This window comes from Streptomyces sp. NPDC001744 (assembly GCF_042892575.1).
In the GTDB taxonomy this organism is placed as follows: domain Bacteria; phylum Actinomycetota; class Actinomycetes; order Streptomycetales; family Streptomycetaceae; genus Streptomyces.
On the sequence record NZ_JBIAUG010000033.1, the window covers coordinates 1 to 45,909 of the forward strand.

Below are 45,909 nucleotides of genomic sequence, written 5' to 3' on the forward strand. Positions count from 1 at the left end.
GGCGCATTTTCCGCAAAGCCCGCTGCAGCCCCAATCGCATGACCGTCATCGCCGCAGCCGTCCTCACCCTGGAGCGTCAACGCTGAAAACGCTCAGCGACAGGAGGAGTACCCGACGCTGAGCAGCACGGGCACGTCCCGCCTTCTGGCCTCCTCGAACGCCTCGGGCGACCACGGCCACCAGTCGACGGGGTTGTCGGCGTGCTGGAGGAGGTAGGGGGAGGTGGTCTGCGCAAGTCGGTTGGCCATGCTCCCCATCCTCGCTCACCCGCCCTCACGGTACCTGTGCGCCACGGGGCGGGGTGCGAAGGGGCAAGTGGGGCGTGTGGGCGCCGCGGATGCCGGGTGGTGCGGCATCCGCTGACAGTAGGCCGACTTCCAGGGGCAATGCGCGCGCCGAGGCCCCTCGAAGGAGGTACACCATGTCCTCCGGGATGATGGCGCCCGCGTGGATGCACACCCAGATCAGCGCGGAGCAGTACGACTCCTGGTCCGAGGAGCAGTGCGCCGGCATCGAGATCGTGGACGCGACGGTCGTCATGAGCCCGAACGCCTCGAAGCGGCACACCCCACAAGAAATGTGGTTCCACGAAGCCCCCTGCCTGTAATAGAGCTTGTCCTACACTCGGGACATGAAGTCGACCCGCGCCGGGACCACCGAGAACATCTCCGTGTCCATGCCCGCCGATCTGGTGAGCGAGCTCCGCTCCCGCACCGGTCGCCGCGGACTGTCCGGCTACATCACCGAAGCCGTCAGGCACCAGCTCGCCATGGACGGGCTCGCCGAGATCGTCGCGGCTCATGAGGAAGAACACGGTGCGCTCACGGAGCAGGAGATCGAAGCCGCTCGTCGCGAGCTGTTCGGAGACGAGAACGCCGAGCAGGGCGCCGCGTGAAGGAGCAGCCGGCCCGCTCGCTGGTGCTCGACTCCGAGGCGCTCTCCCTGCTTCTGCGCAACGACCGCAGGACGGCGGCTCGCATCGAGGCGTCCCGGCAGGCCGGGGTTCCTGTCCTCGTCTCCGCACTGACCATCGTCGAGGCCGTACACGGGAAGACCGATCCGGCGCGCCTGAAATGGGTGCTCTCCCGGCTGCGGGTGGAACCGGTCGTCCAGGAGGACTCCCTGACCGCGGTGGGGCTGCTTCAGGACGCCGGCGGACTGCACGGGCACAAGTACGCCATCGATGCCCTCGTCGCCGCGCTCGCGCTCCGCGTCCCGGCCCCCGTGGTCGTTCTGACCTCCGACCGTGACGACTGGTCGAAGCTCTGCGGGAAGCGCGTGATCACCAGAGAGGTGTGAGCACCGCACGCCACCGGTTCGCCGGCGTGCCGCAGCGGGTACGGCGAGGTCGTACCCGACCGACCGGTTCACGCGGTCCAGCCCCCCGCGCCCCCCTGTACGGCCGGCAGGCGCGCGAAAGCGCCCCGGCCCGTACGCGGTCCGCGTACGGGCCGGGGCGGGGCGGGAGTTCCCTCCGGCGGAGGCTTCCGCCGGAGGGAACTCCCGGGGCTACTTCTTGCCGGTGCCGGCCGTCGCCGGGGCGTCCGGGGCGGACGCCGGGTCCGGTGCCTCCTCGAAGGAGACCTTGCCCATGTGGCGGTTCATCGACTTCATCAGCAGCCAGACCGCCACGGCCAGCACGGCGAAGACGACGAAGCCGAGGACGCCGGGGGTCACCTTGTTCTTGTCCAGCTCTTCGGCGGCGAAGGGGACAAGCTGGGTCAGTGCCAGGTGTGCGCTCATGTCAGGCATTGTCGCGGATGCCCGCGAAGAGATCTTCCTCGGGGAGGGAGGTCGGCACCAGCGACTTGCTGAGCTCGTACTCCTCCGTCGGCCAGACCTTCTTCTGGATCTCCATCGGGACCCGGAACCATCCGCCGTCGGGGTCGATCTGGGTGGCGTGGGCGATCAGCGCCCGGTCGCGGGTCTCGAAGAAGTCGGCGCAGGGCACGAAGGTGGTCAGCGTGCGCTCCTTGCGCTCGAACTCCTTCCAGCGCTCCAGCCACTCCCCGTAGGGGGACTCCAGGCCCTGGTCCAGGAGGGCCTGGTGCAGGGCTTCGGTGCGGGGACGGTTGAAGCCCTGGTTGTAGTAGAGCTTCAGGGGCTGCCAGAGCGGGCCGAACTCGTCCTCCGGGTACTTCACGGCGTCGTTCGCGCCGTCGAAGGCCACCATGGAGATCTTGTGGGTCATGATGTGGTCGGGGTGCGGGTAGCCGCCGTTCTCGTCGTAGGTCGTGATGACCTGGGGACGGAAGGAACGGATCCTGCGGACCAGCTCGCCGGCCGCCGTGTCGACGTCCTCCAGGGCGAAGCAGCCCTGGGGCAGCGGGGGCAGCGGGTCGCCCTCGGGCAGGCCGGAGTCGACGAAGCCCAGCCACTCCTGGGAGACGCCCAGGATCTCGCGGGCCCGGTCCATCTCCTTGCGCCGTACCTCGTGGATGTTCTCCTCGATCTCGGGCCTGCCCTGGAGCTGGGGGTTGAGGACCGAGCCGCGCTCGCCACCCGTGCACGTCACGACCAGGACGTCCACCCCCTCGGACACGTACTTGGCCATCGTGGCCGCACCCTTGCTCGACTCGTCGTCGGGGTGGGCGTGCACGGCCATCAGGCGGAGCTGCTCGGTCAAGACAGTCAAGAGTCGGTCCTCGGTGATTCGTCGCGGAGGGAGGTCTCTATAGTGACGGAATCGGGGGGTCGAAAATTCCGCCACCCCCTGCTTCGAGAGGATCGATCATGAGCGCGGTGCGAGAGCGGCTCCCCGAGGGGCGTTACGGCCGCTCCGCGGACGAGCGGGCCGACCACAAGCTCAAGGTCGCCGGAGCGGTGCTCGGGGTCCTCTTCCTCGGCATGATGGGCTGGTTCGGCTGGCACTACGTCGTCGAGAACCGGATCAGCGCCGAGCTGATCAAGTTCGACGTGGTGAGCGCCTCCGAGGTCCAGGTGCACCTGGAGATCCGCAAGGACGAGGGCGTCCGGGGCGTCTGCACCCTGCGCTCGCGCGCCGAGGACGGGGCGGAGGTGGCCCGCAAGGACGTCCGGGTCGACGACCCCGCCGCCCGGGTCGACCAGGTCTTCTCCCTCCGCACCACCGCCCGCGCGACGAGTGCCGAACTGATCGGGTGTACGACCCGGTAGCGGTGGGTAGGGAACGAGCGACGAGTCCTGGTGGGTCACTGCGGTGACCTGGGGTGACGCCATCCCGATGGTTTATGTCCTCCCGCTTTCCGCCACTCATTGTTAGGCTCGTGGTTTCGCCCACCCGGGACAGCACAGCATTCCCGTGTAGGGCGATGCTTTGTATTCCCAGTACCTACGAGGAGCACCTGTGACCCAGACCAGCGACAACGTCACCTGGCTCACCCAGGAGGCGTACAACAAGCTCAAGGACGAGCTTGAGTACCTGTCTGGTCCCGCGCGTACCGAGATCGCCGCGAAGATCGCCGCGGCGCGCGAAGAGGGCGACCTGCGCGAGAACGGCGGGTACCACGCGGCCAAGGAGGAGCAGGGCAAGCAGGAGCTCCGGGTCCGTCAGCTCACCCAGCTGCTCCAGCACGCCAAGGTGGGCGAGGCCCCGGCGGACGACGGCATCGTCGAGCCCGGCATGGTCGTCACGATCGCGTTCGACGGCGACGAGGACGACACCCTGACCTTCCTCCTCGCCTCCCGCGAGTACGCGAGCGGTGACATCGAGACCTACTCGCCGCAGTCGCCGCTGGGCATCGGGCTCAACGGGAAGAAGGCCGGCGACAGCGCCGAGTACGAGCTGCCGAACGGCAAGAAGGCCAAGGTGAAGATCCTCAGCGCGAAGCCGTACACCGGCTGAGACGCCCGTTTGTCCAGGAGGGCCGGACCCGGCGGGGTCCGGCCCTTCCGCGTGTGCGCGGGCGCCGCGGTTCCGGCCCCGTGCCCGGCGGCGTGACGCCGGGCACGGGGCCGGGGTCGTCTCCCGGGTCCCGTCCGGCCCCCGCCGTACGGGACCGGGGTCACACGGCCGCCGAGCGGTACTTGCGGACGGCCAGGGTCCGGAAGACCGCGACGATCAGCACCGACCAGATGACGGACGCCCAGACCGGGTGCTGCATCGGCCAGGCGTCCGACGTCGAGACGCCGGGGTTGCCGAACAGCTCCCGGCACGCCTGGACGGTGGCGCTGAAGGGGTTCCACTCGGCGATGTGGCGCAGCCAGGGCGTCATCCGGTCCGAGTCGACGAACGCGTTCGAGACGAACGTGACCGGGAAGAGCCAGATGATCCCGCCCGAGGTGGCCGCCTCCGGGGTGCGGACGGAGAGCCCGATCAGCGCCCCGATCCAGGTGAAGGCGTACCCGAGGAGGAGCAGCAGGCCGAAGGCGGCCAGGACCCTTCCGGCGTTGGTCGGCGCGGCGGAGCCGGTGCGCCAGCCCACGAGGACGGCGACGACCGCGAGGACGAGCAGCGTGATGGACGTCTGCACGAGGTCCGCGACGGTGCGGCCGGTGAGGACGGCGCCCCGCGCCATCGGCAGGGAGCGGAAGCGGTCGATGATCCCCTTCTGCATGTCGTCCGCGATGCCGGCGGCCGATCCCGCCGTGGCGAAGGTGACGGTCTGGGCGAAGATGCCCGCCATGAGGAAGTCCTTGTAGACGTCCGGGTCGGTGGTGCCGCCGATCGTCATGGAGCCGCCGAAGACGTACGTGAAGAGGACCACGAACATCACCGGCTGGATGACCCCGAAGAGGATCATCTCGGGGATCCGGGTCATCCGGATCAGGTTGCGCCGGGCGACGACGAGGGAGTCCCTGAGGGACTGGGCGATGCCGCCGCCCGGCTGGGGGGCGCGGGGGGTCGCGGTCGTGGTGCTCACTTCGTCCGCTCCTTCGTCCGTGTGTGCTTCCGGCCGCCCGGACGGTCCGGCGCGCCGTCCTCCTCCTCGTCCCCCTGTTCGGCGGCGTGGCCGGTGAGGGAGATGAAGACGTCGTCGAGGGTGGGGCGGCGCAGTCCGATGTCGTCGATGCCGACGCCGGCGGCGTCCAGGTCGCGGATGACCTCGGCGAGCAGCTTGGCGCCGCCGGTGACGGGGACGGTGAGCCGGCGGGTGTGCTCCTCGACGGAGACCTCGCCCCGGCCGGCGTCCGCGGTTCCGGCGGCGGTGCCCCCGGCGCCGTAACGGGCCAGGACGTCCCGCGCGCCGGTGAGCATGGACCGTTCGCGGACGACGACCTCGACGCGCTCGCCGCCGGTCCGGGCCTTGAGCTGGTCGGAGGTGCCCCGGGCGATGACCCGGCCGTGGTCGACCACGCAGATGTCGTGGGCGAGGTGGTCGGCCTCCTCCAGGTACTGGGTGGTGAGGAGCAGGGTCGTACCGCCGGCGACGAGTTCCCTGATGACCTCCCAGAGTTCCTGCCGGTTGCGCGGGTCGAGGCCGGTGGTGGGCTCGTCCATGAACATGACGGGCGGGGAGACGACGAGGGCGGCCGCGAGGTCGAGGCGGCGGCGCATGCCTCCCGAGTACGTCTTGGCGGGCCGGTCGGCCGCTTCGGCGAGGTGGAACCGTTCGAGGAGTTCGTCCGCCCGCGCCTTCGCGGCCTTCCCCTTCATCTGGTAGAGCTGTCCGACCATCCGGAGGTTCTCGCGGCCGGTGAGGTACTCGTCGACGGCCGCGAACTGGCCGGAGAGCCCGATCGAACGGCGCACCTCGTTGGGGTGCTCCAGGACGTCGATCCCGGCGACGACGGCCCGTCCGCTGTCGGGCCTGAGGAGGGTCGTCAGGACGCGCACGGTGGTGGTCTTCCCCGCGCCGTTCGGACCGAGCAGGCCCAGGACGGTGCCCTCCGGCACGTCGAGGTCCACCCCGTCCAGGGCTCGTACGTCGCCGAAGGTCTTCACCAGACCCTCGGCGTGGATCGCGCCTGGCATGTGGGTACTCCCAAGGGATCGGGGCTTTTTCCCACCGATCCTAGGTTTCGGGGGCGGCCCGCGCCCACCGAATAAGTGACCCGCGCCACATCCCGAGGTCAAGGGCGTACGGAGGTCAGTCCAGGACCGTGTACCCCGCCTCCCGCAGCGCCTCCGTGACCTCCCGGCAGTGCTCCGGGCCCTTCGTCTCCAGGTGCAGCTCGACCTCCGCCTCGGTCAGGCCGAGCCTCGGGTCGGTCCGTACGTGGCTGATGTCCAGGACGTTGGCGTCGACCACCGTCAGGGCCGCGAGGAGCGACGCGAGCACCCCCGGGCGGTCCGTCAGCCGCAGCCGCAGGCTCAGGTAGCGGCCCCCGGCGGCCATGCCGTGCCGCAGCACGCGCTGGAGGAGGAGCGGGTCGACGTTCCCGCCGGAGAGGACCGCGACCACCGGGCCCCGGAAGGCCCCGGGATCGCTGAGCAGGGCCGCGACCGGGCTGGCGCCCGCCGGTTCCACGACCAGTTTGGCGCGCTCCAGGCAGAGCAGCAGGGCGGAGGAGAGCGCGTCCTCGGAGACCGTGCGGACCTCGTCCACGTACTCCCGGATCAGGGCGAACGGCACGTCGCCGGGGCGGCCCACCCTGATGCCGTCGGCCATCGTGACGGGTGCCTCGACGGACACCGGGTGTCCGGCGGCGAGCGAGGGCGGGTAGGCGGCGGCGCCCTCCGCCTGGACGCCGACGACCTTCACGTCCGGGCGGACCGACTTCACCGCGAGCCCGATGCCGGCCGCGAGCCCGCCGCCGCCGACGCCGACCACGATCGTGCGGACCTCCGGGCACTGCTCCAGGATCTCCAGGCCGACCGTGCCCTGTCCCGCGATGACGTCGGGGTGGTCGAAGGGGTGGATGAGGACGGCCCCGGTCTCCCGGGAGTACTCCTCCGCCGCCGCGAGGGTCTCGTCCACGACCTGGCCCCGGAGGCGGACCTCGGCGCCGTACTCCCGGGTCGCGGCGACCTTCGGCAGCGGGGCGCCGGCGGGCATGAAGACGGTGGCGCGCACGCCGAGCAGCCGGGAGGCGAGCGCGACGCCCTGGGCGTGGTTCCCGGCGGAGGCGGCGACGACCCCGGCGGCCTTCTCCTCGGGCCGCAGCCCGGCGATCCGTACGTACGCGCCGCGCAGTTTGAAGGAGCCGGTCCGCTGGAGGTTCTCGCACTTGAGGTGGACCGGCGCCCCCACCAGCGAGGTCAGATGGCGGCTGCCCTCCATCGCCGTCGTCCGGGCCACCCCGGACAGCATCTTCTGCGCCCCCCGCACGTCGTCGAGCATCAGCCGGTGCGGGGGGCGGGGCGTACGGAAGCTCATGACGGCAAGTCTCGCAGCTCACGGCTCCGGTGGCCGTCGGAGGACGGGCGGTCGGGCAGCGGTCGGGCGGCGGGCGGTTCGGGACGGACCGGTCGGCGGGGCGGCAAACGGTTCGGGGCGGGCCGGGTGGCGGACCCGGTCGACGGGGCGGCGGCGGACGGGTGGCGGACCGGCGAACGGGTTTGGTCGGGCCAGGTACGGACCTCGGCGGGGCCGCGTACTCTGTCCCCCACCGACCGACCGCTCCCGCACGAGAGAGACCCACGGCCATGCCCACATCTCAGGACATGACGACCGCGTTCGACCCCGGTCTCCTCGACGCCCTCCAGCACCAGGTGGCCGTCTTCGCCCGCCGGGCCGAGCAGACCCGCCTCGGCGGCACCGGCCAGCTCCGCAACTCCATGGACCGGGCCGCGTACCTCCTCCTCAACCGCCTCGACCAGGAGGGCCCGACGGGAGTCAAGGCGCTCGCGGCGGGCATGGGCATCGACTCCTCCACGGTCACCCGTCAGGTCGCCCCGCTCGTGGACGCCGGCCTGGTGAAGCGCACGTCGCACCCGGAGGACGGGCGGGCGGTCGTCCTCCAGCTCTCCCCGCGCGGCCTCGCGCGCCTGGAGGAGGTCCGCGCCTCGCGCCGCCGGCTGATGGCCGAGGTCACGGAGGGGTGGACGCGGGAGGAGCGCGAGTCCTTCTGCTCCCTGCTCACGCGCTTCAACACCGCCCTGTCCGCGCGCCAGTCGGCGCACGCCGGCCAGCCCCCCGCCGAGTCCGGAGCCCCGTCGGGAAGCGAGTCCGCACCGGAGTCTTGACCCCGCTCCCGCGCTGTCCTCAGATGAGGATGTGCGAGAGCGACGGAGCGTACGGGAAGCCCGGATCGCCTCCCGTTCCCGGGAGTTCGACGCGTTCGTGGCCGGGGCGGCGGGGCGGCTGCTGCACGTCGCGACCCTGCTCACGGCCGAGACCCGGACCCGCAACCCGCACGCGCGAACCCTGCTGACCGACGCCCTCGCGCAGACGTACGCGGGGTGGGACCGGCTGCGCGACGACGACCCGTACGCGTACGCGCGCCGTGAGCTGGCCGTCCGCTTCGCGCGCACCGCCCGCCGTCACCGCCGCGGACGCGGCGGGGTGCTCTCCGCGCTGGGCCCGGGGGAACGGCTCGTCGTCGTCCTGCGGCTGCACGAGGGGGTCGCCGAGGAACAGCTCGCGGCCCTGCTCGGCCTTCCCGAGGCCCGGGTGCGCGCCGTCTGCGCCCGCTCGGTCGCCGCGCTGAGGGCGGCGGCATGAGACGGCACGAGGACAGGGAGGCGGCGGTCCGGCGGCTGCTCGACACCCCGCACCCGCCGGTCCCCCGCGACCTCGCGCCGCGGGCCTCGGCCCTGGGCGCCCGGCGGCTGCGCCGGGCCCGCGCGGTACGGCGCCTGCTGTGGGCCCTGGGCACGGCCGCCGCGCTCGCGTTCCTGGTGTGGGCGTCGGCGGCCCGCCCGTGGGAGGCCCCGCCGGCGACGACCCCGCAGGTCGAGGCGTGGTGAGGAGGGGCCTAGGCTGGAAGGAGACGGCACACACGGGTGCCGAGGAGGCTGTCATGACCAGGAAAGTCGCCGACTGCCGCAAGACGCCGAGCGTCATGAACTGCACCCTCACCATCACCGGTGAGGAGGAGGAAGTGGTGCGGGCCGCCGCCGAGCACGCGGCCTCCGTCCACGGCCACGAGGACACCCCCGCACTGCGGGCGGCGGTCCGCGCGGAGCTGGAGGACGAGAAGGTCCCGGCCTGAGCGCACGGGAACGCACGGGAACGGCCGGGCGGGACCCTTCGGAGTCCCGCCCGGCCGTCGCGCGCCGTCCCTAGCCCAGCGCCCCGCGCAGGTCCGCCAGCAGGTCGTCGGCGTTCTCGATGCCCACGGAGAGGCGCACGAGGTCGGCCGGGACCTCCAGGGCGGAGCCCGCGACGCTCGCGTGGGTCATCCGGCCCGGGTGCTCGATGAGGGACTCGACGCCGCCCAGGGACTCGCCCAGGGTGAAGAGCTCCGTGCGGTTGCAGACCTCGACGGCCGCCTCCTCGCCGCCCTCCACGCGGAAGGAGATCATGCCGCCGAAGGACCGCATCTGCTTGGCGGCGATCTCGTGGCCCGGGTGCTCGGGGAGCCCCGGGTAGAGGACCTGGGTCACCTTCGGGTGCTGGGTCAGCATCTCGGCGACCTTCTCCGCGTTCTCGCCGTGGCGGTCCATGCGGACGGCGAGGGTCTTGATGCCGCGCAGCACGATCCACGAGTCGAAGGGTCCGGCGACCGCGCCCATCGCGTTCTGGTGGTAGGCGAGTTCCTCGCCGAGGGCCGCGTCGGCCGTCACCAGGGCGCCGCCGACGACGTCCGAGTGGCCGCCCATGTACTTGGTGAGCGAGTGCACGACCACGTCCGCGCCGAGCGCCAGCGGCTGCTGGAGGTAGGGCGAGGCGAAGGTGTTGTCGACGACGAGCTTCACGCCGGCCTGGCGGGCGACGCCCGCGACGGCCTCGATGTCGGTGATGCCCAGGAGCGGGTTCGAGGGGGTCTCGACCCAGATCAGCTTCGTGCGGTCGTTGACGGCGGCGCGCACGGCGTCGACGTCGGAGGTGTCCGCGACCGAGAAGTCCACGCCCCAGCGCTGCACGACCTTGGCGAAGAGCCGGAAGGTGCCGCCGTAGGCGTCGTTCGGGATGACGACGTGATCGCCGGGGACCAACAGGGCACGCAGCAGGCAGTCCTCGGCGGCGAGCCCGGAGGCGAAGGCGAGACCGCGCCGGCCGCCCTCCAGGGCCGCCAGGTTCTCCTCCAGGGCGGTGCGGGTCGGGTTGGCGCTGCGGCTGTACTCGTAACCGCCGCGCAGCCCGCCCACGCCGTCCTGCTTGTACGTGGACACCTGGTAGATGGGCGGGACGACCGCGCCGGTCAGCGGGTCGGCGGTGTTGCCCGCGTGGATCGCGCGGGTCTCGAAGCTCTGGTGGATGTGCTGGTCGCTCATGGGTCAGGAGCGTAGTGCCGCGGGGTGCCCGCCGCCGTGTTCGTCTCACGGCCTGTCCTGGACAATGGACACATGGACATTCTCTGGTTCCTCATCGCGATGGGGCTGCTGTTCGGCGTCCTCGGCCCCTACGTGCTGCGCCGCAGGGGCGGTGGCATCAGGCTGGCCGCGCCGGGGGCCCCGGACGCGGCGGACCCGCTGGCGTACGGGTTCGTGCCGCAGGAGGACCAGGACGTACGGCTGCCGGGGGCCGACGAGGACCTGCTCGACGTGCTGAACGTCGTGCAGGCCACCCAGGACTGGCGGGCGGCCTCGCGGCTCCTCGCCGACACCGGCGCGGACGGCGAACTGCGCTGGCAGCGCGTGCAGGCGTTCGCGGGCGCGGCCTCCCTGGAGCTGCGGGAGCGGCCGGGCGCCGGCGGGGCGTGGCTGCGGTCCTGGCGGGCGGACGCGCCGAAGGACCCGGGCGGGGCGGCCGTGCACGCCGAGTTCCTGGTGCAGCAGGCGTGGCGCTCGTCTGCGGCCGGGACCGACGACTTCCGGATCATCCTGGAGGAGGCGCTGAAGGTCACCGAGGAGGCGGCGCTGCTCGCTCCGGGCGACCCGGTCCCGTACATCACGCGGCTGGCCGTGGCGCGCGGACTCGGCTACGGCCACGAGCAGTTCGACCAGGTGTGGGCGAAGGTGATCGACCGCGCGCCGCAGCACATGGGGGCGCACCTGGCGGCGCTGCACTACTGGTGCGAGAAGTGGCACGGTTCGCGCGAGGAGGCCGACCACTTCGCGACGACGGCCGCGGCGCGCGCGCCGCACGGTTCGCTGCTCGCCGCGCTGCCGCTGTTCGCGGTGTACGAGCACGTGCCGGACGTGGTGCTCGTGCAGGACTTCTTCCGTACGGCGGTGGTGTCGAAGGCGGTGGAGGGCGCGCTGTACGCGGTGCACTCGGCCCGCGCCGACGACCCGATGCAGGCGCACGTCCGCCACCTGCTCGTCTGGTTCCTGGTGCGGGGCGAGCGCTGGGCGGAGGCCATGCACCAGCTGGTGAAGGTGGACGGGCACGTGGGCGCGGTGCCGTGGACGCTGAGCGCGGACCCGGCGGCGGAGTACACGGTCTTCCGGAACCTGGCGGTGACGGGGTACGAGGCGAACGGCGGCAGCCCGCTGACGCTGCCGCGCTGATCCGGCGGGCGGGGGAATCCCGGCGTCCCCTTCCTTGTTGTGCGGACTGCCGACCGTCGAGGAGAGATGCAGCATGTTCCTGTCCCGCACCCCCGTCCTCCCCACCCCCGAGCAGGCGCTGCCCGGCCGCGCCGAGCCGGAGTTCTCCGTGCCGGAGCGCCACACCGTCCTCGGCAACCCGCTCCTCGGCCCGTACCCGGAGGGCCTGGAGGTCGCCGACTTCGCCCTGGGCTGCTTCTGGGGCGCCGAGCGGAAGTTCTGGCAGACCGAGGGCGTCTGGACGACGCTCGTCGGCTACCAGGGCGGCTCCACGCAGAACCCCTCCTACGAGGAGGTGTGCTCGGGCCTGACGGGCCACGCGGAGGTCGTCCGGGCGGTCTTCGACCCGGAGAAGGTCTCGTACGAGACGCTCCTGAAGCTGTTCTGGGAGTCCCACGACCCGACGCAGGGCTTCCGCCAGGGCAACGACGTGGGCACCCAGTACCGCTCGGCGCTCTACACCCACTCCCCGGCCCAGACGGCGACGGCCGAGGCGTCCCGCGACGCCTACCAGAAGGTCCTGACGCGCTCGGGCTACGGCGGGATCACCACCCACGTCCTGCCGGCGGAGGACCGTCCGTTCTACCCGGCGGAGGCGTACCACCAGCAGTACCTGGACAAGAACCCGGCGGGCTACTGCGGCATCGGCGGGACGGGCGTCTCGTGCCCGATCGGGGTGGCGCGGGCGGAGTAGCGTCCCCGCGGCACCCAGGACGACGGAGGGCTCCGCCGACCGGCTCCGGCCCGGTCGGCGGAGCCCTCCGCACGCGGGCCCGGCTCCCGTGTCGGTGACGGGCGGCACGCTCGTGCGGTCACCCCGTCCGCGCCGCCCGCAGGGCCGCCGCCGTGGCCGCCGGGTCGTAGCCCTCCGGGACCCCGTCGATCAGGAGGACGTCGCCCGCCATGTGCCGGGTGCGGAGGGGGATCAGGGCCCGGTAGGGCTCGGAGGCGTACCAGGCGCGGGCCTTCTCGTACGTCGGGAAGGCGATGATCACGAGGGCGCCGGGCCAGGTGCCCTCCGGGACCTCGCGGGCGGGGGCGCCGTGGACGAGGAAGCGGCCGCCGAAGGGGTCCAGGGTGGCCCGGACGCGCTCCATGTAGGTGAGGACCTCCTCGTCGAGGACGGGCTTCGGGTGCAGGTTTCCGAGGGCGTATGCGGTCATGGGGACAGCGTGCCGGGGCACGGCGCGCGGGTCGATTACCCCGGACGTCATGCCCCGGCCCCGGTTCCGGCGTGGTGCCCCGGGCGTCACCGTCCCGGGCCGCGCCCGGCCCCGGCGGGCGTCAGATCGTCGCCGTGTCGATCACGAAGCGGTAGCGGACGTCGCTCGCGACGACCCGCTCGTACGCCTCGTTGATCCGGTCCGCCGCGATCACCTCGATCTCCGCGCCCAGGCCGTGCTCCGCGCAGAAGTCGAGCATCTCCTGCGTCTCGGCGATGGAGCCGATCATCGAGCCGGCGAGCGTCTTGCGGCCGCCGATCAGGGAGAACAGGCCGACCTTGACCGGCTCCTCGGGCGCGCCCACGTTCACCAGGGCGCCGTCCGTCCGCACCAGGCCCAGGTAGGCGTCGAAGTCCAGCGGCGCCGAGACGGTGGAGATCACCAGGTCGAAGGTGCCGGCCAGGGTGGTGAAGGTCTCCGGGTCGTTCGTCGCGTGGTAGTGGTCGGCGCCCAGCTTCAGGGCGTCCTCCCGCTTCTTCAGGGACTGGCTGAGGACGGTCACCTCGGCGCCGAGCGCGTGGGCGATCTTGACGCCCATGTGGCCGAGGCCGCCGAGGCCGACGATCGCGACCTTCTTGCCGGGCCCGGCCTGCCAGTGGGCGAGCGGCGAGTACAGGGTGATGCCCGCGCAGAGCAGCGGCGCGGCCTCGTCCAGGCCGATGCCCTCGGGGATGCGCAGGGTGTAGTTCTCGTCCACGACGATGTGGGTGGAGTAGCCGCCGTAGGTCGGCTCGCCGTTCTTGTCGAGGGCGTTGTAGGTGCTCGTGCCGCCCCGGGCGCAGTACTGCTCCAGTCCCTGGCGGCAGTACGCGCACTCCCGGCAGGAGTCCACGAAGCAGCCGACGCCGACCCGGTCGCCCACCTGGAACTTCGTCACGCCGGGGCCGGTCTCGGCGACGATCCCGGCGATCTCGTGGCCGGGGACCATCGGGTAGATGCCCTCGCCCCAGCCGTCGCGCGCCTGGTGGATGTCGGAGTGGCAGATGCCGGCGTACTTGATCTCGATGAGGACGTCGTGCTCGCCGACCGGGCGGCGCGGCACGGTGGTGCGCTCCAGCGGGGCGTTGGCGGCGGGGGCTGCGTAGGCGGGGACGGTGGTCACGTTCGTGGTCATGGCTCCGAGCCTGCCCGGAAACGCCGGTTCCACCCAGACACCTGTTCTGCCTACGATCGGTGTGCCTACCACTGGCAGGGTCAGGATCGTACGTCCGCGGGTCCGGTCAGGCGGCGATAATGGGGCCATATGGACCCCAGTGCCGAACTCAGTGAATTCCTGCGCTCCCGCAGAGCCCGGCTGAAGCCGGAGGACGTGGGGCTGCCCGAGTTCGGGCGGTACCGGCGGGTGCCGGGGCTGCGCCGGGAGGAGCTGGCGCAGCTGGCCGGGGTCTCGGTGGCGTACTACACCCGGCTCGAACAGGGCAACGGCCGGAACGTGTCCCTGGAGGTCCTGGACTCGATCGCGCGGGCGCTGCGCCTGAGCGACACCGAGCGGGCGCATCTGACGCACCTGGCGAAGCCGACGGTGAAGAAACGGCAGCGGGCGGCGTTTTCCCGTCCCCAGCAGGTGCGGCCGGGGCTCCTGCACCTGCTCGACTCGATGGACGGGGTGCCCGCCGTCGTCCTGGGCCGCCGACTCGACCTGCTCGCCTGGAACAGGATGGCGCGGGCGCTGCTCGGCGACTTCACCACCTGGGAGCCGCACGAGCGGAACATGGCCCGGATGGTCTTCCTCGACCCGAACGCGCGCTCCCTCTACCTCGACTGGGAGCACAAGGCGACCGAGGTGGTGAGCGTGCTGCGGCTGTACGCGGGGTGCTGGCCGGACGATCCGCTGCTGCTCGCGCTGGTGGGCGAGCTGTCGGTACGGAGTGAGGAGTTCCGCTCGCTGTGGGCGGCGCACACGGTGGCGGACAAGGGGCACGGCGCGAAGCGGATGCGCCACCCGCTGGTGGGCGAGATGACGCTGTCGTACGAGACGCTGAAGGTGTCCGGCGCCGACCCGGACCTGGTGCTCGTGACGTACCAGGCGGAGCCGGGCACGCCCTCGGCGGACGCGCTGCGGCTGCTCGCGCAGTGGGGCGTGGACGAGCCCGTGGACGTACGGGAGTAGGACGTACGGGAGCGGACGGGAACGCGGAAGGGCCCCTCCGGACGGAGGGGCCCTTCCGCGCGTGCGGCGGGTCAGAGGGCCGACTTGGCCTTCCACTGCGACCAGCTCAGGTTCCAGCCGTTGAGGCCGTTGTCGGGGGCGATCGTCTTGTCCTTGGAGTTCTTGACGATCACGACGTCACCGATGAGGGAGTGGTCGTAGAACCAGGCGGCGGACTGCTTGGGGTCGCCGGCGCCCTTGACGTCGTTGAGGCCCACGCAGCCGTGGCTGGTGTTCACGGAGCCGAAGATCGAGTCCGGGCCCCAGTAGTTGCCGTGGATGAAGGTGCCCGAGTTGGACAGGCGCATCGCGTGCGGCACGTCCTTGATGTCGTACTCGCCCTTGCCGTCGTCGTCGGTGAAGCCGACGGTGGCGCCGTTCATCCGGGTCTCCTTGAACTTCTCGGAGATCACCATCTGACCGTTGTAGGTCGGGTTCTCCGGGGAGCCGGCGGAGATCGGGATGGTCTTGACCGTCTTGCCGTCCTGCGTGACCGTCATGGTCTTGGTGGCGACGTCGACGGTGGAGACCTGGTTGCGGCCGATCTTGAAGGTGACGGTCTTCTGCTGGACGCCGAAGACGCCGTCGGCGCCCTCGACGCCGTCGAGGTTCAGCTTCAGGGTGACGGTCGAGCCCTCGGTCCAGTACTCGTCGGGCCGGAAGTCGATGCGCTGGGAGCTGAACCAGTGCCCGACGACCTCCTGGCCGGAGCTGGAGGTGACGGTGATGCCGCTCTGGACGGCCTTCTTGTGGGTGATCGCCTTGTTGAAGGTGATCGAGACCGGCATGCCGACGCCGACGGTCGAGCCGTCCTCGGGCGTGAAGCTGCCGATGAAGCTGTTGGCCTGCGAGACGGTGGTGAACGAGGAGTTCTCGTGGGCCTCCAGGCCCTCCGCGTCGGTGGCGGTGGCGGCGATCTTGTAGAGCGTCGCCCGCTTGAGGGGGCCGCTCGGCTTCCAGCTCAGGCCGTCGGTCGCTATCTCGCCCTTCACCCGGGTGCCCTCGGCGGAGGTCATGACGACCTCGGTGAGCTTGCCCTGGGCGACCGTGACCTTGGCGTCGTTGTTGATGGAGGCGTTCTGCGCGCCGTTCTTCGGCGCGATGGTGATCTGCGCCTTGGAGGTCTTCTGCGCGGCCGCCTCGTCGACCTGGGCCTGGGACTGGGGGGTCGCGGTGCCGGTGGCCTTGCCGCCCTTGTCGCCGTCGTCGCACGCCGAGAGCACCAGTACGCCGCTCAGCACGACGGCCGCGGTGGCCAGGCTCCTGCGGCGCTTGCCGTCCGTCATCACACGCATCTCCATCGTCGCCGGTTCCCTGTGAACGCTTGCTTCCATACCCATGACAACTCGTTCGGTTCCGTAACCGTACGGTTTGTGGGGAACAACACTGATCGACACGCGTCGGCGGGGTTTCCGGTTCCCGGTGTCGCGGGAGGGCCCCGGGACGGCGTCCCGGGGCCCGCGAACAGGGTGGATACCGGCCTTACGGGCGGTCGTCCTCGTCGTCCTCCGTCCCATCTTCCTCTCCGAGGTCCCACTCCAGCGCATCGGGGTCGTACTCGATCTCCTCGCTGCTCCAGGACGCCTGGACCATCTCGATCCCGGGGACGTCGCGGATCAGGTCGAAGGGCTCGACGAGGTGGGCGAGGGCCTCGGCGTCGTCCTCGCGCACGGCGGCACGGGCGTGCGCCCGTTCCTCCTCCGGCATGAACTCGTCGGCGTCGATCCGGGCCTCGGCGGCCTCGACCAGCTCGGTCGGCCCGTCGATCTCCAGGACCACGTCGACGCGAAGGCGTACATAGCGTGCGGTGTCAGAAGTGCTCATGGTCCGGAGCCTAGGCGGCCGGAGCGGCTCGGCTTTCCCGCGACCCGCTGTGTTCACTAGCATCGGCACACCGACCAATTCGGGGGCCCCGCAAGGAGGATCGACATTTCCGTGCCCACCGCCCGCCGTCTCCCGCTGACCGCCGCCGTCGCCGGAACGCTGCTGTGCGCCCTGTGGTTCGTGCCGTCCGCGAGCGCCACCGGCCCGAGCGGCGGAGATCCTGCCGGGGTGACCCGGAGCGGTCCCGCCGCGGACGACGGACGCCTGGCGGAGACCGGCAGACCGGACACGACGGCGTACGTGCTCGGCGGGACCGGGTTCCTGGGCGTGGGCGCGGGGTTCGTGGCGCTCGCGATGCGCCGCCGGGGCCGGGCTTCCTGAACCGCCGCGCCGGGCGGGCCCCGTACCGCCGCGCCGGGCGGGCTTCCCGAACCACCGCCCCGGACGGGCTTCCTGACGCCGGGCCGGGTGCGCGGACGGGCGGGGCCCGTCTCCCCGGGGGAGACGGGCCCCGCCCCCGCCGGAAGGTCCCTAGGCCAGCGGCCCGGTGACCGGCTCCACGGCGGCGACCACCTTCCCCTCCCGTACGAAGGCGTCGGCGGCGGCCAGGTCGGGGGCGAGGAACCGGTCCGGGCCGGGTCCCTCGACACCGGCCGCGCGCAGGGCCGCGATGACGGCCCGCGAGGCGGGGGCGGGGGTCAGGCCCTCGCGCAGCTCGATGCCCCGGGTCGCGGCGTACAGCTCGACCGCGATGATCCGGTTGAGGTTGCCGATCGCGGTGCGCAGCTTGCGGGCGGCGGACCAGCCCATGGAGACGTGGTCCTCCTGCATCGCGGAGGACGGGATGGAGTCGGCGGAGGCCGGGACGGCGAGCCGCTTCATCTCGCTGACCAGGGCGGCCTGCGTGTACTGGGCGATCATCAGGCCCGAGTCGACGCCGGCGTCCTCGGCGAGGAAGGGCGGCAGGCCGTGCGAGCGGTTCTTGTCGAGGAGCCGGTCGGTGCGGCGCTCCGCGATGGAGCCGAGGTCGGCGGCGGCGATGGCGAGGAAGTCGAGGACGTACGCGACCGGGGCGCCGTGGAAGTTGCCGTTGGAGCGCACCTGTCCGTCGGCCAGGACCACCGGGTTGTCGACGGCGGCGGCCAGCTCGCGCTCGGCGACGAGACGGGCGTGGGCCAGGGTGTCGCGGCCGGCGCCGGCGACCTGGGGGGCGCAGCGCACCGAGTAGGCGTCCTGGACGCGGGGGGCCTCGCCCGCCTGGAAGTGGCCGGTGAGGCCGGAGTCCTTGAGCACGGCCAGCATGTTGGCGGCGGAGGCGGCCTGGCCGGGGTGGGGGCGGATGGCGTGCAGTTCGGGTTCGAGGACCTTCTCGGTGCCGAGGAGGGCTTCGAGGGAGAGCGCGGCGGTGACGTCGGCCGTCTTGTAGAGGGTGTCGAGGTCGGCGAGGGCCATGATCAGCATGCCGAGCATGCCGTCGGTGCCGTTGAGGAGGGCGAGGCCCTCCTTCTCCCTCAGCTCGACGGGCGCGATGCCGGCGGCGGCGAGCAGGTCGCCGGCGGGGCGGACCTCGCCGTCCGGGCCCTCGGCGTCGCCCTCGCCCATGAGGGCCAGGGCGCAGTGGGAGAGCGGGGCGAGGTCGCCGGAGCAGCCGAGGGAGCCGTACTCGTGCACGACCGGGGTGATGCCGGCGTTGAGGACGTCGGCCATGGTCCGGGCGACCTCGGGGCGGACGCCGGTGTGGCCGGAGGCGACGGTCTTCAGGCGCAGGAACATCAGGGCGCGCACGACCTCGCGCTCGACGCGGGGGCCCATGCCGGCGGCGTGCGAACGGACGATGTTGCGCTGGAGCCGGGCGCGCAGCTCCTGGCCGATGTGCCGGGTGGCGAGGGCGCCGAATCCGGTGGAGACCCCGTAGACGGGCTCGGGCTTGGCGGCGAGGGCGTCGACGACCTCCCGGGCGGCGGCGAGGGCGCGCACGGCCTCGGTCGACAGCTCGACGCGGGCGCCGTGCCGGGCGACGTCGATGACGTCCTGCGGGGTCGTGCCGGACGTGCCGAGGACGACTGTCTGCATATCCATATTCAGCACCCTACGGATTGAAGACCGACCTGTCACTAGGCGATTTCGTCACTGGCCCGGCGGGGGTCGGCCCCTTACCGTCCGGCTTCCGTCGCCACCCGGCCACCGCGTCCGCCACCGTCGCCCCGGTCGCCGCGTCCGCCACCGCGTCCGCCACCGTCGCCCCGGCCGCCGCACCCCTCACCGCCGCCGCCCCGCCCGGTCCCGCCGCCGCCCCGTCGCCCTCCCGGCGCCGATGGCGCCGCCGCTCCGGAGCGTACGGACTCACTCCCCCGGAGCGCCCGGCTCCGGCCCGCCGGGCCCCGGGCCCGGCGAACGCTCCCGGCCCCCCGGCCCCCCGCCGTCCGGCGGCTCCGCCACCGGCGCGTCCCTGAAGCGGCGGCGGTCACGGCTGCCCGGCGGGGCGTCGGCGAGCCGGACGACCGTGCCGTCGCGGCCCGCCACGACCGGTTTCGCGGAGCGGCCGGCCTTGGCCCGGTACTGGGCGGCGTCCGCGAGCCGGAAGAGGCGGCGGGCCGACCCGAGCGGCCCGATCGGGTCGCCGGTGGACGCCACCCCGCAGGCCACGCCCTCGCCCAGCTCCAGCTCGGCCGCCCGTACGCACAGCTCCTCCGCGACCGCGACCACCTCGTCCGCCGTCGGGCCGACCGTCAGGAGGCAGAACTCGTCGCCGCCGAGGCGGGCCGCGAGGGCGCCGGGGAGCTTGGCGCCGCAGCGGGAGAGGACGGAGCCGAAGCGTTCGAGGAGGCGGTCGCCGACCGCGTGGCCGTGGGTGTCGTTGACCCGCTTGAGGCCGTTGAGGTCGCAGACCAGCAGGCTCACCACGGAGCCGTCCGCGTGGTGGCGCTCGATCGCCTCGTCGAGGCGGGTGTCGACGGCCCGCCGGTTGGCGAGGCCGGTCAGCGGGTCGGTGAAGGCGAGCTTGCGGACCTCCTCCAGGCGTTCGGCCTGGGCGATGCCGGACGCGACGACCGCCGCGAGGACGGTCGCGAAACCGGCGTCCGCCCTGGTGAAAGGTTTCTGCTGGAGCGAACGGGCCACGTACAGCTCACCCCAGGCCCGTCCGTGCAGCACGATCGGGGCGACCACGCAGCAGCCCCGCCCGCGCCGCCGCAGACCGGCCACCCGGCCGGTCGGGACCGGGTCGCCGGCGGTCTCCACCCAGGCGTCGGGCTCGCCCCCGCCCGCCCACTGGTCGTGCAGGAACTCGGTGATCTCGGGGTACTGGTGCACCGGGTACGTCTCCGCGTCCGGGAACTCCTCCTCCCCCTCGGCCCGCTCCCCGGCGTTCACCAGGACCTTGAGGCGGCCGTGGTCCCGCTCCCAGACGGACAGCGCGGCGAAACTCCCGTCGAGCCCGTCGCGGGCCCCGAGCGCCGCCGCCCGCCAGAACTCCCGTGGCGTGTGCGCCGCCGCCATCCTCTGCGCCAGCGCCACTACGGCCCGCAGCCGCCCGTCCTCACCCATTCCTCCAGCTTAGGGAGGTTTGATCAGTTTTCCCGTCCAGGACGTCACGGAAAGTTACATAAAGGGCAAATCGGAAGGAGTTGTGCGGCGGATCACTCCCCCGGCCACTCCGGCCGCCGCTTCTCGTTGAAGGCCGCCACCCCCTCGGCCCGGTCGCCCGAGAAGGCCACCGAGCGCCAGGCCGCGTCCTCGACCTCCAGACCGGCCCGCAGGTCCAGGCCCTGGCCCAGCCGCATGGCCTTCTTCGCGGCGCGCAGTCCGACCGGCGAGTGGGCCGCGATCCGTCCGGCCAGCTCCAGGGCGCCCGTCCGCGCGTCCTCCGCCAGGAGGTCCACGAGTCCCAGCTCACGGGCTTCGGCCGCCTCGACCCGGCGGGCCGTGAAGACCAGTTCGGCGGCGCGCGCGGCGCCCACCCGGCGCGGCAGGAGCTGCGTACCGCCACCACCGGGGATGACGCCCACGGAGACCTCGGGGAGACCGACGACGGCGGTCGCGTCGGCCACGATCACGTCGCAGGCGAGGGCCAGCTCGAAACCGCCGCCGAGGGCGAAGCCGTGCACGGCCGCGACGGTCGGCATCGGCAGTTCGAGGACGCCGGTGTAGGCGGCGCGGGCGGTCGGGCGCTGGCGGACCAGCTCGGCGTCGGTGAGGGAGTTGCGCTCCTTGAGGTCGGCGCCGACGCAGAAGGCGCGGTCGTTCGACGAGGTGAGGACGGTGACGCGGGCCGAGCGGTCGGCGGCGAGCGCGTCGCAGGCCGCCGCCAGGGAGCGGGCCATCTCCGTGGAGACGGCGTTCATCGCCTTCGGCCGGTCGAGGACCAGCTCCGCGACGTGTCCCTCCCGCCGGACCACCACGAACTCACCGAAACGCTGCTCGGACATGAGCGCACACCCTCCCGACACCGGACGCCCTCCCGTTAACGGCTGTTAACGGGGGTTCGCGGGAGATCCTAGGACGGACGGCGGCCCAGGAGCCAGGGCTCGACGACGCCGAGGCCGCGCACCGGGCGCTGCCACATCGGCTGGAGCGCGAAGCGGTACGCGGCCGGCGGGCGGCCCTCCTTCTCGGCGCGGGCCGCCTCCTCGGCCGCCTCCGCCTCCGAGCCGGGCGCCTCGCCGTTCCTGATCAGCTCCGCCGCGAACGCCCCGTCGACCAGGACGGCGTCCTTGGGGGCTATCGAGGTGAGCCGGCTGGCGAGGTTCACGGTGGTGCCGAAGACGTCGCCCATCCGGGTCGTCACGGTGCCGAAGGCGATGCCGACGCGCAGCGCGGGCATCGTCTCGTCGTGGCCGAGGGTCTCGATCAGGCGGAGCGCGATCTCGGAGGCGGTGCCGGGGTCGTCCGCCGCGTACAGCACCTCGTCGCCGAGGGTCTTGATGAGCCGGCCGCCGTGCGCGGCGACGAGGTCGGCGCAGGTCGTCTCGAACGCCTCGACCAGCTCGCCCAGCTCCTCCTCCTCCAGGCGGCGGGTGAGCCGGGTGAAGCCGACGAGGTCCGCGAAGCCGACGGCGAGCCGCCGGTCGACCATCTCCTCGTCGTCGGCGGCCTGCACGACCCGCCCGGTGGCGGCGGCGAGCTGCCGGCGCCACACGTAGATCAGGAACTCCTCCAGCTCGGGGAGGAGCAGCTCGACCAGGGGGTACGTGACCTCGGTGCGGGTCATGCCGGGCTCGGGCGGCTCGGTGAGGCCCTCCAGGAAGGAGTCGATCTGCCACTCGGCGAGCCGGGCGGTGGTCTGCCCGGTGGAACGGGCGACCTGCACGGCCATCGGCTCGCTCAGCAGTCCGGCCTCGACCAGGCCCGCGAGCCGCCGCAGCGCCAGGACGTCGGCCTCGGTGAGCGCCTTGGCCTGCCCGATGTCGGCGAAGCCCATGGCGCGCCAGAAGCGGGAGGCCAGCTCCATGGAGACGCCCGCCGTGCGGGCGGCCTGGAACGGGGTGTAGCGGCGGTCCGCGCCGAGGATGAGCTGTTCGAGGCGGATGGCGAGGGGGTCGTCGGTCGGTTCGGCCGTGTGGTCGACCTCGTGGTGGGGGGTGGGGTACGCGGAGGGCTGCTCGTCCCCGCCGCCCGCGTTCGCGTCGTCGACGGTCACCGGCCGCCTCCTGCCCGTTCCCTGCCCACGTGTCCTGCCGATCTGTCGCCTGGATCGCGCTCCACGATACGGCAGGTGTGGAATGGCTCACGCCCCGACGGCCGGTGTCCGCGTCCCGGAATCCGGGCGGGCGGGCCCCCGGGGGGCGCGGGTCACCGGGGGCGGACCGCCGGGAGGGCGCGGGCGCGCCCTCCCGTTCCGCCCCGCGGGGCGCGGGCCCGCGCCGGCGTCAGACGCCCGGTGTCCGCAGGTGGACGATGTCGCCCGCCCCCACGGCCTCCGTGCCGCCGCCCTCCGTGGCGACCACGAGCCGGCCGTCGCCGTCGAGGGCGAGGGCCTCGCCCTCCAGGGTCCGCTCGCCGGGCAGCTCGGCCCTGACGCGGCGGCCGAGGGTCGCGCAGCCGGCCGCGTACGCCTCCTGGAGCCCGGAGGCGGCGGGGTCGCCGCCGGCCCGCGTCCACTCCCCGTACCACCGGTCGAGGGAGCGCAGGACGGCCCGCAGGAGGGTGTCGCGGTCGGTGGAGACCGCGTCGGCGAGGAGGAGGGATCCGGCGGTGGGGACGGGGAGTTCGTCCTCGCGGAGGGTGACGTTGACGCCGAGGCCGACGACGACGCCGTCCGTGCCGGCCCGCTCGGCGAGGATGCCGCCGGCCTTGCGCTCCTCGCCCGCGACCGAAACCAGGAGGTCGTTGGGCCATTTGAGGGACGTGTCCACTCCCGCCGCCTTCGCGAGGCCGGTCGCGGCGGCCACTCCGGCGAGCAGCGGGAGCCAGCCCCAGCGGTGGGCGGGGACGTCCGGCTTGAGCAGGACGGAGAAGAAGAGCCCGGAGCGGGCGGGCGCGCTCCAGCTCCGGTCGAGGCGGCCCCGGCCCGCGGTCTGCTCCTCGGCGACGAGCACCGCCCCCTCGGGGAGTTCGCCCGCGCGGGCGGCGAGGTCGGTGTTGGTGGACCCGGTGGCGTCGACCACGTCGAGCGAGGTCCACAGGGCGTCGGGCAGGACGAGCGCGCGGCGCAGCGCGGAAGCGTTCAGCGGGGGCCGGTCGAGGTCGGACCAGCGTCCGCCGGAGCCGTGGGAGGACGTCATGCAAGCCAGACTAGGTGTGGCAAAGACCGCAGTGCCGAACCGTATCGGCGTCGATACGCTACGGGGCAGTACGCCAGCACTAGCCCATTCGTAGTCAACGAACCCCCCGTGACCAGGCAGGGAGCCGCATCCCGATGTCCGAGCCGGCAGAGCAGTACGAGATCGACATTCACACGACCGCGGGCAAGATCGCGGATCTCAGGCGCCGCATCGACGAGGCCACCCACGCCGGCTCGGAGCGCGCGGTGGAGAAGCAGCACGCGAAGGGGAAGCTGACGGCGCGCGAGCGGATCGCCCTCCTCCTCGACGAGGGTTCGTTCGTCGAGCTGGACGAGCTGGCCCGACACCGCTCCACCAGCTTCGGCCTGGAGAGGAACCGTCCGTACGGCGACGGCGTCGTCACCGGCTACGGCACGGTCGACGGCCGGCCGGTGGCGGTGTTCTCGCAGGACTTCACGGTCTTCGGCGGCGCGCTCGGCGAGACGTACGGCCAGAAGATCATCAAGGTGATGGACTTCGCCCTGAAGACCGGCTGCCCGGTCATCGGCATCAACGACTCCGGCGGCGCCCGCATCCAGGAGGGCGTGAGCGCGCTCGGCATGTACGGCGAGATCTTCCGCCGCAACACCCACGCCTCCGGCGTGATCCCGCAGATCTCGCTGGTCGTCGGTCCCTGCGCGGGCGGCGCGGTGTACTCCCCCGCGATCACCGACTTCACGGTGATGGTGGACCAGACCTCGCACATGTTCATCACGGGCCCCGACGTCATCAAGACGGTGACCGGCGAGGACGTGGGCTTCGAGGAGCTGGGCGGCGCCCGGACGCACAACGCGACCTCGGGCGTGGCGCACCACATGGCGGGCGACGAGAAGGACGCCGTCGAGTACGTGAAGTCCCTCCTCTCCTACCTGCCGTCGAACAACCTCTCCGAGCCGCCGGCCTTCCCGGAGACCGCGGACACCGAGGTGACGGACGAGGACCGCGAGCTAGACACGCTGATCCCGGACTCGGCGAACCAGCCGTACGACATGCACAAGGTCATCGAGCACGTCCTCGACGACGGCGAGTTCCTGGAGACGCAGGCGCTGTTCGCGCCGAACATCCTGACCGGTTTCGGCCGGGTCGAGGGCTTCCCGGTCGGCGTGGTCGCCAACCAGCCGATGCAGTTCGCGGGCTGCCTGGACATCGACGCCTCCGAGAAGGCCGCCCGCTTCGTGCGCACCTGCGACGCCTTCAACATCCCGGTCCTGACCTTCGTGGACGTGCCGGGCTTCCTGCCGGGCGTGGACCAGGAGTACGGCGGCATCATCCGGCGCGGCGCGAAGCTGATCTACGCGTACGCGGAGGCCACGGTCCCGCTGATCACGGTCATCACGCGCAAGGCGTTCGGCGGCGCGTACGACGTGATGGGCTCCAAGCACCTGGGCGCGGACCTGAACCTGGCGTGGCCGACGGCGCAGATCGCGGTCATGGGCGCGCAGGGCGCGGTCAACATCCTGCACCGCCGCACGATCGCGGAGGCGGGGGACGCCGACGAGACCGAGGCCGTGCGGGCGCGACTGATCCAGGAGTACGAGGACACCCTGCTCAACCCGTACACGGCGGCCGAGCGCGGCTACATCGACGGCGTGGTGGTGCCCTCCGACACGCGTCCGCAGATCGTCAAGGGCCTGCGTCAGCTCCGCACCAAGCGGGAATCCCTTCCTCCGAAGAAGCACGGCAACATCCCGCTCTAACCCCTCCGGACCCTCAGGGAGCCGACATGATCAAGGTCGTACGAGGAAACCCGACCCCGGAGGAGCTGGCCGCCGCGCTGGCGGTGGTCCAGGCCCGGGCCGCGGCCACGGCGGCGGCGTCCGCCGGGGACGGCGGCCCGGCGGTGCCGGAGGGGTGGTCGGACCCCTCCCGCATCGCGCGGGCCGTACGGCACCGGCCCGGCCCGCGGGCCTGGGCGCGGTCGTACTGGCCCGTGTAGCCGTCGCGGTACGGGAAGGGCCGGGCCCCTTGTGCGGGAGGTCCGGCCTTTCGCGTGCCCCGGCGCCGGTCACGTACGGCGCAGGAAGAGGCCGGAGAGGACGGCTCCGGCGGCGGCGATCGCGGCGTTGACGAGGACCGCGCGGCCGATGCCGTCGAGGAGCACGGGCGCGGTGACGACGACGGCGCTCATGACCGGCGTGCCCATGGTGATGCCGATCTGCTGGGTCATGGTGGCGAGTCCGGTGGCCGCGCCCTGCTCGTCGTCGGGGATGCCGGAGGTGGCGGTGACCATGAAGCCGACGATCGCGAGCATGTTGCCGACGCCTCCGGCGAAGGTCGCGGCGAGCAGCAGCGCGAGGCCGTCCCGGTCGTCGCCGAGGCCGTACAGGGCGAGCGTGGCGGCGGCCTGGAGGAGCCCGCCGGCGACGAGGGCGGCGCGGGCGCCGAAGCGGCCGATGAAGCGGGAGGCGGCCACTCCGCCGAGGACCGTGCCGGCGCCGAGGACGCCGAAGGAGAGCCCGGCGGCCAGCGGGGAGAAGCCCAGGACGTCCTGCAGGTAGAGGGTCATCAGGAAGACCAGCGAGGTCTCGGTGACGAAGGCGACGAGCCCGGCCAGGTTGCCCCAGACGACCGTGCGGCGCCCCAGGACGCGGACCGGGACGAGGGGCGAGGCGACCCGCCGTTCGACGAGGACGAAGGCGGCGAGGAGCGCGGCGCCGGCGGTGAGTGCGGTGAGCGCCGCGAGGTCGGTCCAGCCGTGCTCGCCGGCGCGGGTCAGGCCGTGGACGAGGGCGAGGAGTCCGCCGGTGACGGTGACGGCGCCGGGCACGTCGAGGCGCGGCCGGACGACGGGGCGGCTCTCCTTCAGGACGGCGGGGGCGACGAGGAGCACGGCGAGGGCCACCGGGACGTTGACGAGGAAGGCCCAGCGCCAGGAGAGCAGGTCGGTGAGGACGCCGCCGAGGATCGCGCCGGTGGTGAAGCCCGCGGACATGAGGGCGCCGTTCAGCCCCAGGGCCTTGGCCCGCAGCGGCCCCTCGGGGAAGGAGGAGGTGAGCAGGGCGAGGCCGGCGGGGGTGACGGCGGCGGTCGCGAGGCCCTGGGCGACGCGGGCGGCCATGAGCGTCCCGGGGCCGGTGGCGAGGCCTCCCAGGAGGGAGGAGGCTCCGAGGACGGCCATGCCGCCGAGGAAGAGACGCCGGCGGCCGATCAGGTCGGCGACGCGCCCGAAGAGGAGGGTGAACCCGGCGGCGGCGAGGGCGAAGGCGGTGGCGATCCACTGGAGGCCGCCGAGGGTGAAGCCGAGCCCCTCGCCGATGACGGGCAGGGCGACGTTCAGGATCGAGAAGTCGACGGCCAGCATGAACTGGGCGAGCAGGAGGACGACGAGGACGAGCCGCGCCCGCCCGGTCATGCGGGCTTCGGCGCGGTCCGTGGGTGCGGGGGCATCGAGGACGGCCATGCGTACCACCCCTTAATGGGATTCTAGTTCTGTTAAGACGTCCCGTACCGTAGCAGGGTCGACGGCGCTAATGGAACAGGAGACCCATTTGAATGAGAGCCGACCGGCCACGCCCGGCACCACGCGCCCCGGCGGTCGCACCGCGAAGGTCCGCAGGGCGGTCCTCGACGCCACTCTGGACGCCCTCGCCGGCACCGGCTTCCACGCCCTGAACATGGACCGGATCGCCACGGGCGCCGGCGTCGGCAAGACCACCGTCTACCGCCGCTGGGGCTCCCCCGCCGGCCTGGTCGCCGACCTCCTGCGCGACATGGCCGAGCAGTCGCTCCCCGCCTCCGACACCGGCAGCCTCGCGGACGACCTGCGGGCCAACGCCGAACTCGTCCGGACCACCCTCGCCGACCCCCGGATGGGCGCCGTCTTCCGCGCGGTCATCGCCGCCGCGGCCTGCGACGAGGAGTGCGCCCGCGCCCTCGCCGGGTTCTACCGGACCCGGCTCGCCGCATGGGCCCCCGCCGTCGCCAGGGGCGTGGCGCGCGGCGAGGCCCCGGCGGGCACGGACCCGGTGGAACTGCTCCGCGCCGTCTCCGCGCCGCTCTACTACCGCTTCGCGGTCACCCGGGAGGAACTCGGCGCGGACGTCGCGGAACGGGCGGTGGCGGCGGCACTCGCGGCCGCGCGGGACGGGGTGTTCGCGGGGGCGTAGGACGCGGGGCGTTCACGGGAGCGCGGGAGGTTCGCGGGAGCGCGGGACGGGGGTGCCCGCAGGACGCGGGACGGAGGGTACGGCAGGACGCGCCCCTCCCCGAATAGTCCTTCGGCGCGGGGGCGCCTGAGTATCCGTACTCAGGCGCCGCGCCCGTCACGGCCTCAGGATCGAAGGCATGTTGTGGTCGGACCCGAAGAATCAGCCGCCGAAGTTCATGCGTGACATGCAGGCGATGATCCGCCGCGCGGGCGTGCTGCTGGCCCTGGCGATGGTGGTGGCGATGTTCGCCGCCGGCGTGCGCTGACCGTGCGCGCGTGCCCCCGGCGGGCCGGGCCCGGCCACGCGCGCGTGCCCGGCGGTCCGGTGGGTCCGGAGCCGCCGCACTGGCTACGCTGCCCCCATGACTGCTGATCCGCGCCGTGTCGTGCTCGCCTCCGCCTCCCCCGCCCGGCTCGGTCTGCTGCGGCAGGCCGGCATCGTTCCCGAGGTGATCGTGAGCGGCGTCGACGAGGACAGGGTCCACGCGCCGACCCCGGCCGAACTCGCGCTGGCCCTCGCCGAGGCGAAGGCGGCCCATGTGGCCGCCCGGCCCGAGGTGTTCGGCGCGCTCGTCATCGGCTGCGACTCGGTCCTGGAGCTGGACGGGAAGGCGCTGGGCAAGCCGGCCGACGCCGAGGAGGCCACCGCCCGCTGGAAGGCGATGCGGGGCCGGGTCGGCGTCCTGCAGACCGGTCACTGCGTGTACGACACGGCCGCCAAGCGCTTCGAGTCCGCGACCGCCTCGACCGTGGTCCGATTCGGCGAGCCGACGGACGAGGAGGTCGCGGCGTACGTGGCGAGCGGCGAACCGCTGCACGTGGCGGGCGCGTTCACCCTGGACGGGCGCTCGGCGCCGTTCGTCGACGGCATCGACGGGGACCCGGGCAACGTGATCGGACTGTCCCTGCCGCTGCTGCGCCGGCTCCTCGCCAAGCTGGACGTGCGGATCACGGACCTCTGGACCTGAGCGCGTCCGCCCGGCCGGTCCGCCCGCTCCGGCTGCCCGGGGCCGGGCTCCGGGCTCCGGGCTCCGGGCTCCGGGCGGACCCTCTAGGCGGGTGCCGGGGCCTCTCCCGCGAGGGGCTTCCCGGCGGGGTCTTCCGAGGGTTCCCCGGCCCGCTCCCCGGCGCCCTTCCCGGCCGTCCGCCCGGCGTCCTTCCCGTACGCCACCAGGGTGAGGACGACCAGGCCGAACACGGCCATCAGGAAGGCGAAGGCGCCCCAGCCGAGGAGGCCGACGGCGACCGCGCCGAGGATGCCGTGCACCACCGCGCAGCCCACCAGGAGGGCCCGGCCGAGCCGTCCCGGGCGGCGGTCGCGGACGCCCGCGACGAGGGCGACGAGGGCGCAGAGGACGAGAGCCGCCCCGGAGGCGATGCCGAGTCCCCAGGTGCCGGCCACCATGGCTTCGGGGTCCATGCCGTCGAGGGACATCGACTGGGCCTCCAGGAAGTGCGCCATCACGGCGTTGACCGCGACGATGCCGGGCGCCTCCAGGAGGAGCACCGCCGCCGTCACGAGAGCCGTCGCCCTGCGGACCATTCCGCCCCCCTGGATTCTCCTGTTACCGGCAGTACGTTCGACAGCGGGCAGGCTACTGGCCGGTAAACCCCTGGACAAGGGAGTGCGCACGGCGGGCGACGCCCGAGGACCGGGCAAAGAATGGGCGGAGCGTTCGTAGGGACCCGACAAAGAAACCCGAACGGCGACTGGTCGCATGAACAGAGACCTGCGCCACACCGAGGATCTACTGTGCCGCAAAGGAACCCTGCGTACCGTGGTGCGACAAGGGAAATCACGATCCGAGCAGGCCCGGGGTCACCCTCCGTGTGGGAAAGCTCACCACTGGGGACGGGTCGAAAGACCGTGTCGGCAGTCCCTAAACTCAGCTTGTTTCAAGGAGGGAGCCATCGTGCGCAAGGTGCTCATCGCCAACCGTGGCGAAATCGCTGTCCGTGTGGCCCGGGCGTGCCGGGACGCCGGCATCGGCAGCGTGGCCGTGTACGCCGAGCCGGACCGGGACGCCCTGCACGTCCGGGCCGCCGACGAGGCGTTCGCCCTGGGCGGTGACACTCCGGCCACCAGTTACCTGGACATCGCCAAGGTCCTCCAGGCGGCGAAGGACTCCGGCGCGGACGCGGTCCACCCGGGCTACGGCTTCCTCTCGGAGAACGCCGAGTTCGCGCAGGCGGTCCTGGACGCGGGCCTGATCTGGATCGGTCCGCCGCCGCAGGCGATCCGGGACCTGGGCGACAAGGTGGCGGCCCGTCACATCGCCCAGCGCGCCGGTGCCCCGCTGGTCGCCGGCACGCCCGACCCGGTGTCGGGCGCGGACGAGGTCGTGGCCTTCGCGAAGGAGCACGGCCTGCCGATCGCGATCAAGGCCGCCTTCGGCGGCGGCGGGCGCGGCCTGAAGGTCGCCCGCACCCTCGAAGAGGTGCCGGAGCTGTACGACTCCGCCGTCCGCGAGGCCGTCGCGGCCTTCGGCCGGGGCGAGTGCTTCGTGGAGCGCTACCTGGACAAGCCGCGCCACGTGGAGACGCAGTGCCTGGCCGACCAGCACGGCAACGTGGTCGTGGTCTCCACCCGTGACTGCTCGCTCCAGCGCCGCCACCAGAAGCTGGTCGAGGAGGCCCCCGCGCCGTTCCTGACGGACGAGCAGAACGCGCAGCTGTACTCCGCGTCGAAGGCCATCCTGAAGGAGGCCGGCTACGTCGGCGCCGGCACGGTCGAGTTCCTCGTCGGCGTGGACGGCACGATCTCCTTCCTGGAGGTCAACACCCGCCTCCAGGTCGAGCACCCGGTGACCGAGGAGGTCACCGGTCTCGACCTGGTGCGCGAGATGTTCCGGATCGCGGACGGCGAGGAGCTGGGGTACGGCGACCCGGCCGTACGCGGTCACTCCTTCGAGTTCCGCATCAACGGCGAGGACCCGGGCCGCAACTTCCTCCCGGCCCCCGGCACCGTCACCCTCTTCCAGCCGCCGTCCGGCCCGGGTGTCCGCCTGGACGCGGGCGTGGAGTCCGGCTCGGTCATCGGCCCGGCCTGGGACTCGCTCCTGGCGAAGCTGGTCGTCACCGGCGCGACCCGCGAGCAGGCCCTCCAGCGTGCCGCGCGCGCCCTGGCGGAGTTCCGGGTCGAGGGCATGGCCACGGCCATTCCGTTCCACCGGGCCGTCGTGGTCGACCCCGACTTCACCGCCGACCCGTTCCGGGTGCACACGCGGTGGATCGAGACCGAGTTCGTCAACGAGATCCCGCCCTTCGCCCCGGCCGGCGGCGAGGCCGAGGAGGACGAGACGGGTCGCGAGACGATCGTCGTCGAGGTCGGCGGCAAGCGCCTGGAGGTCTCCCTGCCGTCCTCGCTGGGCATGTCCCTGGCCCGTACGGGTCTGGCGGCGGGCGCCCGGCCGAAGCGCCGCGCGGCCAAGAAGTCCGGGCCGGCCGCCTCGGGCGACACCCTCGCCTCCCCGATGCAGGGCACGATCGTGAAGGTCGCGGTCGAGGAGGGCCAGGAGGTCAAGGAGGGCGACCTGATCGTCGTCCTGGAGGCCATGAAGATGGAGCAGCCCCTCAACGCCCACCGTTCCGGCACCGTCAAGAGCCTGAACGCCGTGGTCGGCGCCTCCGTCACCTCCGGTGCCACCATCTGCGACATCAAGGACTGACGTCGCACCCGGTACGGTACGAAGGGCCCGCGGACAGCCGTTTGCGGGCCCTTCGCCGAGGGGGCCCTCTTCTCATGCGTGCCGACGCGCGCCGCAACCACGAGCGGCTGCTCACCGAAGCCCGTACCGCCTTCGCCGCGCAGGGTTCCGGCGCTCCCCTGGAGGAGATCGCGCGCCGCGCGGGCGTGGGCATCGGCACCCTCTACCGCCACTTCCCCACCCGGGCCGAGCTGCTGAACGCGGTCTTCCAGGAAGCCCTGGGTGAACTCCTGGCGCTCTCCGAGGAGTTGTCCGGCTCCGACGCGCCCTGCCGGGCGCTCGTGGAGTGGCTGCGGGCCCTGATCGCCCACGCCGGCGAGTACCGGGGACTCGCGCACGCGCTGATGTCCGCCTCGTACGACCGGAGTTCGGCCCTCTCCCGGTGCAGCGACCCGCTGCGCGCGGCGGGCGAACGGCTGCTCGCGCGGGCCCGGGAGGCGGGCCAGGTGCGCGCGGACGTGTCGATGGACGATCTGATGCAGCTGACCAACGCGATCGCGCTGGCGGTGGAACAGTGCCCCGAGGACCCGGAGTTGGCGGACCGCCTGCTCGCGCTGACGCTGCGGGGGATCGAGGGCTGAGCGGGCCGGGCCGGTGCGCGCGGGACCCCTGGGGGAGGGTCCCCGGACGACGACCTCGGCGGTGGCTCCTCGGCGACGCCCCCTCAGCGGCGGCGCAGATCCGCGACCCGGGCCGTGCGCTCCAGCGTCTCCGCCGCCATCGGCCCGCCCGGCCCCCGGAACTGCCCCGGCGCCATCCGGCCGCGCTGGACCGGGAGCGGCAGGTCACGGCGGGGCCGGGCGCCCGGGGGGACCTGGTGGTCACCGCCCGCGGAACCGGCGCCCGCGACGGCGATCTGGACGCCCTGGTCGGCGAGGGCCTGGAGCTCGGTGGCGGCCCGGTCGTCGTGGGCGGGCGGCTCGTCGGTGACCAGCCGGGTGATCACGTCCGTGGGCACCGTCTGGAACATGGTGTCGGAGCCCAGCTTGGTGTGGTCCGCGAGGACCACGACCTCCGCCGCCGCCTGCACCAGGGCCCGGTCCACGCTCGCGGAGAGCATGTTGGAGGTGGACAGGCCCCGCTCGGCGGTCAGACCGCTGCCGGAGAGGAAGGCCCGGGAGACCCTCAGCCCCTGGAGGGACTGCTCGGCCCCACTGCCCACCAGGGCGTAGTTGGAGCCGCGCAGGGTGCCGCCGGTCATGACGACCTCCACCCGGTTGGCGTGGGCGAGGGCCTGGGCGACGAGCAGGGAGTTGGTGACCACGGTCAGTCCGGGCACGCGGGCGAGCCGGCGGGCCAGCTCCTGCGTGGTCGTCCCGGCGCCGACGACGATGGCCTCGCCCTCTTCGACGAGGCTCGCCGCGAGGTCGGCGATGGCCGTCTTCTCCGCGGTGGCGAGATGGGATTTCTGCGGGAAGCCGGATTCTCGCGTGAATCCACCCGGCAACACCGCACCGCCGTGCCGGCGGTCGAGGAGTCCTTCTGCCTCGAGGGCCCGTACGTCTCTCCGTACGGTCACCTCGGAGGTCTGGACGACGCGGGCGAGCTCACGGAGCGACACGGCCCCGTTGGCTCGCACCATTTCGAGGATCAACTGACGACGTTCTGCAGCGAACACGAAACTGACAGTAACGTGGCCGCGCGCGGGTTTTCAGCAGTATGCGCCGAATTGCAGAAGATGCGCACGGGCGGGGCCTCCCAGTGGTATGGGGGCCCCGCCCGTCGTCGTTCCGTGCCCCGGCTTGCCGGGGGTTGTCCGGATCGGTGAACCGTTTCCGCAGGCGGGAGCCGAGCCGGGCCGGACGTTACGCGTCGCCCGCCGACTTCCGGGTCTGCAACTGCCGTGCCACTTCCGCGATCGAACCCGACAGGGAGGGGTACACGGTGAAAGCGTTTGCGATCTGTTCGACCGTCAGGTTGTTGTCGACCGCGAGCGAGATCGGGTGGATCAGCTCGCTCGCCCTCGGGGCGACGATGCACCCGCCGACGACGATGCCGGTGCCCGGACGGCAGAAGATCTTGACGAAGCCGTCCCGGATGCCCTGCATCTTGGCGCGCGGGTTGCGCAGCAGCGGCAGCTTGACGACCTTGGCGTCGATCCTGCCCGCGTCCACGTCGGCCTGGGTGTAGCCGACGGTGGCGATCTCGGGGTCGGTGAAGACGTTGGAGGAGACCGTCTTCAGGTTGAGCGGGGTCACCGCGTCGCCGAGGAAGTGGTACATCGCGATCCGGCCCTGCATGGCGGCGACCGAGGCGAGCGCGAAGACGCCCGTGACGTCGCCGGCCGCGTAGACGCCGGGCGCGGAGGTGCGGGAGACCCGGTCGGTCCAGATGTGGCCGGAGTCCTTCAGGCGGACGCCCGCCTCCTCCAGGCCCATGCCGGCCGAGTTCGGGATCGCGCCGACCGCCATCAGGCAGTGGGTGCCGGTGATGACCCGGCCGTCCGCGAGGGCCACCTCGACCCGGTCGCCCACCCGTCTGGCGGACTCGGCGCGGGAGCGGGCCATGACGTTCATGCCCCGGCGGCGGAAGACGTCCTCCAGGACGGCCGCCGCGTCCGGGTCCTCGCCCGGGAGCACCCGGTCGCGGGAGGAGACCAGGGTGACCCGGGAGCCCAGCGCCTGGTAGGCGCCGGCGAACTCGGCGCCGGTGACGCCGGAACCGACCACGATCAGCTCCTCGGGGAGCTCCTTGAGGTCGTAGACCTGGGTCCAGTTCAGGATGCGCTCGCCGTCCGGCCTGGCGTCGGGCAGCTCGCGCGGGTGGCCGCCGGTCGCGATCAGCACGGCGTCGGCGGTCAGCGTCTCCTCGGTGCCGTCGGCGGCGGTGACCACCACCTGGCGGGAGCCGTCCACGGCCTGCCGGCCGGAGAGCCGGCCCCGGCCGCGCAGCACGCGGGCCCCGGCCCGGGTGACGGAGGCGGTGATGTCGTGCGACTGGGCGAGCGCGAGGCGCTTCACCCGCCGGTTGACCTTGCCGAGGTCGACGCCCACGACCCGGGCGGCCTGGTCGATGTGCGGGGTGTCGTCCGCGACGATGATGCCCAGCTCCTCGTACGAGGAGTCGAAGGTGGTCATCACCTCGGCCGTGGCGATCAGGGTCTTGGAGGGGACGCAGTCGGTCAGGACGGACGCGCCGCCGAGGCCGTCGGCGTCGACGACGGTCACCTCCGCGCCGAGTTGGGCGCCCACCAGGGCCGCCTCGTATCCGCCGGGTCCGCCGCCGATGATCACGATCCGGGTCACTGGGATCTACGCCTCGCGCTCTCGTTCTGCCGGGGGGTCCCCCCGCTGGGATGCAGTGCGTACGCCATTGTCCCGCACGCCTCGGGTGCGTACCCCATTGTCCCGCACGTCCGGCGCGGCCTCGCGCCGGGGCCTCCGGAGGGGCGGGGCGGCCGGGCGACCGGCGGGCTTCCCGCCCCTCCCGTACCCTCGGTCCCATGTCGCTCTACGCCGCTTTCGCCGGCAACCTCGACGCACGGCTGATGAGCCGCCGCGCACCGCACTCCCCGCTGCGCGGCACCGGCTGGCTGAACGGCTGGCGGCTCACCTTCGGCGGTGAGCAGATGGGGTGGGAGGGCGCGCTGGCCACCATCGTGGAGGACCCCGGCTCCCAGGTCTTCGTGGCGCTGTACGACATCGCCCCGATGGACGAGGACTCCATGGACCGCTGGGAGGGCGTGGGACTCGGGGTGTACCGGCGCGCGCGGGTGCGGGTGCACACCCTGGACGGCGAGGAGTCCGCCTGGACGTACGTGCTCGACGGGTACGAGGGCGGGCTGCCGTCCGCCCGCTACCTGGGCGAGGTCGCGGACGCGGCCGAGTCGGCGGGCGCGCCGCACGACTACGTGATGGAGTTGCGCAAGCGCCCGTGCTGAGCGGCGGGCCGTTCCCGGGGCCCGGTCGGCCCCGTCGGTCCGGTCCGTTCCGGCGGCCAGGTCCGTTCCGACGGCCCGGTCCGTCCCGGCGGCCCGGCCCCCGCCGGGGACCGGCTCTCCACGGGGCCCGTCCCCGCGGGGACCCGCTTTCGTCGGAAACGACAAGACAACGATCGCATGTCCGTCAGCGCCGTCATCTACGCGCGTAGGGATTCTCCGGTTACGCTGCTGCGCGTATCAAATCCGTCCGGGGCCCGCCTCCGGACCCCTCCCCGAGGCGAGAGACCCAGTGAACGCAACTGCCACCCCGTACGAGGCCGCCGAGGCCGCCGCCGCACGTCTCCGCGAGCTGACCGGAGTCGAGAAGCACGACGTCGCCCTGGTCATGGGTTCGGGCTGGGCGCCCGCCGTCGACGCCCTCGGCTCCCCCGAGGCCGAGTTCCCGGTGACCGAGCTGCCCGGCTTCCCGCCGCCGGTCGTCGAGGGCCACGGCGGCACGATCCGCTCGTACCGGATCGGCGAGAAGCGCGCCCTCGTCTTCCTCGGCCGCACCCACTTCTACGAGGGCCGGGGCGTCGCCTCCGTCGCCCACGGCGTCCGCACCGCCGTCGCCGCCGGCTGCGGGACCGTCGTCCTCACCAACGGCTGCGGCGGCCTGCGCGACGGCATGCGCCCCGGCCAGCCGGTCCTGATCAGCGACCACATCAACCTGACGGCCGCCTCCCCGATCGTCGGCGCCCACTTCGTGGACCTCACCGACCTGTACTCGCCGCGTCTGCGCGCGCTGTGCAAGGAGATCGACGAGACCCTCGAAGAGGGCGTCTACGTGCAGTTCCCCGGCCCGCACTACGAGACCCCGGCCGAGATCAACATGGTCCGCGTCCTGGGCGGCGACCTCGTCGGCATGTCCACCGTCCTGGAGGCCATCGCGGCCCGCGAGGCCGGCGCCGAGGTGCTGGGCATCTCGCTCGTCACCAACCTGGCGGCCGGGCTCTCGGGCGAGCCGCTGAACCACGAGGAGGTCCTCCAGGCGGGGCGGGACTCGGCCGCGCGGATGGGTGAACTGCTGACCCGGGTCCTCGACCGGATCTGACGGACGGCGTACCGCCGCGCGGAGCGGGGAAAGGCTCCGCGCGGCGGCACGCCCCCCGCCCGCACCCGCCCGCTCCCCCGAAAGGCACACCGTGACGCAGGACGACCTCCTCACCCGGGCCCAGGCATGGCTCGACGAGGACCCCGACCAGGAGACCCGCGAGGAGCTCGCGCGGCTCATCGAGGCCGCCGAGGCCGGTACGGCGGACGAGCTCGCCGCCCGGTTCGCCGGCACGCTCCAGTTCGGCACGGCCGGACTCCGGGGCGAGCTGGGCGCCGGCCCCCTGCGGATGAACCGCTCGGTGGTCATCCGCGCCGCCGCCGGCCTCGCCGCGTACCTGAAGGCCCGGGGCCTGGAGGGCGGGCTCGTCGTCATCGGCTACGACGCCCGCCACAAGTCCGCCGACTTCGCCCGCGACACCGCCGCCGTGATGACCGGCGCCGGGCTGCGCGCCGCGCTGCTCCCCCGCCCGCTGCCCACGCCCGTCCTCGCGTACGCCATAAGGCACCTGGGCGCCGTCGCCGGCGTCGAGGTGACCGCCAGTCACAACCCGCCGCGCGACAACGGCTACAAGGTCTACCTGGGCGACGGCTCGCAGATCGTGCCGCCCGCCGACGCGGAGATCGCCGCCGAGATCGCCGCCGTCCGCTCGCTGCGCGACGTGCCGCGCCCGGAGGACGGCTGGGAGGTCCTGGGCGACGAGGTGCTGGACGCCTACCTGGAGCGCACGGACGCCGTCCTGACCCCCGGCTCGCCCCGCACCGCGCGGACCGTCTACACGGCCATGCACGGCGTCGGCAGGGACGTCCTGACGGCCGCCTTCGCGCGCGCCGGCTTCCCGCCGCCCGCGCTCGTCGCCGAGCAGGCCGACCCGGACCCGGACTTCCCGACGGTCGCCTTCCCCAACCCGGAGGAGCCGGGCGCGATGGACCTCGCCTTCGAGGCGGCCCGCGCCGTGGCCCCGGACCTGGTGATCGCCAACGACCCGGACGCCGACCGCTGCGCGGTGGCCGTGCCGGACGCGTCCGCCGGGGGCGGCTGGCGGATGCTCCGGGGCGACGAGGTGGGCGCGCTGCTCGCCGCGCACCTGGTGCGCCGGGGCGTCACGGGCGTCTTCGCCGAGTCGATCGTCTCGTCCTCGCTGCTCGGGCGGATCGCGGAGGCGGCGGGCCTCGGGTACGAGGAGACGCTGACCGGCTTCAAGTGGATCGCCCGCGTCGAGGGCCTGCGGTACGGCTACGAGGAGGCGCTGGGCTACTGCGTCGACCCGGAGGGCGTCCGCGACAAGGACGGCATCACGGCCGCGCTGCTCGTCACCGAGCTGGCCTCGGTCCTCAAGGAGGAGGGCCGGACCCTGACCGACCTCCTGGACGACCTGGCCGTGGAGCACGGGCTGCACGCCACGGACCAGCTGTCGGTGCGGGTCGAGGACCTGGGGATCATCGCGAACGCGATGGCCGCGCTGCGCGAGCGCCCGCCGGTCTCCCTCGCCGGCCTGACGGTGGTCTCGGCGGAGGACCTGACCAAGGGCACGGAGACGCTGCCGCCCACGGACGGGCTGCGCTACCACCTGGAGGGCGACCACAGGGCCCGGGTGATCGTGCGTCCCAGCGGCACCGAGCCCAAGCTCAAGTGCTACCTGGAGGTCGTGGTGCCGGTCGCCGGCGCGGACGGCCTGCCGGCGGCCCGCGCCACGGCCGCGGACCTGCTCGGCGCGCTCAAGCGGGACCTGGCGGCGGCCGCGGGCCTGTAGGGACGGTACGGACGCCGGAGGGCCGGTGCGGAGGCGTGGTCCTCCGCACCGGCCCTCTCCCGTGCCGGGGCGGCTCAGCCCGTGACCACCAGGACCACGAGGAGCAGCAGCCCCACGACGGCGGGGACGACGATCTCGTACGCCCAGCGCACCCGCGGCTCGCCCTGCGCGTCCGGGCTCCCGGCGTGGCGCTCGGCGAGTTCGCGCAGATCGGCGACGGTCTGGTCGGTGGGCGCGGTGCGGGAGGCGCTCCGCCGGACGTCGGCGGTGACGGAGGTACGGCCGTGCGGGTCGTCCTGGGAGGCGCGGACGGCCTGCCGGGACGCCCTCTTCCGCTGGCGCAGCGAGACGGGGACGGCCCAGAGCTGGTACTTCGCGCCCTCCTGGGTGAAGACCTCGCTGGAGTAGCCGGCGCGGACGTCGGCGACGGAGGCCCAGGGCAGCGTGATCGACCGGAACGGGTTGCGGACCCGGAGCCTCCGGTCGTTCGCGTACACGGCGGGCCGGATCGTGAAGGCGACGATCAGCGGCGCGGCCAGGACGAGTCCCGCGAGCGCGAGCCAGGGGGCCCGGCCCTCGCCGCGCAGCACGGCGTCCCCGGCGAACACGACCGCGAGCACCAGCAGGAACACCCCGCTCGCGATTCCGAGGGGCGACCGGAAGACCCGGTCGGGGGACGGCTGCGCGGGGGTCGACCCGGGGCTCGGCTCGGGGCGGGGCTCGGGGGTCGGCTCGGGGGTCGTCATGCCGCCGATTGTGCCTCAGGGGACCGGCCGGGACTCAGGCGGCCCGCACGGCCACGAGGTCGGCGTAGAGGATGATGTTGTCGGGGCGGTGACCGTCGGCCAGCTCGCCGCCGCAGGTGATCAGGCGCAGCTCGGGGCGGGTGGTGTCGCCGTACACCTTGGTGGTGGGGAAGGCGTCCTTGTCGACCTGTTCCAGTTCGCGGACGCGGAAGACGGCGGCCTTGCCGTCGGCCCGGACGACGGTGATCTCGTCGCCGGTCCGGACGCGGGAGACGTTCTTGAGGACGGCCGGGCCGCGTGCGGTGTCGAAGTGCCCGATGAGGACGGCGGGGCCGGTCTCCCCGGGCGTGACGCCCTTGTCGTACCAGCCGATCCGGTCGGCGTCGGCGACGGAGGGGACCTCCGCGGTGCCGTCGGCGGCGAGTCCCAGCCTCAGGACGGGTCCGGTGTCGACTCCGGCGGAGGGCAGCGCGATCCGTACGGGCAGGGAGCGCGCGAGCGGCCGGACGGGGGCGGAGTCCGCCTTCGGCGCGGGCGCGGCGGTCTCGGTGATCCGGGCGGGCGGGGCGGCGGCCGGCTCCCCGGTCCCGGCCGAGCAGCCGGTGAGCGCGGCGGACGCGAGGAGCGCGGCGAGGAGGGGGACGGTACCGGCACGGGTGCGGCGGCGGTTCACGGGGGCGGCTCCGGACGGACGGGGACGGCGGGCGTACGGGATGCGGCCGGCCGCCGCGTGGGGTGCGGCGGCCGGCCCGGGGTGGGGTGTGCTCCCGCTCGGGTCGGGGCGAGGAGACGGAGGGTGCGGGAGGGGCGGCGGCCCGGGAGACGGACCGGAGCCGTACGGGGTCAGGCCCGCGTGCCGGCCGCCCGGCGGCGCAGGACGACGAAGCCGAGACCGGCCGCGGCGAGCGAGGCCGCGCCCACGCCGGCCGCGACCGGTGCGGGGGAACCGCTCCCGGCGCCGAACTCGGCACCGGCCGCGACACCGCCCTTCGGGACGACGGAGGTCTGGCCGCCGTGGGGGGTGCCCGTGCCGGCGGACGGGGCCGGGGCCGTGCCGGCCGCCTTCTTCCCGCAGCCCTTCGGCAGCTTCGGGAAGGCGGTCCACCGGTACGGCGTGTCACCGCCCTGCGTGCGCTGGCCCAGCCGGGGGGTGGTGGTGTTCGCGTCGGCGATCCGGATCCCCGTGCCGAGGTCCTTCGGGCGCGCGCGGTCGGCGACGACCACGACCTTGCCGGCCTCGTCCTTGAGCTCCGCCTTCGGGCCCTTCTCCAGGTCGTTGGTGAGCGTCACGGTCATCAGCGCGAAGACGCTGGGGATGTCCTGCCGGACGGTGCACTCGCCGACGGTGACGGGGACGCCGGTGGTGGGCGCCGGGGGCCGGCCGGTGTCGGTCGTGCCGTACGGCTTCGGAGCCGCCTGCTTCGCCGAGCCGGGGACGTAGGCGGCGAATCCGCCGTCCTGCTCCAGGACGACGACGGCCCTGCCGTACGTCCAGACCGAGCGGCCTCCGGTCACGTACGTGAAGCCGCGGCCCTTGCCGTCCTGGATCAGCTGGAGGCCGAAGCGGCCGTTCCGCTCGGCGAGTTCGAGGACGGTTCCGTCGACGAGCCGGTAGAGGCCGGGCTTGGCGCCGGGGAGGTAGTTGCGGTCCCAGTTGTAGGTGGTGCCGTCCGGGTTGAGGACGAAGAACTCGCCGTTGTCGTTGCCGGCCGCGGAGCGGGTGACCGCCTCCAGGACGCCGACCGGGTTGCCCCGGTAGAAGAGCTCGGCGCGGTGGTTCTGCTCCCTGACCTTGTAGATCTTGGCGACGGTGCCGTTGAGGAGGGTCTGGGTACGGACGAGGGTGCCCTTCGCGCCCTCCTCCTTCGGGCCGGCCTCGTCACCGGTCTTCGGACCGGTCGTGCCGGTGGCCCCACCACCGGGCTTGCCGGTGGCCGTCGTGCCGGCCTGGTCACCGGTCTTCGGGGAGGTCCTCGGGGAGGTCTTCGTACCGGGCGCGGTGGCCGGTGCCGGGGTGGCGGCCGTGGTGGTCGGCGCGGCCGTGAAGGCGGTCGTCCCGTCGGCGGCGGAAGCGGTCCCGGCGGCGAAGGCCGGGGTGACGACCGCGACTCCCGCGACGAGGGCGGTGGCGATGGCGGTACGAAGGGCGGTGCGCATAACGACTCCTGTGTTTCAGCAGGTGAAGGAAGGGTGAGTCGCATGCCGCTTTTTCTCGGTCCGACTGTGTCCGGTGAGGTCTGGCTGGCTGCAGGAACAAATCTAATGATCTTGCATTCAGGACTCGTCCGTTCCACGTCACGGCTCTGTGACGACGGTCACCGCGCCGGCCGTCCGCCTGTGACCTCGGGCTCTGTGGCCCGGGTCCCCTGTACAGGCCGCTACGCGCGTAGATATGCTCGACTGGTGACCATGCCCACCACTGCACCCGCAGCTCTCGCATTCGCCGACGTGACCGCGTCCGACAGTGCGCTGCGCCGTTTCCTCCACGGGCTGCCCGGCGTCGACGCCGTCGGCCTGGAGGCGCGCGCCGCGTCCCTCGGCACCCGCTCGATCAAGACCACGGCCAAGGCGTACGCCATCGACCTGGCCATCTCCATGATCGACCTGACGACGCTCGAAGGCGCGGACACCCCGGGCAAGGTCCGGGCGCTCGCCGCCAAGGCCGTCCACCCCGACCCGACCGACCGCACGGCCCCGACGACCGCCGCCGTCTGCGTCTACCCCGACATGGTGGCCACCGCCAAGGCCGCCCTCGCGGGCTCCGGCGTCAAGGTCGCCTCGGTCGCCACCGCCTTCCCGGCCGGCCGCGCCGCGCTCCCCGTGAAGCTCGCCGACACGGCCGACGCCATCGCCGCCGGGGCCGACGAGATCGACATGGTCATCGACCGCGGCGCCTTCCTCGCCGGCCGCTACCTGGAGGTCTTCGAGCAGATCGCCGCGATCAGGGCGGAGTGCGGCGACCGCGCCCGCCTCAAGGTGATCTTCGAGACCGGCGAGCTGTCCACGTACGACAACATCCGCCGCGCCTCCTGGCTCGGCATGATGGCCGGCGCGGACTTCATCAAGACCTCGACCGGCAAGGTCGCGGTCAACGCCACCCCGGCGAACACGCTCCTCATGCTGGAGGCCGTGCGCGACTTCCGCGCGCAGACCGGCGTGCAGGTGGGCGTGAAGCCGGCCGGCGGCATCCGCAACACCAAGGAAGCCGTCAAGTTCCTGGTACTGGTCAACGAGACCGTGGGCGAGGACTGGCTGGACAACCACTGGTTCCGCTTCGGCGCCTCCAGCCTGCTCAACGACCTGCTGATGCAGCGCCAGAAGCTGGCGACCGGCCGCTACTCCGGCCCCGATTACGTGACGGTGGACTGATCAACATGGCATCTGCATTCGAGTACGCGCCGGCGCCCGAGTCCCGGTCCGTCGTCGACATCGCCCCCTCCTACGGCCTGTTCATCGACGGTGAGTTCACCGACGCGGCCGACGGCAAGGTCTTCAAGACCGTCTCCCCCTCCACCGAGGAGGTCCTGTCCGAGGTCGCCCGCGCGGGCGCCGAGGACGTGGACCGCGCGGTGAGGGCCGCCCGGAAGGCTTTCGGGAAGTGGTCGGAGCTGCCCGGCTCCGAGCGCGCCAAGTACCTCTTCCGGATCGCCCGGATCATCCAGGAGCGCAGCCGCGAGCTGGCCGTCCTGGAGACCCTGGACAACGGCAAGCCGATCAGGGAGACCCGCGACGCGGACCTCCCCCTGGTCGCCGCGCACTTCTTCTACTACGCGGGCTGGGCCGACAAGCTCGACCACGCGGGTTACGGCGCGAACCCGCGCCCGCTGGGCGTGGCCGGGCAGGTCATCCCGTGGAACTTCCCGCTGCTCATGCTGGCGTGGAAGATCGCCCCGGCGCTCGCGACCGGCAACACGGTCGTCCTGAAGCCGGCCGAGACGACCCCGCTCTCCGCCCTGTTCTTCGCGGACGTCTGCCGCCAGGCCGGGCTGCCCAGGGGCGTCGTCAACATCCTCCCCGGGTACGGGGACGCCGGCGCCGCGCTCGTCGAGCACCCGGACGTGAACAAGGTCGCCTTCACCGGTTCGACCGCCGTCGGCAAGGCCATCGCGCGCTCGGTCGCGGGCACGGACAAGAAGCTGACCCTGGAGCTGGGCGGCAAGGGCGCCAACATCGTCTTCGACGACGCCCCGGTCGACCAGGCCGTCGAGGGCGTCGTCAACGGCATCTTCTTCAACCAGGGCCAGGTCTGCTGCGCGGGCTCGCGCCTCCTGGTCCAGGAGTCGGTCCACGACGAGGTGCTCGACGCGCTCAAGCGCCGTCTGTCCACGCTCCGCCTCGGCGACCCGCTGGACAAGAACACCGACATCGGCGCCATCAACTCCGCCGAGCAGCTGGCCCGCATCACCACCCTGGTCGAGCAGGGCGAGGCGGAGGGCGCCGAGCGCTGGACCGCCGCCTGCGACCTCCCGTCCGCCGGCTACTGGTTCGCCCCGACGCTCTTCACGAACGTCACCCAGGCGCACACCGTCGCCCGCGACGAGATCTTCGGCCCGGTCCTGTCGGTGCTGACCTTCCGCACGCCCGACGAGGCCGTGGCGAAGGCCAACAACAGCCAGTACGGCCTGTCGGCGGGCATCTGGACGGAGAAGGGCTCCCGCATCCTCGCGGTGGCGAACAAGCTCCGCGCCGGTGTCGTCTGGGCCAACACGTTCAACAAGTTCGACCCGACCTCGCCCTTCGGCGGCTACAAGGAGTCGGGCTTCGGCCGCGAGGGTGGCCGTCACGGTCTGGAGGCCTACCTCGATGTCTGAGACGACCGCGCGACTGAGCGTCTTCAAGACCTACAAGCTGTACGTCGGGGGCAAGTTCCCCCGCTCCGAGAGCGGCCGGGTGTACGAGGTGACGGACTCGAAGGGCAAGTGGCTGGCGAACGCCCCGCTCTCCTCCCGCAAGGACGCCCGTGACGCGGTCGTCGCCGCCCGCAAGGCGTTCGGCGGCTGGGCGGGCGCGACCGCGTACAACCGGGGCCAGATCCTCTACCGCGTCGCCGAGATGCTGGAGGGCCGCAAGGGCCAGTTCGTGCACGAGGTCGCGCACGCGGAGGGCCTGTCCAAGAACAAGGCGGCCGAGGTCGTCGAGGCCGCGATCGACCGCTGGGTCTGGTACGCGGGCTGGACGGACAAGATCGCCCAGGTCACGGGCGGCGCCAACCCGGTCGCGGGCCCGTACTTCAACCTCTCCACCCCCGAGCCGACCGGCGTCGTCACGGTCCTGGCCCCGCAGGACTCGTCCTTCCTGGGCCTGGTCTCGGTGATCGCCCCGGTGATCGCGACGGGCAACACGGCCGTCGTCGTCGCCAGCGAGAGGGCCCCGCTCCCGGCGCTCTCGCTGGGCGAGGTCCTGGCCACCTCCGACCTGCCCGGCGGCGTGGTCAACATCCTCTCCGGCAAGGCGTCCGAGATGGGCCCGCACCTGGCGGCCCACCAGGACGTCAACGCCATCGACCTGACGGGCGCGGCCGACGACGACCTGGCCCGCGAGCTGGAGATCGCGGCGGCGGACAACCTGAAGCGCGTCCTGCGCCGCCGCACCGAGGACTTCACGGAGTCGCCGGGCACGGACCGCATGACCGCCTTCCTGGAGACGAAGACGGTCTGGCACCCGACGGGCAGCCTGGGCGCCTCCGGCTCCTCGTACTAGCCCCACCACTCCGGAGAGGGCCCCGGGTTCGCCCCGGGGCCCTCTCACGCGTGCGTCCGCGTCACGGGAGCAGTCCCCGCGTCAGCGACCCGACCACCGGCAGGTCCGCCACGGCCCCGCCCCTCGTGAGGTGGTCGGTGACCAGGTTCGTGCCGACCGGCTTGAAGTCGGCGACCTGGGTGCCGACTCCGTTGTCGAGCGGGTCGACGCCCGTGTTGGCCAGCGGGTCGAGCTGGAGCCGGGTCAGCGGGCCGACGCCGTGGCCGACGCCGGAGAGCGCGCCCGCCCCGGCCGCGCCCGCGTCCGTCCTGGTCAGCGAGTCGACGGGCAGCGGCAGGGGGGCGGCGGCCTGGGCCCCGGCCCCCGCGCCGGCCAGCGCGGCACCCGCCGCCGTGACGGTGAGTCCGGCCTTGAGGAGAGCGCTGCGACGGGAGGTGCGGGGTGCTGCGTGACGCGCCATGACGTTCCTTCCACGGGGTGTTCGGGCGGCTACCGACAGTAGTGGAGGTGTGATGCCCGATACCAACGCTCCTCCCCGGGGTCCCCTGCACGGGGGAATGCCTCACACTGGTGTTCCGTGAGTTCCCAACCGATCCCGATACGGGTCGTCCTGCTCGCGGGCCCCTCCGGCTCCGGCAAGTCGTCCCTCGCCGCCGCCACCGGCCTCCCGGTCCTGCGCCTCGACGACTTCTACAAGGAGCACGACGACCCGTCGCTCCCGCTCGTCGACGGCAGTACGGACATCGACTGGGACTCGCCGCAGTCCTGGGACGCGGACGCCGCCGTCGCCTCCGTCGTCGAGCTGTGCCGCACGGGGCGGACCGACGTCCCCGTGTACGACATCGCCACCAGCTCCCGGACGGGCCGGGAGGGCCTGGACATCGGGCGGACGCCGCTGTTCGTGGCGGAGGGGATCTTCGCGGCCGAGATCGTGGCCCGCTGCCGCGACCTCGGCGTCCTGGCCGACGCGATCTGCCTGCGCGGCCGCCCCTCGACGACGTTCCGCCGCCGCCTCGCCCGGGACCTCAGGGAGGGCCGCAAGTCGGTGCCGTTCCTGCTGCGCCGCGGCTGGCGCCTGATGCGGGCCGAGCGGGCGATCGTGGCCCGCCAGGCGGAGCTGGGCGCCCATCCCTGCGCCAAGCCGGAGGCCCTGGGCCGGCTGGCCGCCGCGGCGGCGGGCCGCCACCGCGCCCCGGCCGCCCGCCCGTAGCGGGCCGGACCCCGGACACGACGGAAGCGGGGGGGGGGGGGGGCCCCCCCCCCCCCCCCCCCCCCCCCGGGGCCCCCGCCCCCGCCGGGGCGGGGGGGGGGGGGGGGGGGCCGCGGGGGGGGGGGGCCGCCCCCGCGCCCCGGCCGCCCGCCCGTCGGGGGCCGCCCCCCGAACACGAGGAAAGGGGGTCGAAGGGCCCCCCCGGCCCGAACGACCCGCTCCCTTTCCCCCGTACCCCCGTACGGTCCCCCCCTGCTC

49 protein-coding genes and 3 pseudogenes are annotated in these 45,909 nt (G+C 73.2%); 28 read left to right on the forward strand and 24 right to left on the reverse strand.

Annotated features, from left to right (window positions below; genetic code table 11):
• Positions 1-86, forward strand: a pseudogene (locus ACFYZY_RS28250) (IS5/IS1182 family transposase); the annotation flags it as partial.
• Between the two features lie 12 nt (positions 87-98).
• On the opposite strand, the pseudogene ACFYZY_RS28255 reads toward ACFYZY_RS28250, so the two are convergent.
• Positions 99-248: pseudogene (locus tag ACFYZY_RS28255) on the reverse strand (DUF255 domain-containing protein); the annotation flags it as partial.
• A 173-nt stretch (positions 249-421) separates the two neighbouring features.
• Here ACFYZY_RS28255 and ACFYZY_RS28260 point away from each other — a divergent pair.
• From ACFYZY_RS28260 to ACFYZY_RS28270, 3 genes and pseudogenes are all read left to right on the forward strand, one after another.
• Positions 422-565, forward strand: a pseudogene (locus tag ACFYZY_RS28260) (Uma2 family endonuclease); the annotation flags it as partial.
• Between the two features lie 66 nt (positions 566-631).
• Positions 632-895: a hypothetical protein gene (locus tag ACFYZY_RS28265; protein ID WP_388699660.1), complete on the forward strand. Its 264-nt coding sequence runs from the start codon at positions 632-634 to the stop codon at positions 893-895.
• Positions 892-1,299, forward strand: a complete 408-nt coding sequence (locus tag ACFYZY_RS28270) for a type II toxin-antitoxin system VapC family toxin (RefSeq protein ID WP_388699663.1) — start codon at positions 892-894, stop codon at positions 1,297-1,299. The genes ACFYZY_RS28265 and ACFYZY_RS28270 overlap by 4 nt, the downstream gene beginning before the upstream one ends.
• A 210-nt stretch (positions 1,300-1,509) precedes the next feature.
• Here ACFYZY_RS28270 and ACFYZY_RS28275 read toward each other — a convergent pair whose 3' ends face one another.
• Together ACFYZY_RS28275 and mca are read right to left on the reverse strand one after the other, a co-directional pair.
• Complete coding sequence (locus tag ACFYZY_RS28275; protein WP_388699665.1) at positions 1,510-1,752, reverse strand: hypothetical protein; 243 nt, start codon at positions 1,750-1,752, stop codon at positions 1,510-1,512.
• Entirely contained in the window at positions 1,745-2,626 is an 882-nt protein-coding gene (mca, locus tag ACFYZY_RS28280) for a mycothiol conjugate amidase Mca (RefSeq protein ID WP_388699777.1), read from the reverse strand. The genes ACFYZY_RS28275 and mca overlap by 8 nt, the downstream gene beginning before the upstream one ends.
• 107 nt (positions 2,627-2,733) lie before the next feature.
• Here mca and ACFYZY_RS28285 point away from each other — a divergent pair, with 107 nt between their 5' ends.
• Both ACFYZY_RS28285 and greA read left to right on the forward strand, forming a co-directional pair.
• Positions 2,734-3,135 carry a DUF4307 domain-containing protein gene (locus tag ACFYZY_RS28285; protein ID WP_388699668.1) on the forward strand — a complete coding sequence of 134 codons (402 nt, stop codon included), beginning with the start codon at positions 2,734-2,736 and terminating at the stop codon, positions 3,133-3,135.
• Between the two features lie 190 nt (positions 3,136-3,325).
• Positions 3,326-3,823 (forward strand): transcription elongation factor GreA, encoded by a 498-nt coding sequence (gene greA, locus ACFYZY_RS28290; protein ID WP_388699670.1) that lies wholly within the window; start codon positions 3,326-3,328, stop codon positions 3,821-3,823.
• Positions 3,824-3,983: 160 nt separating this feature from the next.
• Here greA and ACFYZY_RS28295 read toward each other — a convergent pair whose 3' ends face one another.
• The 3 genes from ACFYZY_RS28295 to ilvA all read right to left on the reverse strand — a co-directional run bounded on the left by ACFYZY_RS28295 (position 3,984) and on the right by ilvA (position 7,238).
• A complete protein-coding gene (locus tag ACFYZY_RS28295) occupies positions 3,984-4,841 on the reverse strand; it encodes an ABC transporter permease (RefSeq protein WP_388699673.1) in 858 nt (285 codons plus the stop codon).
• Entirely contained in the window at positions 4,838-5,893 is a 1,056-nt protein-coding gene (locus ACFYZY_RS28300; RefSeq protein WP_388699676.1) for an ATP-binding cassette domain-containing protein, read from the reverse strand. Before ACFYZY_RS28300 ends, ACFYZY_RS28295 begins: the two co-directional genes overlap by 4 nt.
• Positions 5,894-6,008: 115 nt before the next feature.
• Positions 6,009-7,238: a threonine ammonia-lyase gene (ilvA, locus tag ACFYZY_RS28305; protein ID WP_388699679.1), complete on the reverse strand. Its 1,230-nt coding sequence runs from the start codon at positions 7,236-7,238 to the stop codon at positions 6,009-6,011.
• Between the two features lie 269 nt (positions 7,239-7,507).
• On the opposite strand from ilvA, the gene ACFYZY_RS28310 reads away from it, so the two are divergent.
• From ACFYZY_RS28310 to ACFYZY_RS28325, 4 genes are read left to right on the forward strand one after another with little or no spacing between them, the layout of a single operon-like run.
• Positions 7,508-8,047 (forward strand): MarR family winged helix-turn-helix transcriptional regulator, encoded by a 540-nt coding sequence (locus tag ACFYZY_RS28310; RefSeq protein ID WP_388699681.1) that lies wholly within the window; start codon positions 7,508-7,510, stop codon positions 8,045-8,047.
• A gap of 31 nt (positions 8,048-8,078) precedes the next feature.
• Positions 8,079-8,525, forward strand: coding sequence for a sigma factor-like helix-turn-helix DNA-binding protein (locus tag ACFYZY_RS28315; RefSeq protein ID WP_388699684.1), 447 nt, complete (start codon positions 8,079-8,081; stop codon positions 8,523-8,525).
• Positions 8,522-8,770 (forward strand): hypothetical protein, encoded by a 249-nt coding sequence (locus ACFYZY_RS28320; RefSeq protein ID WP_388699686.1) that lies wholly within the window; start codon positions 8,522-8,524, stop codon positions 8,768-8,770. Before ACFYZY_RS28315 ends, ACFYZY_RS28320 begins: the two co-directional genes overlap by 4 nt.
• A gap of 53 nt (positions 8,771-8,823) precedes the next feature.
• Entirely contained in the window at positions 8,824-9,015 is a 192-nt protein-coding gene (locus ACFYZY_RS28325; protein ID WP_388699689.1) for a DUF1059 domain-containing protein, read from the forward strand.
• Between the two features lie 70 nt (positions 9,016-9,085).
• Here the strand turns inward: ACFYZY_RS28325 and ACFYZY_RS28330 are convergent, their stop codons facing one another.
• Positions 9,086-10,240: a cystathionine gamma-synthase gene (locus ACFYZY_RS28330; RefSeq protein WP_388699692.1), complete on the reverse strand. Its 1,155-nt coding sequence runs from the start codon at positions 10,238-10,240 to the stop codon at positions 9,086-9,088.
• A 72-nt stretch (positions 10,241-10,312) separates the two neighbouring features.
• On the opposite strand from ACFYZY_RS28330, the gene ACFYZY_RS28335 reads away from it, so the two are divergent.
• Positions 10,313-11,419 (forward strand): hypothetical protein, encoded by a 1,107-nt coding sequence (locus ACFYZY_RS28335; protein WP_388699695.1) that lies wholly within the window; start codon positions 10,313-10,315, stop codon positions 11,417-11,419.
• A 73-nt stretch (positions 11,420-11,492) separates the two neighbouring features.
• Positions 11,493-12,152 carry a peptide-methionine (S)-S-oxide reductase MsrA gene (gene msrA / locus ACFYZY_RS28340; RefSeq protein WP_388699696.1) on the forward strand — a complete coding sequence of 220 codons (660 nt, stop codon included), beginning with the start codon at positions 11,493-11,495 and terminating at the stop codon, positions 12,150-12,152.
• 118 nt (positions 12,153-12,270) lie between these two features.
• On the opposite strand, the gene ACFYZY_RS28345 is transcribed toward msrA, so the two are convergent.
• Both ACFYZY_RS28345 and ACFYZY_RS28350 read right to left on the reverse strand, forming a co-directional pair.
• Positions 12,271-12,621, reverse strand: coding sequence for a DUF1330 domain-containing protein (locus ACFYZY_RS28345; protein ID WP_388699699.1), 351 nt, complete (start codon positions 12,619-12,621; stop codon positions 12,271-12,273).
• 121 nt (positions 12,622-12,742) lie between these two features.
• Positions 12,743-13,795: an NAD(P)-dependent alcohol dehydrogenase gene (locus ACFYZY_RS28350; RefSeq protein ID WP_388699702.1), complete on the reverse strand. Its 1,053-nt coding sequence runs from the start codon at positions 13,793-13,795 to the stop codon at positions 12,743-12,745.
• Positions 13,796-13,924: 129 nt separating this feature from the next.
• On the opposite strand from ACFYZY_RS28350, the gene ACFYZY_RS28355 reads away from it, so the two are divergent.
• The gene (locus tag ACFYZY_RS28355; protein ID WP_388699704.1) at positions 13,925-14,791 is read left to right on the forward strand and encodes a helix-turn-helix domain-containing protein; all 867 of its coding nucleotides are present in this window, start codon (positions 13,925-13,927) and stop codon (positions 14,789-14,791) included.
• Between the two features lie 71 nt (positions 14,792-14,862).
• Here ACFYZY_RS28355 and ACFYZY_RS28360 read toward each other — a convergent pair whose 3' ends face one another.
• Both ACFYZY_RS28360 and ACFYZY_RS28365 read right to left on the reverse strand, forming a co-directional pair.
• The gene (locus ACFYZY_RS28360; protein WP_388699706.1) at positions 14,863-16,131 is read right to left on the reverse strand and encodes an Ig-like domain-containing protein; all 1,269 of its coding nucleotides are present in this window, start codon (positions 16,129-16,131) and stop codon (positions 14,863-14,865) included.
• 181 nt (positions 16,132-16,312) lie between these two features.
• A complete protein-coding gene (locus ACFYZY_RS28365) occupies positions 16,313-16,654 on the reverse strand; it encodes a hypothetical protein (RefSeq protein ID WP_388699708.1) in 342 nt (113 codons plus the stop codon).
• Between the two features lie 111 nt (positions 16,655-16,765).
• Between ACFYZY_RS28365 and ACFYZY_RS28370 the strand changes: the two genes are divergently transcribed.
• Complete coding sequence (locus tag ACFYZY_RS28370; protein ID WP_388699710.1) at positions 16,766-17,035, forward strand: hypothetical protein; 270 nt, start codon at positions 16,766-16,768, stop codon at positions 17,033-17,035.
• Between the two features lie 150 nt (positions 17,036-17,185).
• Here the strand turns inward: ACFYZY_RS28370 and hutH are convergent, their stop codons facing one another.
• From hutH to ACFYZY_RS28395, 5 genes are all read right to left on the reverse strand, one after another.
• On the reverse strand, positions 17,186-18,727 hold the full coding sequence (gene hutH / locus ACFYZY_RS28375; RefSeq protein ID WP_388699780.1) for a histidine ammonia-lyase: 1,542 nt from the start codon (positions 18,725-18,727) through the stop codon (positions 17,186-17,188).
• A gap of 270 nt (positions 18,728-18,997) precedes the next feature.
• Entirely contained in the window at positions 18,998-20,200 is a 1,203-nt protein-coding gene (locus ACFYZY_RS28380; protein ID WP_388699712.1) for a diguanylate cyclase domain-containing protein, read from the reverse strand.
• 92 nt (positions 20,201-20,292) lie between these two features.
• Positions 20,293-21,081 (reverse strand): enoyl-CoA hydratase/isomerase family protein, encoded by a 789-nt coding sequence (locus ACFYZY_RS28385; RefSeq protein ID WP_388699715.1) that lies wholly within the window; start codon positions 21,079-21,081, stop codon positions 20,293-20,295.
• Between the two features lie 68 nt (positions 21,082-21,149).
• A complete protein-coding gene (locus ACFYZY_RS28390) occupies positions 21,150-22,292 on the reverse strand; it encodes an adenylate/guanylate cyclase domain-containing protein (RefSeq protein ID WP_388699716.1) in 1,143 nt (380 codons plus the stop codon).
• A 229-nt stretch (positions 22,293-22,521) separates the two neighbouring features.
• On the reverse strand, positions 22,522-23,376 hold the full coding sequence (locus ACFYZY_RS28395) for a biotin--[acetyl-CoA-carboxylase] ligase (RefSeq protein ID WP_388699719.1): 855 nt from the start codon (positions 23,374-23,376) through the stop codon (positions 22,522-22,524).
• 134 nt (positions 23,377-23,510) lie between these two features.
• Between ACFYZY_RS28395 and ACFYZY_RS28400 the strand changes: the two genes are divergently transcribed.
• Positions 23,511-25,112: an acyl-CoA carboxylase subunit beta gene (locus ACFYZY_RS28400; RefSeq protein WP_388699721.1), complete on the forward strand. Its 1,602-nt coding sequence runs from the start codon at positions 23,511-23,513 to the stop codon at positions 25,110-25,112.
• Between the two features lie 26 nt (positions 25,113-25,138).
• The gene (locus tag ACFYZY_RS28405; RefSeq protein ID WP_388699724.1) at positions 25,139-25,351 is read left to right on the forward strand and encodes an acyl-CoA carboxylase subunit epsilon; all 213 of its coding nucleotides are present in this window, start codon (positions 25,139-25,141) and stop codon (positions 25,349-25,351) included.
• Between the two features lie 69 nt (positions 25,352-25,420).
• On the opposite strand, the gene ACFYZY_RS28410 is transcribed toward ACFYZY_RS28405, so the two are convergent.
• Complete coding sequence (locus tag ACFYZY_RS28410) at positions 25,421-26,815, reverse strand: MFS transporter (protein ID WP_388699727.1); 1,395 nt, start codon at positions 26,813-26,815, stop codon at positions 25,421-25,423.
• 70 nt (positions 26,816-26,885) lie between these two features.
• Between ACFYZY_RS28410 and ACFYZY_RS28415 the strand changes: the two genes are divergently transcribed.
• The 3 genes from ACFYZY_RS28415 (at position 26,886) to ACFYZY_RS28425 (ending at position 28,530) form a co-directional block, all read left to right on the forward strand.
• A complete protein-coding gene (locus ACFYZY_RS28415) occupies positions 26,886-27,521 on the forward strand; it encodes a TetR/AcrR family transcriptional regulator (protein WP_388699729.1) in 636 nt (211 codons plus the stop codon).
• 178 nt (positions 27,522-27,699) lie between these two features.
• Positions 27,700-27,828 carry a morphogenic membrane protein MmpB gene (mmpB, locus tag ACFYZY_RS28420; protein ID WP_388699732.1) on the forward strand — a complete coding sequence of 43 codons (129 nt, stop codon included), beginning with the start codon at positions 27,700-27,702 and terminating at the stop codon, positions 27,826-27,828.
• Between the two features lie 96 nt (positions 27,829-27,924).
• On the forward strand, positions 27,925-28,530 hold the full coding sequence (locus ACFYZY_RS28425) for a nucleoside triphosphate pyrophosphatase (RefSeq protein WP_388699734.1): 606 nt from the start codon (positions 27,925-27,927) through the stop codon (positions 28,528-28,530).
• A gap of 83 nt (positions 28,531-28,613) precedes the next feature.
• On the opposite strand, the gene ACFYZY_RS28430 is transcribed toward ACFYZY_RS28425, so the two are convergent.
• Positions 28,614-29,105, reverse strand: a complete 492-nt coding sequence (locus ACFYZY_RS28430) for a hypothetical protein (protein WP_388699738.1) — start codon at positions 29,103-29,105, stop codon at positions 28,614-28,616.
• A 370-nt stretch (positions 29,106-29,475) separates the two neighbouring features.
• Between ACFYZY_RS28430 and ACFYZY_RS28435 the strand changes: the two genes are divergently transcribed.
• Positions 29,476-31,230: an acetyl/propionyl/methylcrotonyl-CoA carboxylase subunit alpha gene (locus ACFYZY_RS28435; RefSeq protein WP_388699741.1), complete on the forward strand. Its 1,755-nt coding sequence runs from the start codon at positions 29,476-29,478 to the stop codon at positions 31,228-31,230.
• 74 nt (positions 31,231-31,304) lie between these two features.
• Complete coding sequence (locus ACFYZY_RS28440; protein WP_388699744.1) at positions 31,305-31,850, forward strand: TetR/AcrR family transcriptional regulator; 546 nt, start codon at positions 31,305-31,307, stop codon at positions 31,848-31,850.
• Positions 31,851-31,933: 83 nt separating this feature from the next.
• Here the strand turns inward: ACFYZY_RS28440 and ACFYZY_RS28445 are convergent, their stop codons facing one another.
• Positions 31,934-32,851, reverse strand: a complete 918-nt coding sequence (locus ACFYZY_RS28445; RefSeq protein WP_388699782.1) for a DeoR/GlpR family DNA-binding transcription regulator — start codon at positions 32,849-32,851, stop codon at positions 31,934-31,936.
• Between the two features lie 223 nt (positions 32,852-33,074).
• Positions 33,075-34,514 (reverse strand): NAD(P)H-quinone dehydrogenase, encoded by a 1,440-nt coding sequence (locus ACFYZY_RS28450; RefSeq protein ID WP_388699746.1) that lies wholly within the window; start codon positions 34,512-34,514, stop codon positions 33,075-33,077.
• 197 nt (positions 34,515-34,711) lie between these two features.
• On the opposite strand from ACFYZY_RS28450, the gene ACFYZY_RS28455 reads away from it, so the two are divergent.
• From ACFYZY_RS28455 to ACFYZY_RS28465, 3 genes are all read left to right on the forward strand, one after another.
• The gene (locus ACFYZY_RS28455) at positions 34,712-35,149 is read left to right on the forward strand and encodes a gamma-glutamylcyclotransferase (protein ID WP_388699749.1); all 438 of its coding nucleotides are present in this window, start codon (positions 34,712-34,714) and stop codon (positions 35,147-35,149) included.
• A gap of 289 nt (positions 35,150-35,438) precedes the next feature.
• Positions 35,439-36,242: a purine-nucleoside phosphorylase gene (locus ACFYZY_RS28460; protein WP_388699752.1), complete on the forward strand. Its 804-nt coding sequence runs from the start codon at positions 35,439-35,441 to the stop codon at positions 36,240-36,242.
• A 91-nt stretch (positions 36,243-36,333) separates the two neighbouring features.
• Positions 36,334-37,995 carry a phospho-sugar mutase gene (locus tag ACFYZY_RS28465; protein ID WP_388699755.1) on the forward strand — a complete coding sequence of 554 codons (1,662 nt, stop codon included), beginning with the start codon at positions 36,334-36,336 and terminating at the stop codon, positions 37,993-37,995.
• A gap of 74 nt (positions 37,996-38,069) precedes the next feature.
• Here the strand turns inward: ACFYZY_RS28465 and ACFYZY_RS28470 are convergent, their stop codons facing one another.
• From ACFYZY_RS28470 to ACFYZY_RS28480, 3 genes are all read right to left on the reverse strand, one after another.
• Positions 38,070-38,741, reverse strand: coding sequence for a PH domain-containing protein (locus ACFYZY_RS28470; RefSeq protein WP_388699758.1), 672 nt, complete (start codon positions 38,739-38,741; stop codon positions 38,070-38,072).
• A gap of 34 nt (positions 38,742-38,775) precedes the next feature.
• The gene (locus tag ACFYZY_RS28475) at positions 38,776-39,414 is read right to left on the reverse strand and encodes a class F sortase (RefSeq protein ID WP_388699761.1); all 639 of its coding nucleotides are present in this window, start codon (positions 39,412-39,414) and stop codon (positions 38,776-38,778) included.
• Positions 39,415-39,584: 170 nt separating this feature from the next.
• Positions 39,585-40,898, reverse strand: a complete 1,314-nt coding sequence (locus ACFYZY_RS28480; RefSeq protein ID WP_388699764.1) for a hypothetical protein — start codon at positions 40,896-40,898, stop codon at positions 39,585-39,587.
• 252 nt (positions 40,899-41,150) lie between these two features.
• Between ACFYZY_RS28480 and deoC the strand changes: the two genes are divergently transcribed.
• The 3 genes from deoC to ACFYZY_RS28495 are packed head-to-tail and all read left to right on the forward strand — an operon-like array spanning position 41,151 to position 44,441.
• Positions 41,151-42,110, forward strand: a complete 960-nt coding sequence (gene deoC / locus ACFYZY_RS28485; RefSeq protein ID WP_388699766.1) for a deoxyribose-phosphate aldolase — start codon at positions 41,151-41,153, stop codon at positions 42,108-42,110.
• A gap of 5 nt (positions 42,111-42,115) precedes the next feature.
• Positions 42,116-43,552, forward strand: a complete 1,437-nt coding sequence (locus tag ACFYZY_RS28490; protein ID WP_388699769.1) for an aldehyde dehydrogenase family protein — start codon at positions 42,116-42,118, stop codon at positions 43,550-43,552.
• Positions 43,545-44,441, forward strand: a complete 897-nt coding sequence (locus ACFYZY_RS28495) for an aldehyde dehydrogenase family protein (protein WP_388699771.1) — start codon at positions 43,545-43,547, stop codon at positions 44,439-44,441. Before ACFYZY_RS28490 ends, ACFYZY_RS28495 begins: the two co-directional genes overlap by 8 nt.
• A gap of 61 nt (positions 44,442-44,502) precedes the next feature.
• Here ACFYZY_RS28495 and ACFYZY_RS28500 read toward each other — a convergent pair whose 3' ends face one another.
• Entirely contained in the window at positions 44,503-44,901 is a 399-nt protein-coding gene (locus ACFYZY_RS28500; protein WP_388699773.1) for a hypothetical protein, read from the reverse strand.
• 117 nt (positions 44,902-45,018) lie between these two features.
• Between ACFYZY_RS28500 and ACFYZY_RS28505 the strand changes: the two genes are divergently transcribed.
• Entirely contained in the window at positions 45,019-45,651 is a 633-nt protein-coding gene (locus tag ACFYZY_RS28505; RefSeq protein WP_388699776.1) for a uridine kinase, read from the forward strand.
• The last annotated feature ends 258 nt before the right edge of the window (positions 45,652-45,909 follow it).

Coding starts and splice junctions, on each gene's coding strand:
- ACFYZY_RS28385 (WP_388699715.1), bottom strand. CDS start 21,081: ATGTCCGAGCAGCGTTTCGGTGAGTTCGTGGTGGTCCGGCGGGAGGGA.
- ACFYZY_RS28415 (WP_388699729.1), top strand. CDS start 26,886: ATGGAACAGGAGACCCATTTGAATGAGAGCCGACCGGCCACGCCCGGC.
- ACFYZY_RS28365 (WP_388699708.1), bottom strand. CDS start 16,654: ATGAGCACTTCTGACACCGCACGCTATGTACGCCTTCGCGTCGACGTG.
- ACFYZY_RS28470 (WP_388699758.1), bottom strand. CDS start 38,741: ATGACGACCCCCGAGCCGACCCCCGAGCCCCGCCCCGAGCCGAGCCCC.
- msrA (WP_388699696.1), top strand. CDS start 11,493: ATGTTCCTGTCCCGCACCCCCGTCCTCCCCACCCCCGAGCAGGCGCTG.
- ACFYZY_RS28405 (WP_388699724.1), top strand. CDS start 25,139: ATGATCAAGGTCGTACGAGGAAACCCGACCCCGGAGGAGCTGGCCGCC.
- ACFYZY_RS28440 (WP_388699744.1), top strand. CDS start 31,305: ATGCGTGCCGACGCGCGCCGCAACCACGAGCGGCTGCTCACCGAAGCC.
- ACFYZY_RS28355 (WP_388699704.1), top strand. CDS start 13,925: ATGGACCCCAGTGCCGAACTCAGTGAATTCCTGCGCTCCCGCAGAGCC.
- ACFYZY_RS28360 (WP_388699706.1), bottom strand. CDS start 16,131: ATGGAGATGCGTGTGATGACGGACGGCAAGCGCCGCAGGAGCCTGGCC.
- ACFYZY_RS28285 (WP_388699668.1), top strand. CDS start 2,734: ATGAGCGCGGTGCGAGAGCGGCTCCCCGAGGGGCGTTACGGCCGCTCC.
- ACFYZY_RS28300 (WP_388699676.1), bottom strand. CDS start 5,893: ATGCCAGGCGCGATCCACGCCGAGGGTCTGGTGAAGACCTTCGGCGAC.
- ACFYZY_RS28310 (WP_388699681.1), top strand. CDS start 7,508: ATGCCCACATCTCAGGACATGACGACCGCGTTCGACCCCGGTCTCCTC.
- ACFYZY_RS28425 (WP_388699734.1), top strand. CDS start 27,925: ATGACTGCTGATCCGCGCCGTGTCGTGCTCGCCTCCGCCTCCCCCGCC.
- deoC (WP_388699766.1), top strand. CDS start 41,151: ATGCCCACCACTGCACCCGCAGCTCTCGCATTCGCCGACGTGACCGCG.
- ACFYZY_RS28350 (WP_388699702.1), bottom strand. CDS start 13,795: ATGACCACGAACGTGACCACCGTCCCCGCCTACGCAGCCCCCGCCGCC.
- ACFYZY_RS28410 (WP_388699727.1), bottom strand. CDS start 26,815: ATGGCCGTCCTCGATGCCCCCGCACCCACGGACCGCGCCGAAGCCCGC.
- ilvA (WP_388699679.1), bottom strand. CDS start 7,238: ATGAGCTTCCGTACGCCCCGCCCCCCGCACCGGCTGATGCTCGACGAC.
- mmpB (WP_388699732.1), top strand. CDS start 27,700: ATGTTGTGGTCGGACCCGAAGAATCAGCCGCCGAAGTTCATGCGTGAC.
- ACFYZY_RS28380 (WP_388699712.1), bottom strand. CDS start 20,200: ATGGGTGAGGACGGGCGGCTGCGGGCCGTAGTGGCGCTGGCGCAGAGG.
- ACFYZY_RS28455 (WP_388699749.1), top strand. CDS start 34,712: ATGTCGCTCTACGCCGCTTTCGCCGGCAACCTCGACGCACGGCTGATG.
- ACFYZY_RS28320 (WP_388699686.1), top strand. CDS start 8,522: ATGAGACGGCACGAGGACAGGGAGGCGGCGGTCCGGCGGCTGCTCGAC.
- ACFYZY_RS28275 (WP_388699665.1), bottom strand. CDS start 1,752: ATGCCTGACATGAGCGCACACCTGGCACTGACCCAGCTTGTCCCCTTC.
- ACFYZY_RS28325 (WP_388699689.1), top strand. CDS start 8,824: ATGACCAGGAAAGTCGCCGACTGCCGCAAGACGCCGAGCGTCATGAAC.
- ACFYZY_RS28345 (WP_388699699.1), bottom strand. CDS start 12,621: ATGACCGCATACGCCCTCGGAAACCTGCACCCGAAGCCCGTCCTCGAC.
- ACFYZY_RS28480 (WP_388699764.1), bottom strand. CDS start 40,898: ATGCGCACCGCCCTTCGTACCGCCATCGCCACCGCCCTCGTCGCGGGA.
- ACFYZY_RS28500 (WP_388699773.1), bottom strand. CDS start 44,901: ATGGCGCGTCACGCAGCACCCCGCACCTCCCGTCGCAGCGCTCTCCTC.
- ACFYZY_RS28400 (WP_388699721.1), top strand. CDS start 23,511: ATGTCCGAGCCGGCAGAGCAGTACGAGATCGACATTCACACGACCGCG.
- ACFYZY_RS28265 (WP_388699660.1), top strand. CDS start 632: ATGAAGTCGACCCGCGCCGGGACCACCGAGAACATCTCCGTGTCCATG.
- ACFYZY_RS28335 (WP_388699695.1), top strand. CDS start 10,313: ATGGACATTCTCTGGTTCCTCATCGCGATGGGGCTGCTGTTCGGCGTC.
- ACFYZY_RS28490 (WP_388699769.1), top strand. CDS start 42,116: ATGGCATCTGCATTCGAGTACGCGCCGGCGCCCGAGTCCCGGTCCGTC.
- ACFYZY_RS28495 (WP_388699771.1), top strand. CDS start 43,545: ATGTCTGAGACGACCGCGCGACTGAGCGTCTTCAAGACCTACAAGCTG.
- ACFYZY_RS28445 (WP_388699782.1), bottom strand. CDS start 32,851: ATGGTGCGAGCCAACGGGGCCGTGTCGCTCCGTGAGCTCGCCCGCGTC.
- hutH (WP_388699780.1), bottom strand. CDS start 18,727: ATGCAGACAGTCGTCCTCGGCACGTCCGGCACGACCCCGCAGGACGTC.
- ACFYZY_RS28395 (WP_388699719.1), bottom strand. CDS start 23,376: ATGACGTCCTCCCACGGCTCCGGCGGACGCTGGTCCGACCTCGACCGG.
- ACFYZY_RS28430 (WP_388699738.1), bottom strand. CDS start 29,105: ATGGTCCGCAGGGCGACGGCTCTCGTGACGGCGGCGGTGCTCCTCCTG.
- ACFYZY_RS28330 (WP_388699692.1), bottom strand. CDS start 10,240: ATGAGCGACCAGCACATCCACCAGAGCTTCGAGACCCGCGCGATCCAC.